Annotated in this window: 49 protein-coding genes and 2 pseudogenes (1 of these 51 running past the window's edge); 14 read left to right on the plus strand and 37 right to left on the minus strand. The window is 35.4% G+C overall.

The annotated features are described in order from the left end of the window. The 3 genes from LCM23_RS10685 to LCM23_RS10695 all read right to left on the minus strand — a co-directional run. On the minus strand, window positions 1-434 hold a 434-nt coding region (locus LCM23_RS10685), incomplete at its 3' end, for a hypothetical protein (protein WP_224936946.1). A 166-nt stretch (window positions 435-600) separates the two neighbouring features. Then, window positions 601-2,046 carry a protein adenylyltransferase SelO gene (locus tag LCM23_RS10690; protein ID WP_224936947.1) on the minus strand — a complete coding sequence of 482 codons (1,446 nt, stop codon included), beginning with the start codon at window positions 2,044-2,046 and terminating at the stop codon, window positions 601-603. Window positions 2,047-2,141: 95 nt separating this feature from the next. Continuing rightward, window positions 2,142-2,621 carry a GNAT family N-acetyltransferase gene (locus tag LCM23_RS10695; protein WP_224936948.1) on the minus strand — a complete coding sequence of 160 codons (480 nt, stop codon included), beginning with the start codon at window positions 2,619-2,621 and terminating at the stop codon, window positions 2,142-2,144. 127 nt (window positions 2,622-2,748) lie between these two features. Between LCM23_RS10695 and LCM23_RS10700 the strand changes: the two genes are divergently transcribed. Both LCM23_RS10700 and LCM23_RS10705 read left to right on the plus strand, forming a co-directional pair. Next, window positions 2,749-3,285: a hypothetical protein gene (locus LCM23_RS10700; RefSeq protein WP_224936949.1), complete on the plus strand. Its 537-nt coding sequence runs from the start codon at window positions 2,749-2,751 to the stop codon at window positions 3,283-3,285. Between the two features lie 578 nt (window positions 3,286-3,863). Then, entirely contained in the window at window positions 3,864-4,064 is a 201-nt protein-coding gene (locus LCM23_RS10705) for a YjzC family protein (protein ID WP_095371392.1), read from the plus strand. A 40-nt stretch (window positions 4,065-4,104) separates the two neighbouring features. Here LCM23_RS10705 and LCM23_RS10710 read toward each other — a convergent pair whose 3' ends face one another. Continuing rightward, window positions 4,105-5,067: a helix-turn-helix transcriptional regulator gene (locus tag LCM23_RS10710; protein WP_224936950.1), complete on the minus strand. Its 963-nt coding sequence runs from the start codon at window positions 5,065-5,067 to the stop codon at window positions 4,105-4,107. A gap of 110 nt (window positions 5,068-5,177) precedes the next feature. Here LCM23_RS10710 and LCM23_RS10715 point away from each other — a divergent pair, with 110 nt between their 5' ends. Then, window positions 5,178-5,657: a GyrI-like domain-containing protein gene (locus LCM23_RS10715; protein WP_224936951.1), complete on the plus strand. Its 480-nt coding sequence runs from the start codon at window positions 5,178-5,180 to the stop codon at window positions 5,655-5,657. 41 nt (window positions 5,658-5,698) lie between these two features. Here LCM23_RS10715 and pdxR read toward each other — a convergent pair whose 3' ends face one another. Continuing rightward, a complete protein-coding gene (gene pdxR, locus LCM23_RS10720; RefSeq protein ID WP_224936952.1) occupies window positions 5,699-7,090 on the minus strand; it encodes a MocR-like pyridoxine biosynthesis transcription factor PdxR in 1,392 nt (463 codons plus the stop codon). A 110-nt stretch (window positions 7,091-7,200) separates the two neighbouring features. Here pdxR and LCM23_RS10725 point away from each other — a divergent pair, with 110 nt between their 5' ends. Next, window positions 7,201-7,737 carry a pyridoxamine 5'-phosphate oxidase family protein gene (locus LCM23_RS10725; protein ID WP_224936953.1) on the plus strand — a complete coding sequence of 179 codons (537 nt, stop codon included), beginning with the start codon at window positions 7,201-7,203 and terminating at the stop codon, window positions 7,735-7,737. Between the two features lie 114 nt (window positions 7,738-7,851). On the opposite strand, the gene LCM23_RS10730 is transcribed toward LCM23_RS10725, so the two are convergent. The 6 genes from LCM23_RS10730 to LCM23_RS10755 all read right to left on the minus strand — a co-directional run bounded on the left by LCM23_RS10730 (window position 7,852) and on the right by LCM23_RS10755 (window position 12,772). After that, window positions 7,852-8,625 carry an ABC transporter permease gene (locus LCM23_RS10730; RefSeq protein ID WP_224936954.1) on the minus strand — a complete coding sequence of 258 codons (774 nt, stop codon included), beginning with the start codon at window positions 8,623-8,625 and terminating at the stop codon, window positions 7,852-7,854. Beyond that, entirely contained in the window at window positions 8,618-9,559 is a 942-nt protein-coding gene (locus tag LCM23_RS10735) for an ATP-binding cassette domain-containing protein (protein ID WP_224936955.1), read from the minus strand. Before LCM23_RS10735 ends, LCM23_RS10730 begins: the two co-directional genes overlap by 8 nt. 284 nt (window positions 9,560-9,843) lie before the next feature. Then, on the minus strand, window positions 9,844-10,443 hold the full coding sequence (locus tag LCM23_RS10740; protein WP_224936956.1) for a TetR/AcrR family transcriptional regulator: 600 nt from the start codon (window positions 10,441-10,443) through the stop codon (window positions 9,844-9,846). Between the two features lie 183 nt (window positions 10,444-10,626). Then, complete coding sequence (locus tag LCM23_RS10745) at window positions 10,627-12,072, minus strand: DEAD/DEAH box helicase (RefSeq protein WP_224936957.1); 1,446 nt, start codon at window positions 12,070-12,072, stop codon at window positions 10,627-10,629. A 121-nt stretch (window positions 12,073-12,193) separates the two neighbouring features. Continuing rightward, on the minus strand, window positions 12,194-12,580 hold the full coding sequence (locus LCM23_RS10750) for a VWA domain-containing protein (protein WP_224937013.1): 387 nt from the start codon (window positions 12,578-12,580) through the stop codon (window positions 12,194-12,196). Between the two features lie 57 nt (window positions 12,581-12,637). Beyond that, window positions 12,638-12,772 carry a DUF3953 domain-containing protein gene (locus LCM23_RS10755; protein WP_224936958.1) on the minus strand — a complete coding sequence of 45 codons (135 nt, stop codon included), beginning with the start codon at window positions 12,770-12,772 and terminating at the stop codon, window positions 12,638-12,640. A gap of 333 nt (window positions 12,773-13,105) precedes the next feature. Between LCM23_RS10755 and rluF the strand changes: the two genes are divergently transcribed. Continuing rightward, the gene (rluF, locus tag LCM23_RS10760; protein WP_224936959.1) at window positions 13,106-13,813 is read left to right on the plus strand and encodes a 23S rRNA pseudouridine(2604) synthase RluF; all 708 of its coding nucleotides are present in this window, start codon (window positions 13,106-13,108) and stop codon (window positions 13,811-13,813) included. Window positions 13,814-13,846: 33 nt separating this feature from the next. Here rluF and LCM23_RS10765 read toward each other — a convergent pair whose 3' ends face one another. Both LCM23_RS10765 and LCM23_RS10770 read right to left on the minus strand, forming a co-directional pair. After that, window positions 13,847-14,725, minus strand: coding sequence for a radical SAM/SPASM domain-containing protein (locus LCM23_RS10765; protein ID WP_095371383.1), 879 nt, complete (start codon window positions 14,723-14,725; stop codon window positions 13,847-13,849). Between the two features lie 102 nt (window positions 14,726-14,827). Then, window positions 14,828-15,349, minus strand: coding sequence for a lysozyme inhibitor LprI family protein (locus LCM23_RS10770; RefSeq protein ID WP_224936960.1), 522 nt, complete (start codon window positions 15,347-15,349; stop codon window positions 14,828-14,830). A 136-nt stretch (window positions 15,350-15,485) separates the two neighbouring features. Between LCM23_RS10770 and LCM23_RS10775 the strand changes: the two genes are divergently transcribed. Next, window positions 15,486-16,394 carry a DUF1672 family protein gene (locus LCM23_RS10775; protein WP_224936961.1) on the plus strand — a complete coding sequence of 303 codons (909 nt, stop codon included), beginning with the start codon at window positions 15,486-15,488 and terminating at the stop codon, window positions 16,392-16,394. A gap of 22 nt (window positions 16,395-16,416) precedes the next feature. On the opposite strand, the gene LCM23_RS26175 is transcribed toward LCM23_RS10775, so the two are convergent. The 9 genes and pseudogenes from LCM23_RS26175 to LCM23_RS10815 form a co-directional block, all read right to left on the minus strand. Beyond that, window positions 16,417-16,617, minus strand: a complete 201-nt coding sequence (locus LCM23_RS26175) for a hypothetical protein (protein ID WP_404826602.1) — start codon at window positions 16,615-16,617, stop codon at window positions 16,417-16,419. Further along, complete coding sequence (locus tag LCM23_RS25870) at window positions 16,605-17,333, minus strand: AbaSI family restriction endonuclease (RefSeq protein ID WP_263624205.1); 729 nt, start codon at window positions 17,331-17,333, stop codon at window positions 16,605-16,607. Before LCM23_RS25870 ends, LCM23_RS26175 begins: the two co-directional genes overlap by 13 nt. Window positions 17,334-17,807: 474 nt before the next feature. Beyond that, the gene (locus LCM23_RS10785) at window positions 17,808-18,128 is read right to left on the minus strand and encodes a DUF3969 family protein (RefSeq protein WP_224936962.1); all 321 of its coding nucleotides are present in this window, start codon (window positions 18,126-18,128) and stop codon (window positions 17,808-17,810) included. Between the two features lie 100 nt (window positions 18,129-18,228). After that, a complete protein-coding gene (locus LCM23_RS10790; protein ID WP_224936963.1) occupies window positions 18,229-19,134 on the minus strand; it encodes a restriction endonuclease in 906 nt (301 codons plus the stop codon). 64 nt (window positions 19,135-19,198) lie between these two features. Then, window positions 19,199-21,682 (minus strand): restriction endonuclease-like protein, encoded by a 2,484-nt coding sequence (locus tag LCM23_RS10795; protein WP_224936964.1) that lies wholly within the window; start codon window positions 21,680-21,682, stop codon window positions 19,199-19,201. 193 nt (window positions 21,683-21,875) lie between these two features. Further along, a pseudogene (locus LCM23_RS10800) lies at window positions 21,876-23,345 on the minus strand (MrcB family domain-containing protein); the annotation flags it as partial. A gap of 434 nt (window positions 23,346-23,779) precedes the next feature. Beyond that, complete coding sequence (locus LCM23_RS10805; protein ID WP_224936966.1) at window positions 23,780-26,674, minus strand: AAA domain-containing protein; 2,895 nt, start codon at window positions 26,672-26,674, stop codon at window positions 23,780-23,782. A 248-nt stretch (window positions 26,675-26,922) separates the two neighbouring features. Further along, entirely contained in the window at window positions 26,923-28,224 is a 1,302-nt protein-coding gene (locus tag LCM23_RS10810) for an aminotransferase class IV (protein ID WP_224936967.1), read from the minus strand. A 47-nt stretch (window positions 28,225-28,271) separates the two neighbouring features. Beyond that, window positions 28,272-30,161, minus strand: coding sequence for an AbiA family abortive infection protein (locus tag LCM23_RS10815; RefSeq protein WP_224936968.1), 1,890 nt, complete (start codon window positions 30,159-30,161; stop codon window positions 28,272-28,274). A 291-nt stretch (window positions 30,162-30,452) separates the two neighbouring features. Between LCM23_RS10815 and LCM23_RS10820 the strand changes: the two genes are divergently transcribed. Then, window positions 30,453-31,088, plus strand: coding sequence for a hypothetical protein (locus tag LCM23_RS10820; RefSeq protein ID WP_224936969.1), 636 nt, complete (start codon window positions 30,453-30,455; stop codon window positions 31,086-31,088). Here the strand turns inward: LCM23_RS10820 and LCM23_RS10825 are convergent. The 10 genes from LCM23_RS10825 to LCM23_RS10870 form a co-directional block, all read right to left on the minus strand. Then, a complete protein-coding gene (locus LCM23_RS10825) occupies window positions 31,085-33,115 on the minus strand; it encodes a serine/threonine-protein kinase (RefSeq protein WP_224936970.1) in 2,031 nt (676 codons plus the stop codon). The genes LCM23_RS10820 and LCM23_RS10825 overlap by 4 nt on opposite strands. 77 nt (window positions 33,116-33,192) lie before the next feature. After that, complete coding sequence (locus LCM23_RS10830; protein ID WP_224936971.1) at window positions 33,193-33,951, minus strand: hypothetical protein; 759 nt, start codon at window positions 33,949-33,951, stop codon at window positions 33,193-33,195. A 33-nt stretch (window positions 33,952-33,984) separates the two neighbouring features. Then, on the minus strand, window positions 33,985-34,965 hold the full coding sequence (locus LCM23_RS10835) for a restriction endonuclease (RefSeq protein ID WP_224936972.1): 981 nt from the start codon (window positions 34,963-34,965) through the stop codon (window positions 33,985-33,987). 15 nt (window positions 34,966-34,980) lie between these two features. Next, window positions 34,981-38,160 (minus strand): DEAD/DEAH box helicase, encoded by a 3,180-nt coding sequence (locus LCM23_RS10840; protein WP_224936973.1) that lies wholly within the window; start codon window positions 38,158-38,160, stop codon window positions 34,981-34,983. 28 nt (window positions 38,161-38,188) lie between these two features. Next, the gene (gene pglZ, locus LCM23_RS10845) at window positions 38,189-40,687 is read right to left on the minus strand and encodes a BREX-1 system phosphatase PglZ type A (RefSeq protein ID WP_224936974.1); all 2,499 of its coding nucleotides are present in this window, start codon (window positions 40,685-40,687) and stop codon (window positions 38,189-38,191) included. A 51-nt stretch (window positions 40,688-40,738) separates the two neighbouring features. Further along, window positions 40,739-44,209, minus strand: coding sequence for a BREX-1 system adenine-specific DNA-methyltransferase PglX (gene pglX, locus LCM23_RS10850; protein ID WP_224936975.1), 3,471 nt, complete (start codon window positions 44,207-44,209; stop codon window positions 40,739-40,741). A gap of 47 nt (window positions 44,210-44,256) precedes the next feature. Then, entirely contained in the window at window positions 44,257-47,820 is a 3,564-nt protein-coding gene (brxC, locus tag LCM23_RS10855; RefSeq protein ID WP_224936976.1) for a BREX system P-loop protein BrxC, read from the minus strand. A gap of 11 nt (window positions 47,821-47,831) precedes the next feature. Further along, on the minus strand, window positions 47,832-48,380 hold the full coding sequence (locus LCM23_RS10860; protein WP_224936977.1) for a BREX protein BrxB domain-containing protein: 549 nt from the start codon (window positions 48,378-48,380) through the stop codon (window positions 47,832-47,834). Then, on the minus strand, window positions 48,377-48,979 hold the full coding sequence (locus tag LCM23_RS10865; RefSeq protein ID WP_224936978.1) for a DUF1819 family protein: 603 nt from the start codon (window positions 48,977-48,979) through the stop codon (window positions 48,377-48,379). The genes LCM23_RS10860 and LCM23_RS10865 overlap by 4 nt, the downstream gene beginning before the upstream one ends. A 15-nt stretch (window positions 48,980-48,994) precedes the next feature. Continuing rightward, complete coding sequence (locus LCM23_RS10870) at window positions 48,995-49,243, minus strand: TIGR04540 family protein (RefSeq protein WP_224936979.1); 249 nt, start codon at window positions 49,241-49,243, stop codon at window positions 48,995-48,997. Between the two features lie 263 nt (window positions 49,244-49,506). Here LCM23_RS10870 and LCM23_RS10875 point away from each other — a divergent pair, with 263 nt between their 5' ends. The 4 genes from LCM23_RS10875 to radC all read left to right on the plus strand — a co-directional run bounded on the left by LCM23_RS10875 (window position 49,507) and on the right by radC (window position 51,843). Beyond that, window positions 49,507-49,710 carry a hypothetical protein gene (locus LCM23_RS10875; protein WP_224936980.1) on the plus strand — a complete coding sequence of 68 codons (204 nt, stop codon included), beginning with the start codon at window positions 49,507-49,509 and terminating at the stop codon, window positions 49,708-49,710. A 37-nt stretch (window positions 49,711-49,747) separates the two neighbouring features. Then, a complete protein-coding gene (locus LCM23_RS10880) occupies window positions 49,748-50,254 on the plus strand; it encodes a hypothetical protein (RefSeq protein WP_224936981.1) in 507 nt (168 codons plus the stop codon). 25 nt (window positions 50,255-50,279) lie between these two features. Continuing rightward, a complete protein-coding gene (locus tag LCM23_RS10885) occupies window positions 50,280-51,041 on the plus strand; it encodes a hypothetical protein (protein ID WP_224936982.1) in 762 nt (253 codons plus the stop codon). 193 nt (window positions 51,042-51,234) lie between these two features. Beyond that, on the plus strand, window positions 51,235-51,843 hold the full coding sequence (gene radC / locus LCM23_RS10890) for a RadC family protein (protein ID WP_224936983.1): 609 nt from the start codon (window positions 51,235-51,237) through the stop codon (window positions 51,841-51,843). 311 nt (window positions 51,844-52,154) lie between these two features. Here radC and rlmH (LCM23_RS10895) read toward each other — a convergent pair whose 3' ends face one another. The 4 genes from rlmH (LCM23_RS10895) to LCM23_RS10910 form a co-directional block, all read right to left on the minus strand. Continuing rightward, the gene (gene rlmH, locus LCM23_RS10895; RefSeq protein ID WP_224936984.1) at window positions 52,155-52,634 is read right to left on the minus strand and encodes a 23S rRNA (pseudouridine(1915)-N(3))-methyltransferase RlmH; all 480 of its coding nucleotides are present in this window, start codon (window positions 52,632-52,634) and stop codon (window positions 52,155-52,157) included. Window positions 52,635-52,707: 73 nt separating this feature from the next. Then, window positions 52,708-52,917 (minus strand): hypothetical protein, encoded by a 210-nt coding sequence (locus LCM23_RS10900; RefSeq protein ID WP_224936985.1) that lies wholly within the window; start codon window positions 52,915-52,917, stop codon window positions 52,708-52,710. Between the two features lie 219 nt (window positions 52,918-53,136). Then, window positions 53,137-54,153, minus strand: coding sequence for a hypothetical protein (locus LCM23_RS10905; RefSeq protein ID WP_224936986.1), 1,017 nt, complete (start codon window positions 54,151-54,153; stop codon window positions 53,137-53,139). Window positions 54,154-54,209: 56 nt separating this feature from the next. After that, window positions 54,210-54,365 carry a hypothetical protein gene (locus tag LCM23_RS10910; protein ID WP_224936987.1) on the minus strand — a complete coding sequence of 52 codons (156 nt, stop codon included), beginning with the start codon at window positions 54,363-54,365 and terminating at the stop codon, window positions 54,210-54,212. Between the two features lie 127 nt (window positions 54,366-54,492). On the opposite strand from LCM23_RS10910, the gene LCM23_RS10915 reads away from it, so the two are divergent. Both LCM23_RS10915 and LCM23_RS10920 read left to right on the plus strand, forming a co-directional pair. Beyond that, window positions 54,493-55,275, plus strand: coding sequence for a helix-turn-helix domain-containing protein (locus tag LCM23_RS10915; RefSeq protein WP_224936988.1), 783 nt, complete (start codon window positions 54,493-54,495; stop codon window positions 55,273-55,275). Next, window positions 55,268-56,311, plus strand: a pseudogene (locus tag LCM23_RS10920) (recombinase family protein); the annotation flags it as partial. The gene LCM23_RS10915 and the pseudogene LCM23_RS10920, both read left to right, overlap by 8 nt. Before the next feature lie 615 nt (window positions 56,312-56,926). On the opposite strand, the gene rlmH (LCM23_RS10925) reads toward LCM23_RS10920, so the two are convergent. Next, complete coding sequence (gene rlmH / locus LCM23_RS10925) at window positions 56,927-57,406, minus strand: 23S rRNA (pseudouridine(1915)-N(3))-methyltransferase RlmH (RefSeq protein ID WP_224936989.1); 480 nt, start codon at window positions 57,404-57,406, stop codon at window positions 56,927-56,929. 175 nt (window positions 57,407-57,581) lie between these two features. Between rlmH (LCM23_RS10925) and LCM23_RS10930 the strand changes: the two genes are divergently transcribed. Beyond that, a protein-coding gene (locus LCM23_RS10930; protein ID WP_224936990.1) for an RNA polymerase sigma factor crosses the window boundary here: on the plus strand, window positions 57,582-57,671 show its start. Its footprint extends 456 nt past the window's final position; 90 of the gene's 546 nt are visible here — the first part of the coding sequence; its start codon is at window positions 57,582-57,584; the stop codon falls past the right edge of the window.

Raw genomic sequence — 57,671 nt, forward strand, 5'->3', positions numbered from 1 at the left:
TGCTTAAGCCTATCAGGTTTTCCTACTGTCACCGTTTTTTGACGCGCTTCCTGCCTAATCCTATCAGGTTTTCCTTCTGACTCCGTTTTTTGACGCGTTTCCTGCCTAATCCTATCAGGTTTTCCCACTGACACCGATTTTTGACACGTTTCCTGCCTAATCCAATCAGGTTTTCCTTCTGACTCCGTTTTTTGACACGTTTCTTGCTTAATCCAATCAATTTTTCCTACTGACTCCGTTTTTTGACGCGTTTCCTGCTTAAGCCATTCAATTTTTCCTACTGACTCCGTTTTTTGACGCGTTTCCTGCTTAAGCCATTCAATTTTTCCCACTGTCACCGATTTTTGACGCGTTTCTTGCTTAATCCAATCAATTTTTCCTACCGCCTCCGTTTTTTGACTCGTTTCCTGCCTAATCGAATCAGTTTTTCCCACTGACTCCGTTTTTTGACGCGTTTCCTGCTTAATCCAACCAGTTTTCCCTACTGCTTTCGATTTTTGACCCGTTCGGTTTCTCGCCGTATCCGATCAATTTTTGCAAGCCCTACAAAAATCCCCATAAACATGCGTAAAAAAAGCAAGGGACATTCCCCCGCTTCTTTTACGTCCCGCAATATGTTTGATAATTACCATCCTGTACCGGTACCTCTTTATACTTCTCCTGCTCTGCCGTATGTGCATATGGATGAGCGAGCACCGCTAATAGCTCCTCAAATAAATGATAATCCCCTTTGTTCACCGCTGCAGTTAATGCTTTTTCAACATAATAATTTCGTGGAATAACAGCTGGGTTATGATTTTTCATTAACTGTTCCACTTCCGCTTCTGAAGCTTCCTGTCTCTTTAACCGCTCTTGCCAACGAGCTATCCACTCTTTGAACGCTGGCTGATCTAATGTTCGAAAGGTCAGGGCGATGAATGTGTTCGTATAATCCGCCCCCTGCTCCTTCATGATTTCGAGTAAATCGTGAATAAGAGCCTTATCTGATTCTTCTGCTGTAAACAGACCGAGTTTGGCCCTCATTTCTCCGGTCCACATATGAATATAGATACGATTGTATTCGCCGATTTCCTCTTGCGCAATTTTCACCGCTTCCTCGGTTTCATCATGTAATAAGGGAATCAGTGACTCTGCGAAGCGCGCCAAGTTCCACCCCGCCATATAAGGTTGGTTTCCGTATGCATAACGACCTTGAACATCAATAGAGCTGAATACCGTTGCTGGGTCATACGTATCCATAAAGGCACATGGACCATAATCAATCGTTTCTCCAGAGATCGTCATATTATCCGTGTTCATGACACCATGAATAAAACCGACCGCTTGCCATTTAGCAATCAAACCCGCCTGAACTTCGATCACTTTACGCAACAAGGCCACGTATGGATGGTCTTCTTTTAAAAGCTCAGGATAATGACGCTCAATGGTATAATCAGCTAACGCCTGCAATTCTTCCGGTTTCGTGAAGGTAGCTGCAAATTGAAAAGTGCCTACACGAATGTGACTCGCCGCTACTCGTGTCAAAATGGCCCCTGGTAATAAAGTTTCGCGTGCAATATCATCACCCGTTTCGACTACGGCTAAGCTCCTCGTTGATGGAATGCCCAAACCATGCATCGCTTCACTGATGAGATACTCCCTCAACATCGGTCCAAGCGCCGCACGGCCATCCCCACCGCGAGAATACGGTGTTCTACCGGCACCTTTTAACTGAATATCAACGAGATCACCGTTTACCATCACCTGTTCACCTAAAAGAATGGCGCGCCCATCACCTAGGCGATTAAAATGACCAAACTGATGTCCTGCATAGCTTTGTGCAATCGGCTCACTGCCCTCTGGCAATTGGTTTCCGGCTAACACCTTCATGCCCTCATCACTCTGTAACCACTCTTTGTTAATTCCTAAACTTTCGGCTACTTCTTTATTCCATTGCACCATCTCGGGATCACTTGCTCGCTGTGGTTTTGTTTCTGTAAAAAGACCGGGAGACAGCTTCTTATAACTATTTTGCAAATTCCAGCCTGACACATGTCTTTCTGGCATTCTTATCGCCTCTCCTTTTGTATCATATTTGTTTTATTATATCTCTTCTTTTATGAAAATAAAAAAATAGCTACCCTCTTTTACTTCCAGTAACTTTAACTACTATGAATATAAAGATCTTCGTTATCCCTTTTTGCAAATGAAAATTTCTTTAACAAATGGATAGACGAAGCGTTCTTAGGATGAAGACTCGCATAAATAGTAGAAATATTTAATTTTTTATTTGCAAATGTTAGAAGTAAGGTGATTGCGTCTGTCGCATAACCTTTTCCCCAATATTGCCTGTCTAATCCATACATGAGGTAGTATCTTTCATTGACATCGTCAAAAGTAAAACCTGCATAGCCCAAATAATCATTATTTTTCCTAGAATAAATGGATAATTCCCAATTACCGTTTTCACCAAAGGTCTGACATTGCTCAGCATATAATAACTCTCTTTCGACATAACTTATTTGAGGAATGCCTCCCGTATACTTTCGTGCATCCTTATCATTAAGCATATTCCAAACATAAGGAAATTCTTTCAATTGGGGACTTGCTAAATAAATATGACTACCTACGAGTTTCATCATTCACATCTCCTCTACCTCTGTCAAATATACCATATGAGGAAAATGAATATATCGATAAATTTTTATTGTTTTTCAATAAATAACCTTGTATCCTATATATGAAATAATTTTATTATGGAGGGTTACAATGACTTTAATATTATTTGTTGGTTCACTCATCATGTTAGTTATTATATTCTTTAAAAACCCCATCCTCTCTCAACTTGGCAAGGGGAATCCATTCGTGCATCTTTTAAAAAAGACGCCATGGTTCCAGTCACATTGGCGAGCTGGAATTCTCCTATTCTTCATGAATACAGCCCTATTTTCTACTACCATTCTTGCTCTTTATATTGTGGGCTATTTTGTCATTCCCTATGTTCACTTAATTTTTATGGTTTTAGCCGTATGCACAAGCATCTATTTATGGGTGGCAGTAAATAAAGCCTGGCAGGGCTCAAAAGGGGATAGATTAAAGTTAGCCACTATTGGAAGTAGTTTCTACATGGGATTAACCGTTTTATTTACTTTTTTGTACATCACTCTTGAGCCATCCTATCAAGGAGAGGATATTTTCATGCAGGCTATGGGGTTATTTCTAGCTATAATCGTTACAACAACTGCATGGATTACATGTTTTTTCATTACGGGGTTCTACCAACAAAACGTGGAAAAGATAAGTTAAGAAATTTTCACATAAATATAGCAGCAAAATGGATGAGGACCTTGGACAAGCAATATTTTTAAACATAAAATCAATAAATAGTAGCTTGAGTGATACTCCCGTTTTGACATAATCGGAGTTAGATGTTTATTATGCTAAGGCAAAGTCCTTAAATCTATGTCTACGTTAAGGAGTGTAGAATATGAACAAGAAGTTAAAGCTGTATTTTATGGGATATTATATATTTTTCCCTTTAGTATTTATAATTAGTTTCTTTATTTGGATGTATCTGGTTAAACAAAATCATTTATGGACTGTATTATCAGATGGTACATCTATCATCGGATTGTATTATATGATTACAAGTATCATTTTTGTATTTTACTTTAAGAATAAAATTTGAAACGAAATGGTCAAAAAATCATACTGTGTGGTTAAGAATAAGTCAGAAGCATTGCGTTTACTGGCTTGTTCTTTTGAGGTTTTCTTCGAAAAAAATTCCTCAACAGCCACAATGAAATAAAGTTGAACTTGCTTCTGGTTTAGCCTGTATAAACGCGGGTAAATAGAGACAAACACCCCTAAAGGAGGTAAGATTTATGGCAATTGGAGAAAGATTTAAAACAGGTCAACGTTCCACTGCTCATGCTTACTACGAATGGGATGGTTATACAGATGGGACACGTACACCTAGTCCAACCGGCGAGGAAAAGAAAATCCAACTAGAAACCGAAGAAGTTTTCCCACCGATTAGCTCTTGTGACAAAGGTGCTTTTTGGCGAAAAACATCATACGCATAACGCAACGCCAATCTAGCTTATTGCTGGGTTGGCGTTATTATTAGCTTTTCTTTCTCTTCTGAAAATTATAGAGCCTCTCTTCTAAAGCTGTATAAACCTCTCTCGGCATCTCCACCAACTCTACATCCTCTCCAAGAAAGAGCAACCAGCTGGCTATTTCCTCTAGTTGATCTCGTTTCTCCATGGTGACATATATTTTTGCTATAGCTGTTGTTTGATAGGGGTCTGTATAGGTAAGCGCCACATTGAAAGGATGATACTTTTTATATTGAGCAATGGCTTTTGGTCCAAGTTTCATGACGATATTGTCTTTCACATGATGTTCAGCCATCTTTTTTAGCATGCTGTTTCTGCTTAATCTTTTTTTCGTATGAAAGACGTTCACTTCGGTCAAATGATCGACTGCTATCAGCCTTTTCTTTTCTTCGCTTATATCAAAGCCTTCCACCCACCAGATGTTTTTCTCACGGTAAAGGTGCATAAGATAAATAGGATAGTCCACATCTTTAATAGAAAGGGTCATATAACGGTCTGTTAGTATCAATTGAATCAGTTTTTCTAACATCGGGTGAGGTAAATCGGATAGTTCTAAGAGTTCAGGATTATGAGGGTTCGTTCCTTCAAATAAGAGAATCTTATTTAAAAGCACGAGATCATCTTGTTGCGCTTCTGAAATCAGACCGAGTAATTTTTCAGCTAACGATTGGCGACTCTTTAAATAAGGTAATTGCAAATTTCTCGTTGCCATAAAGGCTATAAATAGTGCTTTTAACTCGTTATCAGTGAAGCGAACAGAGGGAAGAACAGCATTTTTCATGACAGCATAACCACCATCTCTTCCCACTTCCGCAACAAGAGGGACACCTATACTTTCGATCTCGCGTATATCTCGTATCGCTGTTGACCGAGAGATTTGAAATTCCTGCATGATTTCTGAAATCGTAAAATGGGCACGATTGTTAATGTATCGCATCATGACATTAATTCTTTCAACCTTTTTCATCTCAGTCTCCTAAACAGTGTCATTTTTTGACATGATTTAAAGTTATTATAAACTCATCAAATGAAAACACCAATCATTTGGTTAAATTTCAAGAAAGAGGGACGATAAAAATGGCTAATTATTCATTACAAGAAAAAGAAGGTTTCGTCGTATTAGGCTTTGGAATTGAAATTGTAGCGGACTATAGAGACCAAGAAAGCATCAATCAACAGAAAAGCGATTTCTGGGAAACTGTGAAAAAGGATGGCACACTTGAGCAGCTTAAATCCGTGGCAGACAATAATTATATTTTCGCAGTCAACGAAGCGGTCAATAACAAAATGATGCATTATGCAGGCGTGATGACAGAAAAGACATTACCTGATGCAACGAGAATTATCCAATTTCCTAAAGGACCCTACCTCGTTGTCGAAGGGAAAGCTGACTCCTCTCAAGAATTAAGTAATCAACTAACAGCTGTGGCCTTTGGTCAAGCATTAGTAGAAATGACTGACTATGCCTATGTTGGCGGACCAAACACAACAGTGGAAATGAGTGAGGACAACGGTACAGTATACGGTGAAATGTGGATTCCTGTTGTTAAAAAATAACAGGAATGGTGATCCCACTTTTAAGGTGGGATCACTTTCGTTTATATGCAACTAGCTAAAAGCGCAATTCCCTCTTCAATTTCCTCAATGGATAGTCCACCAAACCCAAGCATGATATACCTTTGGCTGTCGCTAATTGGATATAGCCAAAAACGTGAGGGGGTGTAAACTTTTACACCTTTTTTTAACCCTTTTTCAATCACTTGTGGTGCTGCCTGCCCTTGTAATTCTAGGAGGATATGTAAGCCCGATTTTTCCCCAATAATTTTTACTTTATTGCCTAAATGTTGCTCAATACTATTTAATAGTGTTTGATGTTTTCTCTGATATGTTTTTCTCATTCTCCGAATATGCCGTTCAAAATCACCTGCATGCATAAACTTAGCCATAGCTACTTGTATCATTGGTGAAACTGGCTGATTATAATCAGGAAACATCTGTCCGTACTGCTTCATTAATGAAGGTGGAAAAACGATAAAGCTCATGCGCATGGAAGGGAGAAATGATTTTGAAAAAGTTCCTAAGTAGATGACTTTTTCTTCTTCATCTAGCGATTTGAGCGAGGGGATAGGCTGACCTTGATAACGAAACTCCCCGTCATAATCATCCTCGATAATATAACCAGCTGATTGATAAGCCCAGTTAAGCATTTGCGTTCTTTTACCGACTGGAAGAATCATCCCAAACGGAAATTGGTGAGAAGGGGTCACATAAACGGCTTTTGCCTTACTTTTCTGTAGATGATAGATAGATAAACCATCTTTCTCAAGCGGCACAGGGACCATCTCACAGCCTTGATCAACAAAGACGGTACGCACCCCACTATAGCCTGGCTCTTCTATCGCCACCTCTTTTCCCTGCAGTTTCAAAAGTCGGCAAATGATCTCTACTGCTGATTGTGTGCCACTCGTAATCAAAATCTGCTCTGGTCTCGTATGAACTCCTCTTGATTGCAATAAATAGGTGGCAATCTCTTGCCGTAATAACCACTCTCCTTGCTTGTCGCTATACTGAGATAACGTCTGTCCTTCCTCTTCGATGGCATGAGAGAGAGATTTTTTCCAACTTTTAAAAGGGAATTTTTCTACATCGATGTTTCCATATTCAAAGTCAATCATCGTCTTAGATGATGACTTCCTTTCAATTATTGCTGGTGATGCCTCTTCTGAAGATTGCGAGAGTCGTTCCTCTATTTCTGCCACCCAAATCCCACTGCGAGGTATACTCTCAAGATATCCTTCTGCTTGTAACTGCTGATACGCTGCGTCCACAGTATTTCTACTAATCTGCAAGTGATGGGTCAGTTGCCTAATCGATGGCACCTTTGTCCCCGGCAATAGCCGTCCCTCTTCAATTTCTGTCTTCATCCAATGATAAAGCTGACTATAAAGTGGTATCGTTTTTTCCCTGTGAATAAATGGTGTGATTTCCATCCCACATAACCCCCAACTGTCCCTAAGAAACTTTCCCTTTCTGGCACTTTTCTTAAATACAGATTTTTCTTACGATTATTTTAACATTTACAAAGAAGGATGGGATGGAAATGTCATATGAAATTCGCAATCAAAAATTAGCGTGCACAGATCAGGCCCTAATTGAACAACTAATCAGTAATACACGTACAGGCTATCTGGGATTAACTGATGGTGATCATCCTTACGTCGTTCCGTTAAACTATACCTGGATGAACGGATCGCTCTATTTTCACGGTGCTGCTGCCGGCAGAAAAATTGAAATAATCCGCGAGAACCCTCATTGCTGTTTCACCATCGCAGAAGATTACGGTACAATGGTTAGCCCGATTCCGGCGAAAACGGACACTGCCTATATGAGCGTTATGCTTTTCGGGCAACTTCAAGCCGTAACCGACATAACAGAAGCCACCGCCGCTATGCAAGGCATGCTCGATAAATACGTCCCCGGATACTACGATAAAAAACTGGCTCAAACTCATGTGGAAAAATACCAATCTTCTTTAGGGAGTTATACGCTGGTTTTTAAATTGACACCATCTGAGGTGACGGCGAAGGAGAATAAAATGGTGGAGGAGGCTCGGTTTTATCCTGGGAGAAGGGTATGAAAAGAGGAGAGGGCTTTCCCCCCTCCTAATCTATTAAAATTGAACTTGTAGATTTACATCATCAATATCATAGGCATTGTTAAGAAGCGCTTCGTCAAACCACCGAGACTTACTCTACTCATTTTTCCGTCTCCGAAATAAAAGAGTTGCTGCTATATAGGAGAGCACTAACAACCCACTAAACCAAAGGATCGTTAACCAAAGATTATAATCAATTGGTGTACCAATTAACAGCCCTCTTAGTACCTCAATTAATGGGGTCATTGGTTGATGTTTGGAAAAGGCATCTAGCCATGCAGGCATTGTATTTGTTGGGACAAAGGCACTACTTAAATAGGGTAGGAATAACATTGGGAAAGTGAATGCACCAGCTGTTTCAACATTTTTCGTTAGTAAACCTAAGACGACAAATAACCAGTTAATCGAAATCATGTAGAGCGTTAATATCCCTAAAACGCCAAGCCACTCTAACAACCCAGCCTCTGGACGAAAGCCAATCAGAAGAGCTACGATAAAAACTGCTAATGTAGCAATCATATTACGAAGATATCCTCCAACAACATGGCCTACTAATAAAGAAGAAGGTTGAAGGGGCATACTGCGAAATCGCTCGAATAAGCCTCCACTCATATCCTTTGTCACGCTAACGGATATTAAAGAACTGCCAAACCCTGCACAAGTAATTATAACCCCTGGAACAACGTAATTTACATAATCAGTCCCTGTTTGGATTGCCCCACCAAAGACATAGACAAATAGCAACATGATGGAAACCGGTAAGGCAATTGCCATTAATAATGATTCCACATCACGAAAAATATGCATAAGACTTCGCTTTGACATCGTTAAACCGTCTCTTAATGCCCATATCCACTTTGCATCACCCATTTACTAACACCTCCACTTTATTATGCTCCGTCATTTTAATAAAAACATCATCCAGTGTAGGCTGTCGTATAACAATCGCGTCTGGTTCAATTCCTTTTACATATAGATCATTCAGCAACTCTCTTAGTTGTCTCACTGAGCGTATAGGTATCGAAATCTTTCTCGCTTCCTCATCTACTTCACCTGACATATAATTCTGTGCTTCATGGTACCCACTTGTATCGGCAAAGGTTAACTCTAATGTCTCCTCTCCAATGACTTCCTTTAGTTCTTCGGCCGTTCCTTCTTTGATGATTTTCCCTTCAGCAATAATAGCAATCTTATCTGCCAGCTGATCAGCCTCTTCTAAATATTGTGTCGTTAGAAAAATTGTCACGCCTTGATTGGCAAGTAATTTAATCATATCCCACATCTTTCGTCGGCTACGTGGGTCCAAACCAGTTGTCGGTTCATCCAAAAATATCACTTCTGGTGCAGCAAGCAGACTGATAGCAATATCAAGTCTACGCCGCATCCCTCCAGAGTAAGTTTTTACTTTCTTACGAGCTGCTTTCGTGAGCTCAAAGGTCTCCAGCAGTTCTGCTGTCCTTTTCGCTATAAGTTCTTTATCTAGGTGATTGAGCCTGCCCATCATCGCTAAGTTCTCTTCACCTGTTAATAACTCGTCTACCGCTGCATACTGTCCAGTTAAACTTATCTTCCGTCTCACATGATTAGCTTCGGTTTTCGTATCATAACCAGCAATCATTGCTACCCCGTCATCTGCTTGAATTAATGTTGATAAAATGCGAACCGTCGTTGTTTTACCAGCCCCATTTTCACCTAATAACGCAAAAATAGAACCACGCCTTACATCAAAACTCAAACCATCTAGTACTTGCTGATTACGATAGGCTTTTTTTAGATTTCGAACAGAAATAACTGTCTCGTTCATACAATACCTCCTAATGATTGACTTAATCAGTCAATATTTAATTAAAAAATAATATGGGCAATTTATTCAAGGAATAGTTTATATGTTAATTTTATTATTGATTGATTCATTCAGTCAATAATACTAGATGCCTAATCATTTTGTCAATTTATTCCCTATTCCTTTGATAAATTCATTCCCCCTTTTATTTTTATAACCATTTCTCAAAATACATGTCAAAAAAAATAAAAATCCTGAATTTCAGGATTTTTTCTCTCTTTAATGCCTTACGCTTTTTTATTTGCTTATCTTGAGGTAATCATACGCAATAGAATAGATACCTTCTCATCAATGTTATCCTTCCACCAATCAGGGTCGTCTGCCATAATACCTGAGATGACCGTTAAGAATAATCCAACTAATTCTTCAGGGTCCCCTGCCATGATTTCTCCTAATTGCTGTCCCTCGATAAAGATAGGGAGAAAGAATTCAATATACATTTGCCCAATATTTTTATATACAGCAAGGATATGCTGAGGTACATTTTCACTATGTTCTAAATGTTGAATCACACGAAAAACATGATTTGATCCTGAAGTCAGTGCAAAGGTAGTAAATTTATGTATCTTTTGAACGGGCGTTCGTTCTTCTTGTTTCAGTTTTTCTAAGAATGCTTGAGACTCTCCTAATGCAACTGACCATTCTAAACTCTCAAATAGTACCTCTTCTTTTGATTGGAAATAATGATAAACAAGACCATGGCTAATTCCTGCCTCTTTGGCAATCATGCTAATTTTCGTCAACTTAATTCCATTCTCCGCAAATACCTTCATAGCGGCTTTCATAATTTGCTCTTTACGTTCTTCCCGTATCGACTCTAACTGTGCATCATTAAAACGAGGCATGATCCAAACTCCTCCATCGTAAACCTTCTTACCTCTATCATAACAGATTGTGTGAGAGAGAAGAAATGGATAATAAAGACCCCACCCTAATACTGTTTCAGAAATAAATCACTTAATTATATACATATGGGGTGTATTCTAAAGAGAGGGGAAGAATCCGACTGATTCTTCCCCTCTCTATCTTCATTTCCTCGCCACATGGACTTTCAATTGCTTTCCTTTGACAGTTGTATGCTTCATTGTTTCCAACACAAGCGGACCTTTATCATTTAGAATTTCTACATAGGATGCCGTATCTTGGATAGTAATAATCCCTATGTCATCGGCGGTGACACCGTCTATTTTAGCGATGGTTCCAACGAAGTCGACTGCTCTAAGTTTCTTTTTCTTACCGCCATTGAAATAGAGTTTCATGATCTGTTTATTTAACTTTTCGCTTTTCGCCTCTTTTAATGGTGGTTCGCTGTTCAGCTTTTCTAAAAATGCCGGCCTCGCCGCTGACACTGCCGCTTTCGAAGGCGCTTCAGATGCTGGGATTTGGAAGCCAATATATGCTTCTATTTCTTTAAGAAATTTATCTTCACGCGGTGTCACAAAGGTAATCGCCTTACCGTGATGTCCTGCTCTCCCTGTTCTTCCTGTCCGGTGCACATAGCTTTCCTTCTCAAACGGAATATCATAATTAAAAACGTGCGTGATTTGATCAATATCAATTCCTCTTGCCGCGACATCCGTTGCAACTAAGTAACGAAATTCGCCCCTGCGGAAGTCTTCCATTACTTCTAAACGATCGTATTGCTCCATACCTCCATGAATCATATCACAATCGTACCCTTTATCGGTTAACTCGTCACAAAGTGTGTCAACGCGCTCCTTCGTTCGACAGAAAATAATCGCACTATCTGGATTTTCAATAGTTGCCACATCCGCTAACAATGACAACTTCTCGTTTTCTGATACCGTATAAAGACTATGTTCAATTTGCTTTGTGGTCAGCCCGCTAGCTTTGACCTCAATATCTATAGGGGTTTTCATATAATCAAGTGATAACGTTCTTACGCGGTCAGGTAGCGTAGCTGAGAAAAGATACGTATTCCGCTGTTTCGGCATCTCGTCAATAATCGCTTCAACTTGTTCGATAAAGCCCATATTAAGCATTTCGTCGGCTTCATCAATGACTAAATATTTCACTTCATCGAGCGCGAGCGTACCCTTTTCAATATGATCAAGCACACGCCCAGGCGTACCAACGACAACATGTACTTTCTGCTTTAACTCATTCTTTTGGATATGAAACGGTTGTTTACCAACGACTGCTGCGGCCTTAATCCGTTTAAAACGGCCAACATTGATGATATCTTCTTTCACCTGTACCGCTAGTTCCCTTGTTGGTGTCAAGACAATCGCCTGCGGCTTATTTTCCTGCCAATCGACTAACTCACAAATCGGAATAGCGTAAGAAGCCGTTTTCCCGCTCCCTGTTTGTGATTTCACCACAAGGTCAATCTTCTCAAGTATTAACGGTATCACCTTTGCTTGGACTTCTGTTGGTGTATGATAATCTAAACTATCCAACGCTTTTATCATCTCATTGCTTAATGGATAATCTGAAAAACTCTTTTTGGTCATGTGAAAACCTCATTTTTTTCTTATTATTCTCGTTCATAAACTTCTATTATACAGTATCCAAATACGAAAGAGAAAACCGGTCTGTTCATACACATAATCCAACCCTCGAAACGCGATCACTTTATTGAATCATGCCCTGGTGTTTAGCTGATGTCAGCCATGATGGGAACTCATCTAATAACCGATTATATAATTCATCATCTGTAACCTTATCTAAATCATCCAATGCGAAGAAACCGGCATTATCAATGACTCTTCCAGGTAATTGATCCATCTTTTGTAGTACACCATAATTGGCATTGCCAATGCCGACGAATTGCCAAAATAAGTTTTCCTTGGAACAATCAATAAGGATTTTTGATATCTTATGATCCAAATAAATGCCGCCATCACTAAAAAAGATAATGTATGTAGGTAAATCACTGCGAGGGTCTTCCTTTACATATTTCTTAATGACATCTTTCATCACCACAGGCTCGTTATTTCCTACTCCTAGCCCACTAAATATTTTGGGGTAAGCTTAAAATGGTAAGATATGGAAAAATTTATTTTATAGGCTCCTACTTCATAAGAGTCTTTCAATGGATACATAAAAGGAAAATAAAAATACAACAATGAGAAATACGCCCATTCCCTTCTCTTCTTTCTTAAATGCTTCGATCCCCAAAGCCAACATAGTAAGACTTAAGAATAAAATCATGATACCCACAAACGTAAAATCTTCGGTCAATACTCCATATGTAGCAAATAAGAGAGTAACTACAGATAAGACTTAACGAAGTATTTTTAGCAAAATCAACCCACCTTTCTTACATAAACAAATTGGGTCCTTTAGTTTCCTTGTTTTGTGACACTCTTAATCTATCATACTTCTCGTTTGCGTTTATGTTAGTATCAAATTCAGTAAACACCTTATGTAGAACGATAAGATAAACGGAGAATTTAATAAAAAAAATAGCAGAAACGTTTGTGATTATTCCTTAAAATAAGTATAGTTAGTACTTAACGAATCATTTAAAAAGGATGTGGCAATATGCGCCTTAATAAATATATTAGTGAATCAGGAAAGGCTTCTAGAAGAGGAGCGGATAAATTAATTGCTGACGGGAGAGTCACCATTAATGGGAAACGTGCTGCGATTGGTACTCAAGTCGAACCAGGCGATGACGTTCGTGTAGACGGTAATCAAATCCGTGTAGCCAGGAATAATGTTTATATTGCGCTCAATAAACCTGTAGGGATTACGAGCACAACCGAAAAGGGTGTCAAAGGGAATATCGTTGACCTCGTGAATCACCCATTACGCATATTTAATATCGGCCGTTTAGATAAAGACTCAGAGGGCTTAATCTTAATGACCAATGACGGTGATATCGTGAATGAGATCTTACGTGCGGAAAACCAGCATGAAAAAGAATATATCGTTTCTGTCGATAAACCGATCAAGCCTGAATTCGTGAAGCAGATGTCAGAAGGTGTGAAAATCTTAGGGACCACTACCCTACCTTGTAAAATCGTCCCCTTATCTAAATTTGATTTTCAAATCACTTTAACACAAGGTCTCAACCGCCAAATTCGCCGCATGTGTGCTGAATTCGGCTACGACGTATTACGTTTACAAAGGATCCGCATCATGAATATCAACTTAGGTTCCCTCCCGCCTGGACAATGGCGCGATTTGTCTAAGAAAGAGAAGAATCAATTGTTTAGAGAGTTGAATTATGAGCCTAAGGAATGGTAAAAAAGGGAATCTAGGCTGACCTAGATTCCCTTTTTATTTCCCAAACCGCTTACGATACCCACATTTCCTACACAATTCCTCGACAGCCTCTCTTCGCGAAAAACCATCAACGAGATTCTTTGCTCGATCCATTTCAATAATCTCCGAAAAAGAATTTTCATTAATATTGCCGAGATTGATGATACCCTCCCCATCTAAACAGCATGGAATCACGGTACCATTGGCTAAGATGCCCGCTTGATTACGCATGCCGTAACAGAAGCCTTTGCCATCATCCTCTTCTTCATGAAGAGCGGGCCACTGAAATTCATAATCTTGATTAATATAAATGCGATCAGCAATTTTCACACCGCTACCAGGTACGACCTTTTCTTCAATGCGATAATCCAAGTTAAATTCTTTTTCAATGATTTCCAGCACTTCTCTATTTCGTTTTTTCTCCAAATTTGTCGCATTATCCTGCGTTAAATTCCATAGCCTTAGTGACACAATCAGCTCCGATTGACTCGTCGCTTCCTTAATAAACGAAAGAATACTCTTTACATATCCTTCTTTATCCTCCGAACCAATATGGCCATCAAAACTGTGAAGTGAGAAATTCATCTGCCTTAGAGCCGGCTTGTTCAATAACTTCTCCCTCTTCTTATTAATGAGCGTCCCATTGGTTGTAATATTGACCTTAAAGCCTTTTTCGTGACTGATATCAAGCAACTGCCCAATTTTCGGATGAAGCAGCGGCTCACCCTTTACATGCAAATAAATATAATCCGTATGCGGCTTAATCTGATCCAACCGCTTCGCAAAATCTTCCAAAGAAATAAACTGCTTCGCCCGTTCTGTCGGCGGACAAAAACTACAAGCCAAATTACAAACACTCGTAATCTCCAAATAAAACTTCTTGAACTTTTTCAACTTCTCTTCCTCGATTCTTTACCTACTTCAAACAATTTGCACTACTATACTAATTAAAGCAGATATATCGTGGGATGGGTATAGGGAGTTTTTGGCCCACTACTACAAATAGGTATTGATTAGCTCGTAACACCTTTCTTCTGTAAGATTGGCTAGCACCGATACATATTCTAGCTGTTCCTGTGTTCCACCTTCAAACTTTAATGACGCATTTTTTGCCGTATCATCTCTTTCATTGAGCCAATTTCGTTGTTCTTCTCTTAAATGAGCCATCTTTTCTGTTGAAAGTTCCTCCTCTAACACCTGATAAACTTCATTCAATAACGCATCCCAAGCATCATATCGATCACCCTCTACTTTTTTCATTGCATAAGTGGATGCATCCGCTGGTTTTACTTCTTCCAACTCTTTTTGCGTACGATTGAATTCTTTTATATACGTCTCTTTTAAAGAATTCTCATTATGAGTGATTGGAGGCTGTTCCTTTTCGCTTTGGGTAGGGACTTGTTTTGTTTGTTCCGGATCCAACTGTTTATGTGTCTCATTACCAGTAGTTCCACAAGCCGAAATCATAAGCACTAATAAAAGCCATACAGTGGTAATAAAAATCCCCTTATTCTTCATACAATCTCCCCTCGTTCCTCTATTCCATATCTCCTATTTTTGCATAAAAAGGGTAATTTTTCACCTATCAATCTGTAAATATCTAACTTTCTTCGCTACAATAAAAGGAAGACCTTTTTGGAGGGAGTAAACAAAAATGGTGCCTATCTCTAAGATTTCTCTTTGGTGTCTGGGAATAATCATCATGTTGGGTGGATGTTCTAATCCAACTGACACGAGTGAGACAAATGCTTCTGATGACGCCTTAGTAAGTGTGGCGGAATACAACGGTGAAGGCTATGCCTTACCATACGGAAAAGAAACCGAGCAGATTGCCGAAGATCATCGAGAACAAATTGAAAAGGCCGCAGTCGCACTTTTTCAAGAAAACTACCAAACCGATGTCGTAGTGCACAATGTAGTCGGAGCATTAGATGCCGCCACGGTCTTTGTGGAATCGGTGGGTGAACCTCATTTTTATACATACGCTGTTGTACCAATTGATGAAAAAGAAAAGAAAGTAATGACCGAGCAAATTTCAGCCGATGCCTTTCAAGTAGAAAACGCTATGAAGGGCGGGTTATATCATATGATTTTTAGCAATGAGTTCAAGAAGCTTGATGATTACTTTGAGTCATTGGTTGCAGAAGGAGAAGTAGTTGGTAAAATAGAAGCAGCGCTTGAAATTGTTGGTGGACATGGCTTTATGACGCCTTATTATTTTATCTCTACTGACCCTGATGATGTCGCCATCAAACCCGTGTATGACCTTTATTTACAAAACCCCGATTCGAATATTGAAACGCTAAGAGATGCGTATGAGGAAAGCTTATTTGATAAAGAAAACTTCCAAATTAATATCCAATTGTTTATGAAAGAGCAACAAGCAGAGCCTAGTGAAGAGATTTTCACACAAGTGATAAGTGACCTCGAGGAAATGAACAATATTCCTAAAGGAACTTATAGCCTTTATTTAAATGATCATTTCATACATGTGGAATCTAGTGAAGGTGCGAAGGAGAATTCTTTGAAGCGGGCGTTTCCGGATTATATTGTAAGGGATTAGAAAAGAGGGGATATCTGCCCCTCTACGACTCTAACTGTTTACTTACCGTTGATTTAATAATTCTAACCCGTTCACTTATACGATCATACCTAAGAAACTCGTCATTATCAGGTGAAACCCCTGAAATTTTGAAGACACCTACAAATCGATAACTATTAGAGCCGAGATTATTTTTGTATTTTGCAAATACTGCTCTTTCTCGGCCAACATTCATTTCTTCCATATAATTTTTGTTCTTTCTTTGGCGATGGCAACGTCCTGGTGAGATTCATCTATGTATGTCCAATCTTTTGCCAATAGATTTAACCAACCGCTGGCAACTGATTTTGTATCCCCGTTTTCTACGATGGAGAGTTTCGGACACCATAACCAGGTTTTATCTATCACTCGAAAATAGCTCAATTGATACCTCTTAGCATTCTTCCCGAATACAGTATTGGCGATATCTTTTATGTCCTTGAATTGCACATTATCGTGAATAGAGAGATATTCTTTTTGTTTTAATTCGCTTAATTCTTCTTCATATGTCTTCCAATTCAATGTCGTTTTCACTACCGCCGCTTTATTTTTAATAATAGATACGACTTCATGGATTCTAGCATTTATCTCATCTATAGATTTCGTCGCATCCATTCTATACACTTGAAAATCCTCAATAGATTCCTCATAAACCGCCGAAATAATATCATCCATACGTAAATTGTCTTCTGTATGATTATTTAGATGATAGGCTTCATCTACCTCTATCCCTATCTTTAATTGAGGAAAATAAAGATCCATCAAAGCATATCGCCCATTTTGCCGCTTCACATATTGTTGACTTACAGGTTTAATATTCATATTGTCCAACTTATGCCAAATCGCCGTTAAAATATAGTTTTCATAGTCTTTTCTTTTTGTTCTTGAGAAAGTTTTTATTAAGTAATCACGCTTATTCATTTCTCTACCCCTTTTTAAAAAAAATCTATTTTTGCAAAGCTTATATATGTAAACTAGTACATCCCCCTTAACTTTTAAAAGAATAGCCAAAGGTTTAGCCTTTGGATACATCAAGAGGGTTCTTGGTATCATGAGGGACAGACCTCAAAACTGACTTCTAAACATTTTAAAGGTAATTGATACCCAAAATCTAACAAAACACCACACAATCCAAAATGTTGGTTCTTAAAGACCAATTATTAATCCGCTTAAATAATTCACATAATTTAATAGTATTTTTAAGAACCTTGGCTGTTTATTTATTACGAAATTTAACAGTTAAATAACTAATATTTCTTTACAAGAAAGAAAGAACCCTTAAAAAGCCTGTATGGCTTTTTAAGGGCTTTTTAGAGAACTCATTATTAGGTTATTTTAAATATTTTTTTATTACTTTATCTTGAAATTTATGTTCTTTTCTTTGTTGTAATAAATTCATACTTTTTCTTTAATTTCTATTAAACTTTGAGATAATTCTTCAGGTATTAAACTCTCTACATCTTCTAATTCTGTTCCTAAATGTATAACTTCTAATACTTCTTTTGAAATTCCTGTAGAGTCTACTAATTCCATTATATAAGGACTAAATAAAATTTTTTCAGACTCTTCGATTGTTATCAAATTTTCATTTATACCTTCAATCAACCCTTCAACATTTAAAAGTATTATTTTTTCTAATTCCTCTTTACTTGTAGTATTTAATAACAATTGATTCATATTACTATTTAACACTCCAACCACTTTTGACTTTAACATCATATACTTAACCTGATTTACTTTGAAAGTAAAAGATATTTCGCCCATGAACTAAACATACAAATCAAACATAAGGTTGTTGGCTATGTGGTTGCTAAAGTTATTCCTCAAAAAAATCCAAATCCAACCTTTTCGTCACAAATACTTCTTCTTCTGTTGTTCCAACGTTGAATTTAAACATCAGATCGGTTAACTGTGCACCATCAATGAGAATGACACGTTTGTCAATGGATTGCGCGTAATCATAGGCAGTCTGGGAGAATTTAGCTGTCGTGATAAATATTCCTTTGGCTGCCTGCTTTCCTACGAGACTTCCTACAAAGCTTTGAATCTCTGGTCTTCCGATTGAACCTTCTTTTCTCCATCTTTTTGCCTGCAGATAAATCATTTCTAGGCCTAAGATATCCTCTTTAATAATCCCATCTATGCCCTCATCGCCGGATTTACCGATTGCCTCTCCTGCGTCTTGTACTGAACCACCATAACCCATCGCAACTAATAACTGTACAATTAATCGTTCAAAAAAGGCAGGAGAGCAATCTAAGATTTTTTCTAATAAGGCATCTTCTAAATCTTTTTTAAGGATATGAAAGTTTTCATCCATTAACTCCAAAGGCGTTTTTTGTTCGGCATTCTTTTCATCATTGTTATCTTTATTCGCTTGGTTGATAAACTCATTAAAACTTGCATACCGCGTTAAAAACTTTCTATTTAGCTGGTTCACATTTGGATCCTTTAGTATATTTAAGCCCTCATCAGTGATAACAAATACTGCTCTTCTCACCACTTTAATTAATCCGGCTTTACTCAAGTACGTCCTTGCCCAACCAACTCTGTTTACTAAGACTGTTTGTTTTCCATTCGGCAACGTTTCAGCCATCGCTTCTTCATCTAAGTTAAAGTAATCTGCCAACTCTCTATATAGATCTTGCAAGCGATGCTCCTTACCATCCTTCAGCTGTTGAAGGAAAGGATACATAAAATCTTGATAGCCTGGTATCGTCATTTTCTCATCTTAGCTCCTCTTCTAGTGCATTCTTAATATCATTCTGGACACTTTCATATACATACTATCCTCTACCTAACAAACCAACCAACTCCCTAAAAACAAATGAAGGATTCCTTTGCAAAGTATCTAGACTAACTGTTTTCTGATCATCTTTCCCTATCAGAGACACTTCCCTTTTGTCTTTATTGATTTTGATTAAAACATTCTTAATCCTGTATTCTTCTACCTTAGTTGCTATATCGATTTCTACTGAGTCCAGTTCAATAGATATTTTATCGGAGACCCTTCTTAGCATTCTCCAGAGCGTTTTTTCTTCTTTCGATCTCATAAATAGTTCTGGGAGCTCTGTCGACTCTTTCAAATGATTTAATGTGGTCTGCATATAGGCAGCCACACCGTAGCCTACAGGTTTAATGATTGGGTTGCAGTTGATCCAATGGTCCACTTCAAATTGCATGTATTCTTCGCTGCCTACTTTTTCAGGTCTTATTTCTTTGGCCCTGCCATAGCAGATGACTCCGTTTTGTTCTAAAACACCTTTTTTTACGTAAAGAGCGATATACTTTGTCTCTTGCCAGCCTGATTTAAGCTTAGTGATAGGAATACGATAGCTGCCTGTCTGTTTAGATTGAATATACTCTTCTCGATCTTTCACAAGGCCAACAAGCACTTTTTCTTCCAAATTGGAATGCCATTCTTCTAAGGACCCTCTTGGTAAGATACCTTCTTGTTGGATTTCTTCAGGGCTTTTTTCAATCAGTCTCTCTACAAATCTTTCGACCAGTTCTGTTGCATTAGGAAGAAACGGCAAGCCACCAATATTTACTTTATCAATGCTCTTATAGAAGTGATGATTTTGGTATAACTCTTCAAAGGACCATGGGAAAAGGACGTAGGCGCCAAAGGCTGTTCGTTCGTACGGTCCATCATTGTAAGCTACAATCGAATCTCGATAACGATGCATCGTGTTAATATCGTCTTCAAGTGGACCGGGTTGCTTGTATCGATTTTGATAATAGCTGCCTTCTTGGGCGTAATCGATACGATATTTGGCATCGAATACATAGTTATAGGTAAAATCCTTGCCTTTTTTCGCAATACTGAGCATCGTATCTGGCTTTTGTGGAATGGTTGGCAAACCGCTTTCGTACTTTTGGTATGTTAGAATAATTTCCTCTTTCGTAAAAGGATGCTTGTATTTTCTCGTTGCTGAACGGTTCGTTTGCAGATTAACAAACAACCCATCTCGATTGACTTGGATAATATCCTGACTGATCAGTTGATACTTCTTATCAAGGATTTGCCCAAGCTTCAAAAATGTCCAATATTCATAGAGTGTAGCTACATCTTTCACCGACATTTGATACAGCTTTCCTTGCAGCATCAACCCTTTCGATACTGTCAAATAAATTTGAAAGGCCTCTCGATAGCCTGGTGCCATCTGCAGCACTAAACTATGAATGGAGCGATCTAGTTTTTTGATCCCTTTCCAAAAGGGGCTTTTTTGCTTCGCTTCTAATTGCTTAATCATCTCAATCAATTTGTCTAAAAGGTCTGGATCCGCTTCGACTTCCCATCTCGTCCCTCGATGTCTTAATGCCTCCAGTAAATCATAGAGCTTATGAGTTACCCGCTGCATCATCCATTTCACATAGCGATTTTCTAACGTATCATAGGTAAGTTCTTTTTTCACACGGAGCCCTTCGATAGGCATAAATGTTTTGTGATCGCGACGAATTGAGATGCCCTTATTAACCTCTGTAAACAAATGCGGCCTTTTCTGCAAATAGGTTCGGCTTCTCGTGTCTAATTTGTTTAACTGGTCTCCCCTTACTTTTTCATATGTTTTGTGTAAGAGGTGATGTGGCTGTCGTTCAATCTGGTTAACAGCTTGAATAAATTGATCAAAATGCTTACTAATAAGACGGTAAAATTCACTTCTTGAAGGCTTGCCCTCAAGTTTTAATCTAGCCCCTAAATAAGTTTTGCGAATGAAATGGAAGGCGAGGTTATAAATTTCATCGTTCACCTCTTCTAGAAGCTTTTTATAGTCATTTCGATAATCAAGCTTTGCTGGAAACACCTCTAGCGTCACATCCAACAGCTTTTGGCTACCATCCCTAATTTCAAAAGTGGTTAACCCGACTTCATTCTGAAATCGCAAGCTACCCATCAACATATAAGTATGGGCTATCTCTACCTTAGCGACGGCTTGTCTTAAACCCGGATGTTCATGATAAAAAGATAATTCCCTATTTGTCTTCGGCACGACAATGACCTGATACACGCCATTTTCAAAAAAAATCGGCCGAAATTGAGATGATTCCTGAAGCAATTGTGTTTCAATGTTATAAATTAATACCTGACTTACTTTATCGCCATGAACAGAGAACTGCATGACATCATGCCGATCCATTGCCCGGTATTGTTTCAATCCTTCATATCGCTCGTGATACGGCTTTCCTTTCACGACAAGAGACATATCCTCCGTTTCGATCTTCACAAGTTCAACATCATCACGATACCCAAAAGGATGTAAAGCCATCTGCCTGTAACCTCCTCAGCATCTCAACCACTTTTCTGGCGCTCCTAGGGTACAGCGCACTCTGCACGTCGAACGAGGCATTCTCATCGTCCTGATACGCCGTATTCGTGAATAGTTGATACAGTTCCCTTAGTAATTGATCAATTCTAGCATCGCTTCCGGATAAACGTGGCAAGATCTTCTGAAGAATACAATGATCAAACGCTTCCTCAAAGGTCATTAACTCCCCTTCCTTGTTATACGCCAGATAGAACGAGATTTCGTCCCTCACCCGGTAACCAATATGGGCATTAATTAGCTGGAGAGACTGATTAATCCTCACGAGCTCAGCTGTAGCTTTCTCAATCATCTCCGTATCTTCCCGATAAAGATCCTTCAGATGTAAATACTCTGAAGCCAGTTGACTCTGCCCTATCACCACAGGCTCGGCTTCTTCAAGGTCTTGAAGAAAAGATAAATGATCCAACTCTACACGATTAAACTCGATTGTATTGGCACGATCCAACACCTTTTTACTAAACGGATGTTTCGTTTCATCCATATTAACTGTGCCAATCACAAATAGATTATTAGGCAGTGTAATCACCTCATTCGCAACCTCTTCCGATAATAAAGCAGATGTAACCACCTTCCCATCCTCCAACCGACGACTCTCCATGACACTGAGAATATCACTGAAATAATACTCAACTCGTGCCAAATTCATTTCATCTAAAAGAACAAAATAAGGCAGGTCAGGATGCTTATGTGCTGCGTTAATGGCTTTTGTTAAAGGACCTTCTTTAAAATCTCCCTTAATATCTACATAACCTAATAAATCAGAACCATCGCTCCAATCAGGCCGCACAGGAATCAACGTAAACTGCCCATTCTTCTCATTCGCACCAACACTCTCAGCAAACCATTGCACCATCTTAGTTTTCCCCGTTCCAGAAATACCGGAAAGAATCACAAACGGCTTGGTTTTCAAAGAAAGATATAAGTTGATGACTTCCTCTTTCGGATAATAAAACCCTTTGTTTTGTATGTAAGAATAGATATGGTTGATCAAATCCTTAGTAGGCAAGAATTCATAGCTTGTCTCCCTAATTATTTCCTCATCACTATTGTTTGAAGGGTCTTCATAAATAGTACGGTCATTCAACGAAATATAATGCTCATATATCTCGATCATGCTTCTTAAATCATCCAAAATCACATTTTCTCCTGGCATCTGATCCACATCATAACGAATATATGCTGCGGTAGATAACGCATAGCCCTTTGCCTTCTTACTCTCTCCCAGATTAATATGATCATCAATCTTAACCTTGCTAGTTGCGGGAATAGACTCCCTCATCTCAGCTTTAATTCTCAGCATCTCATCCTTAGAAGTTTCCGTTACCCCCTGGCCCAAAGTAAGATAGATACTTTGCATATCCTCGCTAAACAAATAAACAATATAATAACCTCTTTGCGTTGAAACAGTAATTTTACGATTCATGATCGCTATCCAAGGAACAGCCGCCCAGTTCCCTTGCCCCACCGATCCAGTCACAACATATTCGGAAGGGTCAATAAAAGGAAGGTTATGTATAGCCGCAGTCACCTCACTTCGAACAAAGGGTCCCAATTGGTGCCCCCCGAATGCTTCCCTCTTTGCAGCTAAATATTGATTCGCAATCCTGATTAATTTCTCTCGTATATTTTGAGACATGATCTGCTCCTTTTTATTTAAAGTGTCAAAATAAGGCTCTGTTGGATTCCACTCTTCATCAATTAAAGATGTACTTTGTAACCATACTATTACCTCTGTTGTATTCATCCCTAGATGATTCTGTTTCTATATGTATTCCTTGATTATCTACCTTTGTAATTTTTTGAATATTTGAGGTTTTGATGTATTTTATTCGTTTTGCTAGTTCAATAATAAGTTGCTCAATCATTTCTTCACTCCGTTTACAGATCGATCCAATTATTTGTATATATTATACTATAATAAAAAGCCATTCAATTGGGTGGAATGGCTTTATTAGGGCATTAAAAATAGAATGTTACTATTTTGCCTTTTTAAAATTTAATTGTGATAAAATTCTGAGATGAAGCTCAGTGACAATCCTAAGAAATCTTTACCATGTTAAATTGCGTTACCATATTCCTCAATAGCCCACTAGGGGCAGTTTCACTACTTGAGAGACAATTTATTTCACCAAAGACTAGAAAACTATCTTTCGATCTTGATACGGCAACGTTTAGTAAACTTTTACTAGCATCAATAAAATAGCATCCATCATTCTTCCCATATACAGTCGACATAATAATAACCTGTCTTTCTCCACCTTGGAAAGTATGAACTGTACCCACATCAACCAGTTTTTTTATATGCTCTGGCAATGCTTTTTTTATCTCTGAAACCTGCTGTTTAAAAGGTGTGATTATGCCTAAAATATTTTTATGATTAATTTTTGGATACATAGCTTTTAAATTATCAAAATTCTCACTTATCCAATTTGCTATTTCCCTTGCTTCTACTTCATTATATCTACTACCTGCTCGTTTATTAGATTGGATACTATCTATCTGATAATGTCCAAAGTGAGGGATTGATTGTTCACTTAGTTTACTGTCTTTATCATTTGCACCTAGACCCCGTTTTGGCTCTAAATGCCCTTTATAGACTAGCTTGTTACAGTAATCAATGATTTCATCATAACACCTTCTATGCTCACTTAAAAATAGCCCTCGTTCTTCAAACTTTTCAAATTTACAGCTTTTGCATGCAACCTTCATTACACTTGACTCTGATGTATTTAGTCCCAACGTTGTTAGATTATCAAATTCATCTTTTACTTTAATCACTTCAGCTGTTTTTGCTAATGAGATATCTAGTTTTCTATGTATGTTCCAAACTGGTTCTATTTGATGGACATCACCAACTACAACTGCTTGTTTAGCCAATGAAAATGAACATGCTGCAATTTCGGGCGTTACTTGCCCTGCCTCATCAACAATTAATAGATCAATTTTATTATATAAATATTTTTGCTGTCCCTCATCATATGCAAGAAGAAGCTTGGGCAATTGATAAAATGTCATAACATAACAAGGTGTGATCATACTTAAATTGTCATAGAATAGGGTCAATACATTTTGAAAGTTTTTTCCCCTTTGTTTAGCAGTAAGTTTTTTAGCAGTTAACCATCTACATTCATAATAATGAACCGCTAACCAAAATGATAAATATCTTAAAGAAGTATCCAACAGTCCATTCAAATCATCTATATTTTTTACGCTAAAAATATCAAAATCTTCAGTTTTAAGCACATTTAAATTAACTAAATGGTCAATGACTTGCTGAATATTTATCTTTATATCTTTTACCTTTTTACTTAACTCCTCTTTTTCATGAATGCTGTTTCTTACATTTTTAATTACCGAACTATAATTTGAAATAATCTCTTCTATACCCATACTATCATCTAGAAAAGCTTCTTCTAAGTTAATAAAGGCACTTATTCTGTTTTGGACTTTATGTTTAAAGTTTGGTAAAAATTTAAGCCAACGATAATAAAAAGGAATTTTCTTATATTCTTCTTGCCATTTTTTTACTCTAGCTTGCAACTTTTGTAAATTTTCTTTTCCATCTTCTATCTCTTTTTTAATATCTTCAATAAACATATCTATACTTTTTTCATTATGATTCATTGCAAAAAAATCGTTGAAATTTTTAAAAATAGTATTACTATCGTTTTTTATTCCATTTAATCGATGCCAAATTTTTTCTTCACAATCTTTTAAAGAGAGGATCGGCGTATCAAAATACGTGGAACATTCCTTTATAAACTTCTCTTGAGATTTCTGGATATTTTCATCACTTTCCATTTCTTCAAAGAAGTTTTCTCCTTTAGGATTCGTATGGTGAAATCCTTTTATTGTTGCCTCAGTCGCTTTGCTAGCAGAAGGAAAATAAACAGCAAAGCTATTTACACCCTCAACCCACCTATTCTCTAAATTATTGCGAGTCCACTTTTTCTTTATATTTCCAAATGATTCGATAATATTAGTAACAGCTTGGTTATTGGTTGAAGAAGCGACAATTACTGGAGCCTTTTCTTTATTTAAAGCTCTTTTCACATATAAATTTGCCACAAGTGTTTGTAATAAGGTCGTCTTCCCTGTACCGGGTGGACCATTAACAGCTAAGATATCACCTTCTTCCATATGATTAAAATGGATAAGACATTCTCTTTGTGAGGGGGATAATCCATATTCTCCCCCCATTTGGCCAACATGTTTGGGGGACTCCTCTATAGAGTTCTTAATTAAAGGTTCTAACACACTAAATTCTTGCTTAATGAAATTTAAATATAATTTAGATTGTTTATAATTTCCTTTTATCAAATCATCATATAAAGCTAAGATATTTCTGGTTGCGATGATAGTATCATCTTTAAATAAATAAATTTTATCCTCCAACTCTATGCTACCTACTATAGGTTCAGTTATTTCACATCCTGTAATTTGCTCATACATTCCTTTACACAATTCAAAGTAAGATGCCCAGTCAGGGCAGTTTTTAAATTCATGAATATGAGCACTCATAAAATCATCAAAAATCTCTAAACTTCCAACTGCTAAAGATTCATCAATTAACGGAAATAAATATTCCCTGGGTATCCACGGAGTTTTCACCTCTGGAGGAAATAATCTTCCACTCCCGTCTAACAAAGCTGGAATGAAAAATATCCCACTTAAATCTTTGATATTGTTATTAACTCTTTCTTGTCCTTCAAAGATGGTCTTAATTGTTTTTGGAACAATTACTATTTCTATTTTATCCCCTGAGTAATTATTAGCCCCCTTAAAAAAATTTTGATAACTCTCTTCTGAGATCTGACCTATTCCAATATCTTCAAAAGAAACAATCTCATATGAACTCTTTTTGAAGTCTATTGATAGTTTGGCCGCAATACTATCTCTAAAATATTGGGTCATTTGTAGATTCATTTGCATAAAAATATTTCCTTTCAGTATATAAATGTAGTAAATAATATGAAGTATATGAACAAATTTATAAAATACGAATGTACCACAAAAAACACATAATATTGTCCAAACAATTCTAGACAGTTTAAATAGAAAAGATTATTTACTTGTGATACGGTTCACCGTACCGGTTTGTAGGGTAAAATAATAGGGAAGGGTATTATCCCTTCCCTAACTATCAGGAGTGTACATGCATAATTGTCAAGCTCTACTTTTTATTTTCCTTTTTTCTTAAACCATTCTTGTATTTTTATTAACAACATTAAAGAAATAAACAAGATAATTATTATAGTTAAAATTATGGTGTTTAGCTCTATACTAAAAAGATTAATTGTTAATATTAATAAAATGATTAATACGAATATTAGTCTATTAATCTGTAAAAATATAGCTGATACTAGATGATTATTTTTTATTGAGATACACAGTTTATATAAGAGATAAATAAATACTAGAGTAATGATGCTCAAAACAAGAGTCAATTGAGCCCTTGATTCATCTTTGAACAAGCTACTCCAATGGCCATATAGATCTCCTATGTATAATTGAGTTAACTCATGTAAGTTATCTCCATAACTAAATAAAAAATACAAAAATGCAGCTAAAATTACTAATAATGACAAACTTATTATAGATCGCTTTATGATTACTTTTTTATTACCCTCTTTCCATTCTTTTTTTAGAGCATTCAACCCATCTATTAAATCTGAGACTTCTAACTTTATATCTTTTTTAACATTGTTATAACCACTTATTTTTACCAATTCACCCCAAAACAAGTGATAAGCTTGATTAAATTCATTTTTAAATCTTTCATAAACTTCTGTTGCAAGTGGTAGGGCTACTAATAAAAATCCAACAATAGAAAATACTAATAAACTAATATCTAGCCAAGTTGTAAATGAATTTATCTCTGAATACTTGGCTAAACGGAGTGTTCCAATTGTAAAAACAATTATAACCAAATTAAAGATTAGTAAAAATTGATTAACCGCTTGTTTAAATGAATTTATTCTTACTCTATAAAGAATTGTTATAGTGAGTAAAAATATAATAATAATCCCAATAGTTATAACAAAGGTATTGTCCAAATTTCCTGTTAAAATGGTTATTAAATTAACAAAGATAAACGATAGTAATAATGTTAAACCAAGTAATTTTATAATACTCTTTGTGATGTATTTCTCTGTTAGAATTAAAACAATTAGTGAAAAGATAATAATATATTGATTTGGTAGTATTAATTTTTCATCCCTATATTTCATAATTATGGCTAGATTAATAATTAAGATAAATATAATAGTGCTAATTATAACCGGCCAAATTGAATCACTATTATTAATAAATATTAGTGAGAAAAAAACACCAATGGAGAATCCATAAAATATAGATAGTAACAAACCGTAAATTAAATTATTTATTACAATCATAAGTTTTGATTTTTTTTGATAAGTAAATACATCTAGAAATAGAGTAGTCATATAAATAAATGATAGTATCAAAAAGTTTTTCAGCATCGTTTTCATCCTAATAAATAGTAAATTCATTACTCAATTTTTTATTTTTATTCATTCATAACTTCACTCGAAAATGCCTCTTCTAATAAGTGTTCTAGATTATCGATGACAATTTCAATTTCCTCAACATTTAATGTTTCATCGTCCATTACTTCAGCACTTGCATGGTTTATCGGATTGTGATTTCTTAAATCATGGGCTTTCTTAATTAAGTTCTCAAGATCTGTATTATTCAGCTGCAAGTTAAATTTTTTATAGTCACCTATTATTTGATTTTTATTATAATACCTTTTGTAATTGGGATTTCCTCTTCCAGTTTGTTCGATACTCTTATAATGCATCAGCAGTGCAGTAACCCTATCAAAATATGATTTATAATATGAAAATGCTTCTAAAATATCGTTACTATTCTTGTAATGTCTGTACATAAAGTATATATACCAGACTTTTAAATCATTATTAAAATTGTAATGATCCTCAAAAATTAGGTTTATGTAACTGTTGTTGCCTTCCTCAATTAGTGATTCTACAAAGGATTTTTTACAATACATGTTAATATATTTATAAATATCAGGTTCATATTCAGCAAGTTTATTTAGTAGATCCTGATTTCGGAAATTCCTCAATATCAAATAATTTATAACTATAGCAATGTCAAATGAATCTAAACTATTATTTCGAAATATCTCATTCAAGAAAAACTTTATCAAATCCCCATCAGATGTGTTTAATATCATATTAATTAGATTTTTAGTATCGTACTTAATTATCTTGTAATCCCGTCTTAACAACCTTTTTAATTTACTTATGAGCCCTGCATCATTAAATATTCCTTTTCTGTAGTAAATTAAGTATCGAAATACCTCATCAGACGAATACTGTACATCAGGTATGGTAAAAACCTTATCTTTTATTTCTCTATAGCGGTCGTGGTTATGCAATCTTTCTCTGGCAATTTCATACAATTTATCTACAAATACTTTAATGTTATTCTCGTCAAACATACTTGGTATATCTATATCTTGCTCATTAACATAATGATCATATAATGCGACACTTAGTTCCTCACTTATATCATTAGAAGATCCATAATTACTTTTCTGCTCGTTTAAATTCAAGTTAACCTCTCTATAATTATGAATAACGAAGTTTTTTATAGTAGAGACAACTTCATTTAACAAGTCTTCACTTGTATTAAAGAAGATAAAAAGATCATCCACATATCTAATAATCTGGAAGTCTTCAATGTCATGGAGATCACCTAAAAACCCTTCTAGTTTACTATCAAACAGATCTAAGTAAACATATGTTGCTAAGAATGATAGTGAACATGATTTTTCTATAGTAGGATACTTTCCACTTCCAATTGATTGCAGTAATCGTTTATAGATTAATGCTGTCCTTGAATCTATAATAGTAGATTTTCTATTTATGTGGTCAAATAAGATGTTAATATCCAGACTATCAAAAAAATTGGTAACATCAAACTTATAGTAATAACGGTATCGTTGAGAGCATTCATTAACATCAGCATAATAACGCTCATAGCTTCTTTGGTAATGAAAATCTAGTTCATGTATATTTCCTGCATAGTAACACCTTGTTGTAGTCGAATCCTTAATGTACGCCTTACATACATGATACCCTATACATTCCAAATAAATATAAATTATTGGAGATACCAACTTAGAATTTCTAAATGAGCTATTATTCTTTTGAATATAGTGCCGTGGAAAGTCAAAAACTAGTTTATTCTTAAAAAGAGCGCCATTATTAATAAACTTATAAAAGAACTCTTCACTTTTAATTAACTCCTTTTCATCATCAGTTAAAGTAGAAAAAGGATACAGTTGTAGATATTTGTTTAGAGATTGCTTACTTTGTTTAAAAATCCCTTCACAGACATTGTTCCAGGTATCGTATTCTAGATTAATCATAAATTATCCTCCAATGATAACTATTACATAGTACCTTGATTATGTTTATATTTAACATGAATGTGCAGGTATGTATTTTTCTTGCATCTACATCTTTAGCAAAGGACGATATTACTCTCATTTAATCATACCATTTCTCACCCAAGTAAGTTACTTACTCTAAATCTTATACCATACTAGAAAATTTCCCATAATGGTAAAGCGCCTACCTATTTAAAAACATTTATTATTTATTTGTGTCTGTTATAATTATTTATGAATTATTACGCTGCACAAAGGAGCATTCCCTTTATGTTCGATACCGAAGAACAATTGATACAACGCTTGTTAGATCAATTTAAAAATAAATTAGCTTTTACCGAGGTAGAGTGTGGTTATGGAAGAGCAGATTTAGTAATTATAAAAAATAAGAAGGCTTTTAATGATTTCTGTAAGTCAAGAAACGGACTTTTCTTACAATCCAATGACGAAATTAAGATTTTTACATATTTAAGGCGAAAACGAAAAGGAGCAACTTTCTCCGAAATATTAAATAATCATTATATTTCAGAGGCAACACTAAAATATAAGATATTAAGAAATTTAATAAATGCTAATGCAATCTTTAACGATGGTTATACCTATTATAGAAATAAAGACTTCACTTTATTTAATAGTGATGTAACGGCTATAGAAGGAAAGCTCAGTAATTGGCAAACGGCATTAGAACAAGCGATTAGATATCAAAAGTTTGCAAGAAAGTCTTATGTAGCATTAGATCAAGAATTTATACACAGAGCTACCATAGAAGAGTTTAAACATTATAATATAGGGCTAATTTCGGTAGGATCTAAAGTAAAGGAAGTTTTATCTCCAAAAGAAACCCCCCCTTCAGACCCTACCATGAGATATAGAGTTGCTGAATATTTGCTACAAAATAAAATTTAAAGACCGACGCTTTGGGGAGAGTCAACTTTTGAAACTTCTAATATAACCTCTTTCCAAACGTCCAAATGTTTGTAGCTTAATCCTTTAATTTTCTTCTCTTTATTTATTTCTTTAATGTACAACTTTGCTTGTTCAGTGGAATCTATAAACTTCCTTACTCGTTCCTGATTAGACAAAATCGAATAACTATTCATTTGTCTTTTTTTAGTAATATAATGATGTTGGATACAATTATTAAATTCCAAAAGTTTATCTACATTTGGTGAAGCCTCGCAATACTCGCAATCGCAAATTAGCTCTCTTCCCGTTCCAGTTGAAATGATATCACTGAGGATATTCTTATTATATAACCCCATTAATCCTTCAATATAATATCTACGGGGAGAACCCCCACTATCTTGTCTATTTAAAAAATCTTCTTTAAAACTGTCACCTTGTCCAAGACTCGTGGCTATAGAATTCACTCCAAGAGCGGTAAGCCCTAATGAGAAGTCGTTTACTCTTGAAACAATTATCTCTTTATTAGTAAAACTTAAAAGCTTAACTAGATATGCATATGAATAATAATGATTACTATTTAGTGAATCAAAATCTCCAGCTATTTGTAGATAGTAACCATGTGGTTGTGAAGAAGATATAACATTAACTAAACTTTCTATATCATCAATATCCTCATATTTTTCAATGTCTAGTGATATTCCATAATAAATAGGTTTATTTAACCCTTTAGATTCAAGATAAACCCTTGATTCGTTATAAACATTTATATCCACATTAATCCAATCACTATTTACAGAATTGTAAAAGTGGTAGGGGGAGATATAAATGTCCGGATTATAAAAACTCTGGAAGTCTATACATTCTTTAGCACGCTTTTGTATAGTTATAGCCATTCTAAAATCTTTTGGTGTTTCTTTTTTTATTTTATGGATAACATAAGGAAGTTTTTTGTAGGTATTCTTTGAGGTAAATGCTGAATATCCAAGCGCTTGTGTATATGGATCAATTAGTAATCTAACATTTTTTTCACGAATTTCTTTAAAATTCTTATCTGAAAAAATTAATTGTGGAGCATTAAATACTGCACCATCAAATTCTTGCTCTTCTATAATCTTGCTTATGACCTTTGAATCATTATTTTGTGTAATAGGCATAAATTCTAAGGAAGATGGTTTATAACTAAAACCCACCTTTTTTTCTACTTTTCTTTTTACACAGTTCGTTAAAATTGTTTCAATTTCCTGGTATGTTAAACTTCTTTGGTATGGCTCTTTAAAAAGTAAGGTTTCAACCAGTTTTGATAATTCAATTGGTATATTACTAACTTTATTTGTTATCGGCTCTGGTTGTTCATTAATAATTTTATAAATTGCCTCTAATTGATTAGACATTTTTAATGGCTTTTCACCTGAAAGAAATTCATATATCATCGCACCAATAGAATAATAATCTGCACGATAATCAATATCTTTTGCCGATTTAAGTTGCTCTGGTGCCATATAAGCAAATGTACCCATCCCTTGTCCTGTGGTTGTTAAAGTACTAGCATCTATTAATTTAGATATCCCAAAATCAAGTAGTTTCACCTCAAGAGTGTCGCTACTAGTTAAAATAATATTGGATGGTTTTAAGTCTCTATGAATTACACCTGATTGATGAATATCGTTAACAGATTCGAATATACTAAGGGCAAGTTTGGACACCACATCAATGGATAGAGATCGATTTTCCTTAAGATAACTATCTAAATTAATCCCATTAGCATATTCCATTACAATAAAACGATATTTTTCTTCACCATCTTGAAAAAATCCATCATCTATATATTTAGAAACACGGTTACTGTTGACACTTTTCAATATCCTTATTTCTCTTTCTATTCTTCTTGCATCGTCTTCCCCCATAGCGAGCATATTTTCTCTAATTAATTTTAGTGCAAATTGTGATTTATCCTTTTCAACCAAATAAGTAGTACCAAAGTTTCCCGCACCTAATGTTTTTAAAACTTTATAACCTTTAATAATCATCCTATCCCCTCCCGATTTATTAAAACATTTTACAACTAAATGGTTTTATTTGGCATTAAACAAATGAAACAAATATATTAGTTATTATTTCTAAACTTTATCTCAACATAATAATCATGTAAGAATTTCTCAGCTTCCATTACGACTGACTGTTCTCTAATACTTTTCATGTTAAACTCTGTTGGAACTTGGGATGGCTGATTTAATATTGCAAAACGTACTTCCCTCTGATAGTCGAAAAAATTATCTTTCCACATAATAATCTCTACTGATTTCTCTTCAAACTTTTTCTTGCGATCTGAATTAATAATAGAATAATCATTATATTGTACTGATCGAATAATATATTCTAGACCTTGGCTATCAGCTTCCTCCTCAATCAAGTTAATAAAGTTACTAGGAAGTAATACTGCTTTATCACCAAAGTTTTCTAGTATTTTATTTTTTTCTTTAATATCAATGTCTAATACAAAAGAAACAGAGTCCTCCTTTTCCTCTATCACCTTAAAATCTTTAGCGGAAAATGCTGTAAAACAAAACACAGGTATTTCTTTTACACCCTCGTACCTTTCCTCTAAGGTTCCTGTATTAGCTGTTGCAATGACTTGATTATTTCTAGGATCGATAATTTTTACATTATAAACACCAAAAACATGTGCTCCTTCGTACTTGTCACCCTGACCCCGTATCATTGTCCTTTTTTCTTGTTCTATAAAATGACCTAAAGTGTTCATGTATAAATTACCATCCAGAAGTATACCTAAATACTCCTGATTAACAAATTTCACTAAAAACCTTGCACCTTTGCATCTTTCAATTTCACTCAACCTTGTCATGAAAAGCCCCCTTAGAATTGCCGCAATAAATAATCACTCAGGCACATACATCTTCTGCAAAGGCAATAACGCCCTAACATCATTCGGCATATTCTCGTACCACTTAACAACCAAATCTACTAATTCCTCCAAATCTACCAACCTAACAGAATTATGTCTAGCAACCGCTTCTGCTTGTGATGTAAAACCACCAGTTGAAACAAATAAACTATTGGCATCAATCGGATTTGCCCCCAATAACTGTTGAATCTCTGGTGCCGATGCAGAAGACTTACGATGCTTTACTTGAACTTTAATAATCGGCTTTTCAAATCCAAAGGCATCTTTATAAGCCAGTACATCCACGCCACCATCAGGCCCCTTTGGACTTACCCGTACATTGTAGTCCATCGCTTGCAAAAGTCCTCCAACCAGTTCTTGCATTTGCCATGGGTCAAGTTTATCTACTTTGTCTTGTACCATTACCAGTGCTTTATTAACCAAGTCTTCTATTATTTCGCTTTCTTCAGCTTCATCTGTTTCCTCTGGTTCAACAAAGGGGTACTCTAATAATCTTTCAATCTCACTTCCCCAATCATCTACACGAAACACTGTTAATACCGAACCTAAACTATTCTTTGCTGCTTGTGATAGTGTGTCTCTAATAACTGTAGTTTCTTCCCATTCCACCCTTATATTATTTGGGTATGCAGGATCCCCTATTGACTCATTATAAAAAGGATCTTCAGTTACAGTTCCAACCAAATATTCTCTAGTTTCTTTAAAATAAGTGATAACTCTATCACCCTTCTTTATTTCTGTGCTGAAACGCCATACCTGGTTAATCCAGCTCTTTCTAGTATTAGGTTTACTATCAGCAAATACAGTATTTGCTTTAGTTAACATTTCTTCCTTTGAACGATATTGTTTAGGATCTCCCAATTTAGGCCATCCAATGGAAGCAATACCTTTGTCCTTCCATATTGGAATTAATTCATTATTATCTCCCGCACGAATCATCCACCATCTCTTCATGGTTAATCCCCCTCGTTAAATAAACATTGTGCCTTGATTTAGTTGATGTTCAATAATTTCGCTTTCTCTTATTTCATACACAAATACATGGCTCTTAATCACTTGATAATCTTCCTCTATCAACTGCTGCTTAAATTGATGTATATCGTTAGTTATTACAATAAGTCGATTATCACCATCAACTTCTTCACTGATAAAATCTACTAACCCAAAAGCCTGCTGAACTCTTACGTTAAACCTACCCTGCTTTAATTCATGTGCTTCAATCATAGATAAATAGTCTTCTGGAATTAAACGGCCATTTTCTATTCCATTTGGTTCTAGCTTAAATTGCGCTATCCTTTTAATGGGCTTCAATTGAATAGATCGTTGACGATCAATTTCGGTTAAACGTTCTTTACTCCTATCCTCCATTTCATCTATTTGTGCATAAGTTTGGTTAATCAAAGCACTGTTTTTACCCTCTACATTTTCTTCCTGGTACTTCTTCAACCGTTCTTGCAAGGTTTCCATCTGATCCTCAAATGACTTTCTCAAGAAAACTCTTTTTCGATTGGCATAGTCTTCGCGCTTACGTTGAATTGACTTTAATAGTTTCCTAGCATGTTTAATCACATGGCGTTTAATATCCTGTTCTTCTATGTCATACGTATTTTTAACATCCAACGATTCATTAAAAAGCATATAGGGTGACATTTGTATAAATTCATCGTTTACCCGTTTACCAGTTAACATTAACTTTTGCTCGAGCTCACGGCCATTACCGTCCACAATTGTCACTTGATTTAGTTCTACTGTCATAGCTTCTGAAACCGATGCCTTCACTTCATAGAGTGGTAGTACAGCTTGTTGCAATTCTTTTGCTGTTAATTTCATTACTAAATTAAATAACGGATTATCATTTTCTAGAATTGGTATTGAATCCGATACTTTAGATGAAGATAAGGCAAAACGAATGGAATCATCAAAGTTGAACATCAATTTCTGATCTCGCGCAAAATCACGAATGCGCTTAGGAAAACGGTCTATACGGGCAGTTTTGTTATCTGCTGAAATATTCAACCTCGTTCTTGTATTTTTTAATCCATCAACTACAAAGTGTCCGTATAAACGATTAGGAATACTGTTTATCGAAACTCCATCAAATGAACGCTTGGCCCCAGGTAAATCAAAATTATCATCTAATCGTTCACTCTGAGCCAGTTCTAATAGCCGTTTGTGTTCTTCCGATAATGTCTTTTCCATGTTGGCAATTATCTCATCTAAATCCTCACGACCTGTAATTGCTTGTTCCATTACCGAAGATAAATCTGCTTGGCGATCCTCAAGTACTTCACCTATAAAATCATAAACAAGGTCTTGTCCAAGGTCTTCACGCATTTGTTCCATCTTAGTAAGTAACCGTATTAATACGTCTCCTTCACGTGTATTTGTGGCAACAAGGTTAAATACAAAGACTTCATTTTTCTGTCCAATACGGTGAATACGCCCCATACGTTGTTCCAAACGATTAGGATTCCAAGGAATATCATAGTTAACCATTTGGTTACAAAATTGCAGGTTAATTGATTCTCCTCCAGCATCTGTAGCAATCATGATTTGCACATCATTTCGAAACTTCTCAACTTCCTCTTGTCGTCTATCCATAGAAAAGTCACCAACAATCTTGGCTATCTCTGGAACGTATGCTTTCAATTTCTTCTCAAGATAATTAAGTGTGTCTTTTGATTCAGTAAAAATTAAAATCTTCTCATTTTGTGCCAACAATCCACTTGCACCAAACAGTGTCTTCTCTAGTTCAAGATACTTGCGCTCATTTTGGCTTTGCCTGATGACATTCGCCTTACGAATTAATTGATCCAGCATTTCAATCTCTACTTGTAATTCATCTAAATCTAGTTCTTCATATTCACCTTCAGCATATTCTTCAAGCAATTCCTGTTCTTCGAGTGAACTATCTTCATAGTCTTCATAATCCAATGTCATCTGATTTACTTTTTGCCCTGTTTCTAATGCCTTCTGTAAGCTTTCTTTCCGACGTACAAGTGATAAATATATTGCTTCAACAGATGAACTTAATCGACGTTGTAATATCATCATTGCAAAAGCAACGTTTGGTTTATCATTCTGTTTTGCACGGTTAAAGTGATGTCTAACATATTCTGTGACAGATTCGTACAAATCAGACTCTGCTGGACTCAAGTCAAACCCTAACGTTGTCGTTGTACGTTTAGGGAATAGGGGAGTACCATCAAAATTAACCATATTTTCCTTTAGTCGACGGATAACATATGGATTACTTTTCTCTAGAATTGAATCACTTCTATTAAGTTGCGAGAAGATATCGTGATCGATCAAACTCATCAAATGACGAAAATTTTCTTTATCCCCCTTGTGAGGTGTTGCTGTCAATAGAAGAGCATGCTCCGTATGTCTTAACAAATTTTCACCTAGTTGGAACATCTTTGTCCGCTTCACTTTGCGTTTCTTTTGACCTACTGTATACGCAGCCATTTTATGAGCTTCATCAACTATGACTAAATCAAACTGAGAGTTAATAATCATGTTTTTTATATCTTCTCTAGATGCCCAGTACATCGACGCAATAACTTGCTGGTGCATATCAAACGGATTCAGTTCACCTGAAGCATCCAAATAAGAACGAGTAATGATTAAGAAGTCTTCATTAAACTTTTCCTTTAATTCTGTTTGCCACTGTTTCAATACAAGAGGTGGTACCAAAATCAACGTCTTTCGAATCATGTTCCGTGCCTTCAATTCACGGATAAGCATACCCGACATAATCGTCTTACCTGCACCAGGATCATCAGCTAATAGATAACGGACTTGAGGCGCTTGTAGCATTTTGCTATAAACCGCTTCAATTTGGTGTGGTAAAGGAATCATATTTTTATTTCCTCGAGCCCGTGATTGTGAGTATTCTTTCTCCGTTCGTAACACATGATATTGTAAGTAATGTTGGAATCTATCTCTCAATTGATCTGAAGCATCTTCATCAGAATAACGTTCAACTTCTTGTAATTGATGTTTCTCAAGGTAGTTTTCAAAGAATTGATTAGACTCTCGCCCAACAGCCTCTACTAAATATAAATCATCATCTATGCTTTCAACATGTTTAATTTGAACGGCTTCTGGCCAAAAAGATGCACCGACAATTTCTCCTTTTTTAAGCAAAAAGTAACACCCCCATTTCCCTTTCAACTTAATATAATGCTTCATATAATCGTAAGGTAAATTCCTCTTCCAGATAGACTTCTTTACCTTTCTTAGTCACAGTCTCTACTCTTAAAATACATGACTCACCTATCTTGTAATGCTTTTCGACTAAATTAAATATTACTTGCCTATTACGGTCGCGATTTTCTCCCTTTAAATCAAATACGAGTTCTACTTCATTAGAGATTCGTTCCTCACCTTGGTAAAAAGCTATATTTACTTTTCGTGAAGTATAGTTGTCTGCAATACTTTGCTCTTGATAGAAAGAAACCGGAATACGGTAATTTGTAATCACTTTATTAATCATTGCAACTGCAATATCAACAGGTTTTCCTGCTTCAATACGACGGTAATCTATTAATGGGACAACCGCTTCCTGTGGTAAGGCACCACCATGAATAAACTGAAGGCCTCCACCAGTTTTAAATCTATTAATACTTTTTGCCAAAACAACATCAGCATTTTGTATCGGCGTTTGTCGTTCCGTTAATTTAATCGAACCTTCTGGAACTGATAAATTATGCCCTATAGCAAAACGACGATTATGATCCATAACTTGTCCCTCAACAGCTGGTATCTTGCCATGGTTTTCAATTTGTTTAAATTGGAATAAAAATCCATGATCTGCTGTGATAAAAATACGTTTCGCTTGAAGACGTGATAATCGATCAACCGCATACTCTAAATCTGAAATCGCTTGGTGTACTGCTCTATAAGTCTCGCGTTCTGACTTTGCAGAATCCCCAAGAGCATCGATGTGATCATGATATAAATACACTAATCTTTTACCTTTCAACACTTGGTCAACTTCACTTGTTTTCATATCCAAAAGTTCCTTTAACTTTAACATTTCAGAATGTGGCTCCACTGACTCTAAAATGCGACGTCGATTATCGAGGCCTTTCGTTGATTGTCCGTCAGCCAAGATACCTTTCTTTTCATCTGCTGTAAGTTCTTTATGAGGCAATAGAGATGCCATCCCTAATTGCGTATACGTTGGATAACTTGCTACCATAGGATTAATACTTGATTTTCCGTTTTCTCGTTCTTTTAATTTTTCATAAAGTTCATATGCAGCCTCATAACGCAAAGCATCCGATATAATAACGAATACCCTTGTTTGTTCTTTTTCCAAAATAGGGTGAATTAACTTAGAAAAGAATGTTCGTTGAGGCATTAGTTTGGATACATATCCATCTTGCAACCTAAAATTCATTTCCTCTGATATTCTACGAAGATATTCATTTTCGTACCAATTTGTTAAGTAATTAGCAATTTCTTCAAGCATTTCTTTCGCATCAAGGCGTGTATAATGATGCATAAAATGACGATAGGCATAATCGATCTCATATAGATGTTTTGTATAATTTTCATAAAAATCTTCATGTTGATGGATACGATTAACAACAGGTCTGAGCTTCTCAATCCGAATTACATCAAATAGAGTTTCATAAAGTGTTTTTAGTTTACCTTTTGATCCCCAATACGTATGTAAACGTTGCTCAATTAAAGATAGCCGTTCATCTACATGAATTGTTTGATGAATCAATTCATCGATGCATTTTTCAATGATCAGTACATCGACAACCGGGAAAGTTTCAACTAACTGGTAGTTTTCTATATCGCGCTTTAATAACACATCTCTTACTTGATGGACTTTTTCCCATTCTTTAATATGTTCTTCAAATACTTCTCCATCGTGTTGTAACCACTCTTCGACAAATAATGCGCAGATGTTAGGTGATGAGGATGCCCATTTAGTATCCCAATCCTCAACAATAAAGCCTGCATTCTGCCGGAAGTGTTGATAAATAAGAACATTTAAGAGTTGTAATAAAGGTTCATTATCCCTTTCTAGAGAAACACCAAAATGGCGACCAATAAATTCTAAAGTTCGCTCTAGTGAATAGTTACGTTCTAATCGGTTAAATAACTCATTTTCTCCCATATGTATCACACTTAAAAGCAGTTGACGTACAATCATACGTATATCGGGTACAGAGGCCTTCACTAAAACAGCCATCATACTTAGCTCGAACTGGTAGTTATCGGTATCCTTAGGCAATATTTTGCTTAGTCGACTTTTCCGATCTTTACTATCAAAGAACAAAGGATATTGTTCCATTATTGGACGTAATACCTGATCTGATACTTGTAATGTTTCTGATAACATTGCAGTTTCATCAGCTTTAAATTCAGTACCGTATGACAATATATCTAATAGCATGTTATCTTTATCGTTTGGTTTCGCTTCATCGGAATAAATTAAAAATGACTCTGTTGGTCGTTGAAGTTCAATCTCTACTTTTAACTGGAAAAAATTATGCTTGGTTAATTGTCTTATCTCAATGTCAATGTCGTTGAACTGTTCCTTTAGTTTCTCAACACTGACTTGTGATTGAGGGTCATACCAAAAAACAATTGATCGTTCTTTTATATTCTTCTCTTGTTGTATCCTCTCTTTTAGCCTTTCAATGACATTCACGGATTCCACCTCTTTATGTAAAGAGAAAGAGGAGAATGACCCCTCTTTCAGTTATTTGATCTTTGCAAGTACATTTCCAAATTGTGCGTAGTTAACTTTAACACCATCATCTAAATTAATATTAATTTGCTTATTGGCGTAGGTAGCTAATTTCTTATCAAACTCTTGTAATTCCTCGATCTTCTTCTGATAAGCTGATTTAGATTTTTCAAGGATGCGCTTATCACTTGCCGATAGGCTTGGATTTACTAAACGTGTATCAATCATATCTATTTCATTTTGGTATTTTGAATGAATTTCTTGTAAGTGTTCAAATCTAATGATTGCCATTGTATCTGACTGATATCGATGCATATAAATAAGCGTGCGTAACCCTTTTTGCTTTCCAGAGTCGACTAACCAGTAAATTGGTTGTTTTTGATATGTTTTACAATGGTCGTTGAAAAATTCATCTAAGAAGTATCTTCGTAGACGTTCTTCTGTAGATTCATTTTTCTTTAATTTGAGCGATTCAGCTAACCACTGCATATTTACGTCAACTGCATCTGGGCTAAAGGCTACAGATAAAAACTCTCTAAGCCTAGAAATAATATCATCTTCAAAATAATGATCATCAGTTAATAGAATTAAACCATTATTATTTGGTTTGAATTTAGAATATTTGGATTCATCAAATCTACCACCTGCATATGAAAGGCCGTCAACATATAAGGAATATCGTCCCATAACACATCCAATGAAGTAAGATAAGAAAGACTTAACATCTCTTTCCCGATCTTTTAATAGCAGTGTAACTTCTTCTTTTTCTACCTTATTATTTAGTTCTTCTTCTAAACCATATATTTCAATAAATATCTTATTTATTTCTTCTTCATTTTCTTTAACTGTTAAGAATCTTTCTTGTAAAATCCCTTCATGTCTTGAGTATATTCCTTCTAAAGAGTTAGTTCTTTCATTTAATTTAATGAAAGGATGTGATTTATAATCTGGGGATATTTCCATCATATCCCAATCGTTATTCGAGAGATTTATATTCTCAATAACCAAGTTATTTATTTTTTCCTTTAATTTTGAAGGAACTTCTATAAGAGGTAATCGTTGAATATCAATATTTTGATAATCTGATGTTCCACTAAACATATCTAAAAAATATCCAACTGGTTTAGAATTTAAATATCCAAGTACATATAAAAAATCGTTTTCCTCAGTAAATAATGCGGGGCCTTTTTTATCAAATAACCCTCTAGGCTCTAGTAACCTGGCAGAGAATTTACCATTTGTGGTTGCAGTCCACGTTATTCCTTTTCTAAATCTAAACTCTTCTGACAAGAGATTAGATGTTTTATTTTTTCTATAAAAATCAATAGCTTCTTTACTCCAGTCAACAATTAGTTGGTTATTACCAAACCACCTACGAAAGTTCCCTCCTTTTGCATAGGAAATCCATTTATTACCGATCTCCTCTACACTAACTTCCCAATGAAACCTTAAAAACTTTTCATTATTCGCTGTTATATGTTGACTTCCCGTAATCTCTATACCTGCTGATAGTGAAGGATTGTTATAAAAAACGTTTAACGTTTTATCACCAATCCAGTAAGTTATAGGCGAACCCTTAATCCCTTTAAACTTACTATAATCTGTAATACTGTATCTTTGGTTCACATTTGGAAAGTTTAACGGAACACCATTCTCGTCAATTTCATTATAACGAATACATTGATATACACCTTTATAATTTTCGTTAACACTATTTCTTAATGTAAATGCAACCGCTCCGAAGTTAATACCTAAACTAGTTTTTCCTCTTCCCTCATAGGGCATATGAACTGCATTTTCTAATATATAATTACCTAATACCTTTTTTCTTAATTTCTCATATTTAGTTAGGAACATCCATGATTCCATTGTAATCATAGCTGCAAAACCATTATCTTTAATTAAGCTTGATATTCTTTCCATAAAAACAGCAAACATGTCACTTTTTGAATCCTTGAAATTTTTCTCTAAATATTTTTTTAACGAGGGGTTCATCCCACGCGAACCCATGTATGGAGGATTTGTAATTACTATATCGAATGTTGTTGAAAGGATTTTTGCCTGCTTTAAAATGTGAATAAAATATTCTTTCTGCTCGTAGGTTTCATAATCTTCAATTGAGAGTTGTTTTTCGTTTGACTCCATTCTCTGAAAACGATCAATATATTTATTAAAATCTATATCTGGTACACTTAAAATTGATCCGAAATTTTTAGCATTAATAAATATATTATAAATACTTAATAACTCTTCTTTTTCACTACTATTTTTAGCAATTAAATCCACCATTGCATTTATTTCTAAGTTATCAGATTCAGAAATAGCGTAAATATTTAAGTTTATTTCATCCTTAAGAATCCTTCTACTTTTTTCTCTAGCTTTTATTAACAAAGCAAAGGATGCTAATTGGGCAGCTCTCGGATCTATATCTAAGCCATATAAATTCTTTTCTAGTATGAGTTTAGGTATGTCACGTTTTGGATAACCGTTCTCTTCATACATCTTATAAAGTATCTCAAAAGCATAGACTAAGATATGACCAGAACCTACACAAGGATCAATTATAGTTATTTCTTCAATATTAATAGTGTTATAACGATTTTTTTTATTTTCTTCAGTTACTTCAGTATATTGCTTGGCAGATTCCACAAAGTACGACATCGATTCCACTATTTTTGTTTCTGGATTTGTTTCTATCCAAAGTTTGCCTAAAGAATTCTCTACCATATACTTTACTATCCATTGAGGAGTAAATAACTGGGTTACGGCTGGAATTTCATTTTTTTCAACTTTTTTATTTTTCTTTAATTTGGCAAAAACTTGATTCTTAGGTTCTGAAATATAATATTGGTAAATCCAGCCTATTACCTCTACTTCACTGAAACTTTTAGTCAATTCATCATTACTGACTAGTTTTCTAATTAAAAACTCACTATCTAACAAATAATCCGGAAGTAATAACTCTGTATAGTCATTTATTTTCTCAAATAACGTAGGTAAACTGTCATTTAAACTATTGCATTGAGCAACAAACAATGCACGATAAGCTTGTTCATTTTCACCTTTCTGTAACCACTCTTTTATCTGTTGATGTTTCACATCTATGTTCATCGTTTCATATTGAAGTAAAATATCTGGTTCGTTTTTACCTGAACTACTCGATAAAACATTTACTCGGTCTGGTAAATAATTGTTCACTTCCATATAACGAATCGCAATGATTCGGTTAAACCATGTGTAAGCAACTTCTTCAATAAGCTGATCATAACCAGCAGTTTTTAAGCGTTGTTGTAACGTATGAAAAGCATGTTTTCTTTCAATTGGATAAGGGTTATCATTTACAAATAATTGACCATAGTTTTCTTCAATCTTTAATTCCTGATTATCCATGGTAATACCGTATTGTTCAGCTTTTAATGAGACTTTGGCCATTAGCTCTCGTCTAGATTCTACAGCATATTTCTTTAGCTCTGCCTTATTCATTGTTTCACTCCTCAGTAGAGGAGCAGATTATTTATCTGCCCCACGATCTATACTTTAATAAAATAGTATGTTTGTAGCTCTTTTATTAAACTTTTCTTCAATGATTCGATAGCACGCTCTAAGTCCTCTTCAGATTCAATCATATCCATATGAGTAAAGAAGGAATTATATAATTCTTGTTCTGTTATTTTCTTTGGTTGTCTTTTAACGATATCTGAGTAATCTATTAAATCGTTAAGCATCTGGCGTGCTCTTATTTTTGTTGCTTCGAAAAGCTCATTAAGCTGTTGTTGATTAATTCGAGCGCTAGATATACGTTCACTTTTTTTGATTTTCTCATGAAGCTGAGTTGCTTGATTTTTTCGTGATTGTATATATTCTTCAATGCTTTCATATTGGTTATATTGATCGATTAGGTTTTCAAGTTTAATAAATATTTTTTCGGATTGAACCATTACAGCCTGTTTTTGTTTGTTCGTTTCTTCCTGAATTATATTCTTTAAAACATCTGTTAACTTCGGCAATTGACTTATTTCTTTAGTTGGTTCTTCCTGTAATAAAATTTGTTTTATACGTTGAGCGGTTTCTTCTAACTCTTCATTATGAATAATTTCTAAGTCTTGCTTATAGTCATTCAAAGCCTGAACCGCTTCATCAAATTTAGTTATAGGATTTCCCTCATAGAATCCCTGGAGCGTTTCTAAAATGTCATACCAATTTTCTATATCATCTTCATATTGAATAAACGCACGGCAGAATTGTTCAGGATCACGAATAGAAAGTAATTTTTGCGTATCATTCACAACTGTTCTTATGTCGCTTTCACCTGGGTAAGGATAATCGCTTCTTGAATCTTGTTGACGTCTTCTTTCTCGAATCTTTTCAATCGGTTGTAAAAATTCTTCCTCAACCTTTTTACGTATAACTTCTTCATAAGCATCATAGGTATCATACGCTTGTGCATTAGAAAAGAAATCACGGACTAAGGCTATAAGCTCATGTTTAACTTGATGATCCATCTCAACGATTGGTAATAGCAGTATACGATCACGTTCAGAAACCTTTTCTAATCGGTCATAGAATTGATTAGAGTTAGGATTAAATGATTCACCAGCATAAGTGAAGCGAACTTTTCCGGCATTCATTAATCCCATTAAAATACCAATAGTATCTTGTTCCTCCCATCCAAAAGGAACTGCCTTATATTTTTGTACGACTTCTTTTAATGTCCGTTGGTCATGAGAACGTTCTAGCTCCTCTATGAAATGCTTTACCTCATCAATTGCATTTTTGTTTAAGTCACTAAATAGACTTTGTTGACCTAGATTCTCAGCAACTTGCATCCATTCTTTTTTACTATTTTTAAATGATATAGGCTCCTCAATGTAATGAAACTTTGTAAATGTGTTACGAATCAGCATGTCCATGGCTTGATTCACTTTACTCTCAAATGTCCCACTAAAGTCGCGATGTTGTCCTTGGATATAAAATTCAGCATTCTCACAAGCCTTACTTAATAACTCTTCTGCTTTGTCTGCATACTCATCAACTTCAGCAATTTTGGCCTCATAAATCCTTTTTTGCTGCCTACTAGTTGTGCCTGACTGTTTTCGGCGCACATAGCTCTCCACTTGTTGAATATAGGCTAAAGCACCTTCTGCTTCGGCGACCAGGTCTTTATTTAAAAGAATGATTAAGTGACCAGAGTTAGCTTGTAAAGCTGCCTCTGAATCTGTCATGCCTTCAGAAAAAACTTGCATCGTTAATTCATGATTCATCTGACCCTTCACGTAATTATCAAATCGTTTATTGTAATCAAAGTGTTTAGATTGATCTTTATACTTATATTCATACTTGATATTGCTATACATTGACCTAAAGAAAAGATCACCCAAATCCTTTTTTACAGCTGTACTATTATAATCTTCTCCTTTAATTTCACGGTTAATTTCCTGTTCTTCATCTGATAAAAATGAATAAGAACCGTCAGCATGTTGTTCGATAAACATTGCCATTTGGAGTCTATTCAATGACTTTTTTATACGGTATTCTAGAGGCTGACGTTCATCATAAACTGTCTCAACCATAAGTGTTGCAATATTATTAGGTGTAGATTTTATATCATCAATCCCTTTGATTAGATAGAGCACTTGTAATACCTTTACATCGTATTCTTCTAAACCCTCATTATTTCTAGCTCGATCCTGGGCTCTTGATATCGTACTTGTAATCGATGACTCCAAATAATCACGAATAGATGGATAAAATTCTGCCATAGTTACCATATTATCGACTTTTTCCTCAGCATTTAATTGTGCTGCTTCCTGAAATGCCTTAAGTAATGAACGCTCACCACGTGAAGTGTGCTGTCCACCTTCCCCTAGATTACGGATCTTAGTAAAGATTTTTTGTAATAACTCAATTTGATATGGAACAAATGGATAGAACTCTACAAACTCATCAATTGAACGATAGCCTGAACGCAACTGTGTATTCTGCTTATCAAACGCTAAACGATTATGAATTAATTTACCTTCTTGATCATGAATCGTTTTTAATGTATCTGCACCTATATCTTCTTTTTCTAATAGACGTTTTTTGATAACTTCATCTGTATTTGCACTAGATAAGTTAATTTTGGTTTCAAATCTTCCCTGGATTTTTGAGAAGTCTTTCGTACTATCAAGGTCTGAAACCGTTGCTTCTAGCTTTTCTTGTGAAGTTACTATCACCCAGGCTTGACCATGGCATAAGTCACCCAATCTTTCAGTTATTGTTTGTAGATTTAGCATCAAGTTAGTATTATTACCAACGTATTGGCCAACCTCATCAGCCAGGAAAACGATTCTATAATCTGGGCCTTGTTTTTTACAATAATCAGCTATCAACTGGGCAACTGAGTCTGCATCAATAGAAAACCACTCACGACTCATAATAAAGAAACTCTCTGCAGTATCCGCATCATAACCAACTGTTTCTAATGCCTGAATAACCTTTTTTTTTCTAAGTTTAATTTTCAAACGGAACTCTTCCCATGCCGAGCCGTTTTGATCATGAATAGCCTTTTTAAAAGCTTCATAAGCTCCATCGTTATCTAGTTGACGTTCCATATCAGCAATCCACAATGTATCTGAATAACCCAAATGATTATTAAATACCCTTAAAAATACTTCAATAATTCTTTCTTTCTCTGCATCCTTGGATGAAGACGTGGAACGAGAATCAATGTTGAACAGTAAGGCATCTGTTCTCTTTTTAGAGACTTGTTTCATCATATTGAGTAGTTCTTGATTGTCCGTTTTATCTTGGAAGTAATCAGCAGGTGTTTTACCTGTAATCGTTTGATTATGTAACAAATAAGATAATATCTTTAAGAAGTGGGATTTACCAGATCCAAAAAAACCAGATATCCATACTCCTACCTTAGTAGATGGTTGATCATATACAGCTAGGTAATTACGATAAAAACGTTCTAAGTAATGTTCACTTTCTTCTGTCAAGACATATTCATCCAATTCCGTTTTAACTACATCTTCCTCTATCTGTTCTGCTTGAACAACATTATTAATCGGACGGAATATATCTTTTAGAAATAAATCCTTTATTTGCATTTCTATACCCCCTAGGAAATTCGTGATAATTGATAGTCATCTTCATAGTCAAGAATACCAAACAATTTTAGTCGCAATCCTGTAAATTCACCCGGATAAAATAAGACGATTGGTTTCTTATAACCTTTGCTAGAAATAGCCTTTAGTAATTGACTAGATCTTAAAAACGGATGCGCAGAACCAACTCCTGTTATAAAAATGATATCTGCCTCTTCAGTAATATCTTTAAACTGTTGAATCATTGTGTTGCTCTCATTTAATATCGGTTCAAATACATCAATCAAACCTTGTAATCCTTCCTCTTCCTCCATTTCAAATAATTCTTCTAACTCATCTTCATCAAAAAACGAAAGCAAAAACTCAAATAAATTTACCTCTCTAATATTCATTTTAGCCCGCTTCAACATATTCTTTATGTACACGCGTACTTGTAATTCATCTTCTGGAGGATAGTCCAATACAAAATGTGGAATATCACTTCCAATCCCTTTTGGGTTTGTGAAACCATCTTGTATAATCCGCTTTTCCATTTGTTCCAATCGTTCATATGTTGATTTCATACTTTATTCACCTTTTCTAAAACTGTAAAGGAATATAGTAATGGGATATCCCTCTCAGCATAAGTTTTTAAAGTTTGGCTAATATATATTGGATTTACGTTATATTTCGTTTGGTCAATCTTTTCAATCATCTTTGATTCCCTAAAAAATAACATTAATGTACTGATGAGACGTTTTATTGTTTCAGGTCGCCATTGATTGACTTTATCGTTAATATTCGCTTTAGCTTCAAAAAAATAATGAAAATCGTTTCTATATAATGGTTCTTGCTGTTCATATTTATAGATAATTACTTCTAAGTAAAACTCTAAAGGTATTCGATATACCTGTAAAAACGAATATAGAGTTAATGCTTTTCGATCATAATCATTCGCTTGCAAAAAATGCTGCTGCATATCGTTATTTAAAGCCTTCGCACGATTATATACCATGTTAAATCGATTCTTGATACTGACTGGACTTCTTAATTGAAAAAGATTATTATCAATAATTTCTTCTAAAATTTGATTTTTATTGTTAAGTTTCTGCAATAGCTCGAGAACAATGGCAATATCATTTTCAGACCATTTTTCCTTCGTAAATCCTGCTGAATATTCCATTTTAACCTCCTCCACCTATCCTCTTACAATATCTTGATGGATAACTTGATCAACCACTTCTAACCTTCGTTTACCACATTGCTGTCGAAGGATTGTTGTATAAATGCCTTCCTTCTTAAATTTATTTGTATTGGCTGCATACAACTTTTGGATAAGCTCAATCATCTTAGATTCATCTATTTCATCTTCCCAATATGTATCTATTATAAGGTTTATAATTGCCGCTAAATCCCTTTGAGTCTTCTGAAATACCTTAATTTCCATAGAATCACCTCGGTGTTCTTACTTTTTTTATACTTTATCTTTATTCTATATGTAGTTCTTTAGTAATACAACTGCGTAGGGAAAAATTGTATATATTTTCTCGATGCACCTGCATTCATATATGAAAGGGGGGTACCCATCCGTTTCATGCCCCACCCCCTCGTATAAACCGTTGTTTATCCATTTGGATAGATAACGGTTTTTTTGCATTACAGAGACGACATGCGTGGTGAGAGGAGCGCACTATGAAAGGAGGAATGGAGATGAACTACTCATTGGTAAAGATTCTTGTTGAGGCTAAGAAACTTAACAAATGGATCCCTGCAATATTCCTAGTGAAATATGACATTCAAAAGGTTAATCTAACAGAACTTGAGGATAATGGACTCATTCTGACTATGAAAAGTAAGTCAGATGGGTTGGTATTGAAGTTAACACTCAAGGGTTATCACCACTTCAACAAATAATTAGGATTATCCAATAACTTTTAGGAGGAATTTTATTATGCGGAAGAACTTATGGCTTGATCATGAATTGATTAATGGGAAAGGAGTTCCTATTCCAGAGATTAAAACAATCTATCAATCTTTATTAAATGAAAATGAAAGGATTAAAGATGAGATAGTTGATTCCATTGAATGCAATGACTACGTAAGGCTATCTCATTTACTAGCCTGTAGAAGTAAAATTCAAACAGCTCTATTAGAAGTTGAGAAATTACATGAAGATGATTTGAAAAACTATGTTTCTACTAAAGAGCGAATTTCTTATGTACTAACCAATGCTGCTGAAACCTTGGAATCAAGAGGTGAAGATGTACTGTTAAACGTTATTAAGAGCTTAGAAAAGATGAATCATTCTACACATAGCTTGATAACTAAGTCATTAGAATTCTCATCTAAAACCGTCAGTAAAGGAAATCAATTAAATCATAAAGCAGGAAAGTTTCTTGTAAAGAAAACATCACAAGGATTATCCAAACTTGCAGATGTAATTAATAAAAAATCTTAATCTATTGAAAGGAGGTGAGAAACATATGAAATCAGGTATGCATTCCCAAAGAGACAATATAGTACCATTCTCTAATAATGAATCTGAAATAGTTTCACTACCTAATATTGTCGTATCGACTATTGAATCAAAACGACGTGTAGTGGAACTACAAACGTTTGTTGAAGAGGTGCTGGTGAAAGGTGTTGATTATGGTTTAGTAGATGGATTTTCAAAACCTACATTACTTAAGCCAGGTGCCGAAAAGCTATGCGATGTATTTGGATTCTCGAAATCAGCAGATGTCGTAAATCGTATTGAACAATGGGAAACAGGTATATTTGCTTATGAAGTGAAGATGACGCTTATACGCAAAGACAATGGACTCGTTGAAGCTGAAGGCCTAGGTTCATGCAATAGCAAAGAGTCTTCTTTTCATCAACAAGATCCTTACACAATAGTCAACACCGTATTAAAGATGGCAAAGAAGAGAGCGTTGATTGATGCAGTTCTATCTGCAACACGTTCAAGTGGTATCTTCACACAAGACATTGAAGATTTTCCACAAGCAAAAAGAAAAGATAGTAAAGGAGGTGGTGAACAAACAACAAAAGCCCAACTACAAAAGATCTTCAGTATCGTCAATGAAATGGACATGCCGACAGATGTTGCAAAGGAATTGATGAAGATGACTTTTGGAGTTGAGCGTAGTACACAGCTAACCCAAAAACAGGCATCAGACTTTATTCAGGATTTACTGATGCTGAAGGAGGTGAGGACGATGGATGAACAAAACTATAATGATTGAAAGCACATGGATTGCAATGCGGTCGATGTGCTTTTTTATTGCACAAAAATAGATGAGCTCATCGGCATATGAACTCATCTAAAAGTCTCGCTCAACATCAGTATATTGCAGAACAAGTATTTACTCAATCGGGAGGGACGTATGGCGTCTCTCCTTTTTTAATTCAATCAAACAAATAATGGAGGAATTTATAATGAACAATTCAATTGATAAAATCACTTTTAGGAATCTATTAGCTACAACAACTCGTGAAAAGGAAGATAGTTATGTAGTGAGTGAACTATTCAGCCGCTACCCATCCATTCAGGGGTTATTAGCTGTAACTGAGAATGAATTGCTACAAATCAAAGGTATTGGGAAAGTAAAGGCCAAACAAATCATTGCTGCTTTACAACTTGCCCGCATGAACCCTTGCCCAGTCGAACAAAGATTTACAATTCGCTCACCTGAAGATGCTTATGATTACCTAAAGGATATGCAATATTTGCAGCAGGAGCATTTTGTGGTTCTGGGCTTAAACACAAAAAACCAGATAGTCTTCCGTGAGACAGTATTTGTTGGCTCATTAAATGCTAGTATCGTACATCCGCGTGAGGTGTTCAATCATTTAGTACGCCGTAGCTGTGCAAGTGCAATTGTGGGGCATAACCACCCCAGTGGAGACGTTTCACCAAGTATGGAAGACATTAATGTAACAAAACGCTTAGGCGAGGCTGGGAAGATGATGGGTATCGAGATTTTGGATCATATCATCGTCAGTCATGAAAAGTATACTAGTTTAAAAGAAAAAGGATATCTATAAAAAATTTTTTCAAGAAAGTCAGTGAAGGTGCTAGAGATAGCGCCAACACTGGCTTTTCTCTTATTATTCTCAATTTATGGGCTAAAGATGGAAATAGTCAGCACTTTTTTCGTAGGTACCTCTTTGTAATTTAACCTTAAACCTTGAATTATAAGGGTTTTCTAAGGATTTTGTATAAATATTAGAATCTGCTAAAAAACCAAAATAGCCATTCACTATGTATTAATCCGCTATAACCCAGAATTGTAACATTGAAATTTGATATATTTTATAAATACCCTGCCTTCGGATATGAAAACTATCTTTATAAATCATTTATGATAAGGTTCATTTTTCTGTATTTTGAATGCACGGTATACCTGCTCCAATAAGATTAGTTTCATGAGTTGATGTGGAAATGTCATTTTTGAGAACGATAGTTTTCGATCTGCGCGATTTAAAACATCATCACTTAATCCATTTGATCCACCAATAACAAACGAAATTTGACTCTTACCATGTATGCTCAGCTTCTCCATTTCACTAGCCAATTGTTCTGATGACCAGTTATCTCCTTGTATATCAAGAGCAACAACATATTGATTCGGTTTAATCTTGTTTAAGATACGTTCTCCTTCTTTTTGTTTCACTTGATACAGTTCCTTATCACTCAATTGCTCAGGGGCTTGCTCATCACTTACTTCGTCCATTGTTAATTTACAATAAGGACGCAATCTTTTTTCAAACTCAGCAATGCCAAGCTTTATGTACTTTTCTTTTACTTTACCAACACTTACAATCTGTATTTGCATTAAAAATCTCCTCTTCATAAGATTATTCAGCTAGTACCTTGGTATTTTTCAAGGCACTAGTTTGAATTCATTTTTACGCGTACTGATATCCTTTTTTATTCATTATTCGTTCTTTCTCCATTGTATAAATATAAGGAATATGGCTTGATATATCAGTAAAATCAATAGACATAATATATTGCTCATATTTAAATACCATTGCATCCCGTATCTTCTGAGCAACTTCATCATTAATCTCTACAACAGCCCGTCCATTTGTTTGCGGGAACTCAATTACATACATTTCTGTGTCATCATCTATTTTTAATCACCGTTCATCGTATGTATTGAGTCAAGTTTAACCCGACCAACAGCTAGTATATCATGTGTTGGAAAAGTATCTATAATATCTACAATTACACTCATATCATGATGCTCCTTATCATTATTTCTACGTATCAAGGCATTGATGCACATTTTAGCAAATGATATAATCAAATCAACATATAATTTCTATGGCTGTCTACTGTTTTACAGTGGCAGTCTTTTTTTGTGGCATTAGTCGTAATGGAGGCAACATGTTATCTCCAATAAGCAATACATCTGTTCCAAGAATACTTCTTAATTGCATTTTTCTCTTTCTGAATGTTGATGCAGCATATTTGTTTAAGCACTCATCTTCACCACTAAACAGCAACTCTGTAGCAAATGCTATTAGAGATGATTTGGTTCTGAGTGGGATGGTTTCCCGGTTTATAGCATCTATCACTTGCTGCAATGATGTGTATTTTACACCACTACTTAATCCATTCCGATCCAACCCCTTTTGCAATATCTTAGCCGCTACATCCATACTCAAGACTTCCACAGCCTTTCTTCCGGGACTAATTTTACGTATTTCAGTATCCGAAAGCTCAATTTCATATCTAAGTATGCCTTTTGCTTTCTTAAGATGCCGGGCTTTATCAGGATATAGGCGTTGTTGTTCCACCTCCGCCTCTTTATCGTAAATCTTCTCTTTCTTCTTGGTAGCCTTCCATTCTACCGATTCAACCCTATCACTACTCTTAGCGTTAAACGTTCTCTTTTGATATTTTGCTATTGAACGAGCGGACATAGCATTTAAATATCGACTCTTTAGATGGCCAACATTAAAATTCTTACAAACATGCACCTTTTCAGTCACCCAAGTTCTAATTGATGGTACTCTTGAAAGATTAATTTTGAGCTTTACAGATATATATTTACGCATCATTATAAAAAACGTATCAATATCATCATCTTGTAACTCGTTAACATTTGAACCATATATAAATGAAGGAATGGAAGTCTCTACTTTTAACCAACATTTAGAAGGCTCGTCTTCTTTGTAAGTGTATCTGATAAATGGAAGACCCTTATGGTCACTATCATATAGCTTCTTAAAGATAGTTTTGTTTGCCTCTAACCTCCTTGAAGAAACCGTTTCTTTCCAATCTATGTTCTCTATTTCCTGTCTAGACAACATTAAAGGTACTGCTATTTTCACAGTATCAAACATGTATATCACGCTCCTTAAGTAGCTAGTTGTGCACGTATTACATAGAAAACACAAATCTATTTCTTATTATTTAATTGCTCATACATAATATCTGCTATCCTATGAATAAACTGATTGCCTTGTTCTTCTTTCTCAATGAGCCAATCAGCAATGCTCTCTTCATTACTTAAACAGGAAATATTACATTCTCCCACATTAATTCTTTCACTCAATTTAGGTCACCTCGCTTTCTTGATTGAAATCATAACACAACTTAATTAAAAATATCAATATCCCTATCTAATATTTAAATTTTATGTTATAGTATATTTAGAAAATAAAATAACAGGAAGTGAAACAATGAAGAAGATTATAATAAATAAGACAAACCTAACGGATCTAGCAAATCTATCTATTGGAAGAAGAGTACGTTATATTCGCGAACATCTTCAAGACGAGTGCGGGAATTCCTTTAGTGGAAAAAGCGTAGCAAATCGAATTCAGTTATTTTCTCAATCTACCTTAACAACGATTGAAAGAGATAAAACGAAAGATATTCCATCTAAGGTTTTATACGCCATTGCCAAGGACTTTGGGGCAGACTTATACATGTTTTTTGATGACTTTTATATAAATAGAAGCCTTGAATCAGTTGTCTTAATTCCACCTTTATATAACAAAGATGATCCTGCTAAGGAAACTAAGGATGATAGTGAACTCCTTAAAACTCAAATGGCTATAGAAACTAATCCACTACTTGAAAACGAATACACAATAAAAACGACGGTTAGTAAAGTAGCTTCTAACGAAGATGAACAAATAACGTTTATTTTTAAGAGTAGAGTAAAATATACCGAACAACATTTATTTTACTTGCTCTCCCATATTATTAATCAAATTAATACGATAGATGTAACTATCGAACCAGAACTTGCCGATAGTAATAATCAACTAGATTCCATAAGACTAGCTAAAGATTATATTCAATATGGGAAAACTTCCTTACATGCATTTCCATGGTATTCAAACAAAGGCAAGTTAGGATTAGATAACAAAGCCTTTGAACAAGCAGTTAAATATACAAATATGTTATCTAATAATCTCAAACACTATCTGGAAGAAAGGGAAGATAAAAATGACTAATCCAACTAAAGCTGCACTATATGCACGCGTTAGTACAGAGGAACAAGCCACAGAAGGATATAGCATTAAAGCTCAAATTGGGGAAATAGAAAACTATGCTAAGAATAACAACATGGAGATTGTTGCGAGATATGTTGACGAAGGTGTAAGTGGAAAAAGTATATCTGGAAGACCCAAGATGAAACAAATGCTAAAGGATATTGATGCCAATCTTTTTAATACTATCATAGTGTATAAGATTGATCGTATTTCACGTAAATCAAAAGATTCCATGGAAATTGCAGAGCGATGCGAACAGGCTAATATTAGCTTAATAAGTCTTAGGGAGAATTTTGACTATGCAACCCCTATGGGAAAAATGGTATTTCAGATGATGAGCAATATTTCAGAATTTGAAAGGAATGTTATTGTAGAACGCGCCAAAATGGGCATGATACAACGTGCTAAGGAAGGGTACTACAATGGAGGTAGAGTTCTCGGATACGATAGCATCAATAAAGAGTTAGTCATTAACGAAGAAGAAGCTCATGTAATCCACTTAATTTTTGATTACGCTGAACAAGACCTAGGTTACAAGGCAATTGTATCCCGTATAAATACCATGGGCTATAAAACAAAACGAGGAAAACCTTTTTCCATTAATACCATTAAACAAATCCTAGACAATCCAATTTACATAGGAAAAATTCGTTTTAATATGTATGAAAATTGGGCTGAGAAACACCGTAAAGGAAAGAACGAGGAATATATTTTAGTCGATGGGAAACATGAAGCCATCATCAAACAGGAGCAATGGGATCGTGTACAGCAATTTCGTAAAAAACGTTCTGTAAAGCCTTCACGATCTAATAAACCATATATATTAAATGGTCTGGTTCGCTGTCCAAAATGTGGATCTGGAATGGTATCGGCATCATCTAAAGGATCAAAAGGTAAGAGGTATCGTTACTACGTATGTGGACAATTCCACAATAAAGGTAGCAAAGCATGTAGTGCACATTCCATACGTGCAGATCTTGCGGAGCAGCAGGTGATGGAAGAATTGAAACGTATTGTATCTGAACCATATGTATTAAATCAAATTATTAATAATGTTAATGAGCAGCGTAGTGAAGCAAAGACTCCAATCAATGAGGAAATTAAAGTGCTTCAATCTAAGCTAAATAAGGTAGAAGTACGGATTAACAATATAACGGAGCAATTAATGGACGCCCCTTCATTAGTAGCCATTTTTAAACCGAAGCTAAAAGGACTTACCGATGAACAACAGGATTTTCAAAACAGGCTTGAAGCATTAAATAGTGAATTAGGAGAATGTGATACAACGCCTATAGATGCACAGGCACTTCATCACCTTTTAAGTAACTTTGAGAAAGTAATGAAGGATGCTGATCCTGAAAGACATAAGGCATTACTCCGCTTTATCATAAAGAATATACAGATTAGTAAAGAGGCACCTCGAGGAATTGGAAGACATATTGAGAAGATAAATCTACACTTTGATTTTACAATGGAAGGATTAGAGGAACACTCGTTGGAGTTATTAGATGCTGTTGGTATGGATTATATCGAGCCTGTGGAAAGTTGGATGTTGGAAAATAAGGATGGTAAAATGTTGAGCGAAATGATGGATTCGCTTAATATTTTACCCTTAAAAGATGTACGGTTCCCCCCGATTAATCCGAAACCCCCGATAAACCTGCTCCAACAACAACAATCTCATCACCTGATGCGGAAACGTCATCTTCGAAAAACTCAATGCCAGATCACTCCGACTCTCCACTTCCTTACTAGTACCAAGCGACCCACCAATAACAAAAGCAATTTTACTCTTACCATAGGTAGCGAGGTCGTCTAGTTTCTTTGCGAGTTGTTCGGAGGTGAGCATGTTGCCTTGGATTTCTAGGGTGATGACGAAGGTGTCTGGGGCGATGTGGGCGAGTATGCGGTCGCCTTCTTTGCGTTTGACTTCTTCCATTTCGGCTGCGCTCATGGATTCTGGGGCTTTTTCGTCTGGTACTTCGATTAGGGTTAGTTTGGCGTAGGCGCTTAAGCGTTTTTTATATTCGTCGATGCCTTGTTTTAAGTATTTTTCTTTTAGTTTGCCAACGGATACGATTGTGATGTTCATACTGGGCCTTCCTTCCGTGCTGTTTTTTCTTCCCCTAGTTTACCATAAAGTGTGCTGACTTATTGATGGTCCTCTTTATTGTCTGAAAAATTTTTCCTTCTTTTTGCAACTTTTCCATGCCTTTTAGCATCTATGTATTATACTCGATTTTACCAGGAGAGGAGGGGCGGTATTTTTGCATCTTGTTGAGCGTTTGAAACAGAAAGAAGAAGAGGCGTATTTAGAAGTGATGGCTGCGTATGGGGATTATCTGCTACGTACCGCT

The organism is Cytobacillus kochii (assembly GCF_020171845.1).
GTDB classification, from domain to species: Bacteria; Bacillota; Bacilli; order Bacillales; family Cytobacillaceae; genus Cytobacillus; species Cytobacillus kochii.

What these genes read in the sequence shown, in the direction of transcription:
- LCM23_RS10785 (WP_224936962.1), bottom strand. Translation starts at nt 18,128, where the DNA reads ATGTTAAAGTCAAAAGTGGTTGGAGTGTTAAATAGTAATATGAATCAA.
- LCM23_RS10725 (WP_224936953.1), top strand. Translation starts at nt 7,201, where the DNA reads ATGTCATATGAAATTCGCAATCAAAAATTAGCGTGCACAGATCAGGCC.
- rlmH (WP_224936989.1), bottom strand. Translation starts at nt 57,406, where the DNA reads ATGAACATCACAATCGTATCCGTTGGCAAACTAAAAGAAAAATACTTA.
- LCM23_RS10730 (WP_224936954.1), bottom strand. Translation starts at nt 8,625, where the DNA reads ATGGGTGATGCAAAGTGGATATGGGCATTAAGAGACGGTTTAACGATG.
- LCM23_RS10805 (WP_224936966.1), bottom strand. Translation starts at nt 26,674, where the DNA reads ATGCAAATGAATCTACAAATGACCCAATATTTTAGAGATAGTATTGCG.
- LCM23_RS10880 (WP_224936981.1), top strand. Translation starts at nt 49,748, where the DNA reads ATGCGGAAGAACTTATGGCTTGATCATGAATTGATTAATGGGAAAGGA.
- LCM23_RS10745 (WP_224936957.1), bottom strand. Translation starts at nt 12,072, where the DNA reads ATGACCAAAAAGAGTTTTTCAGATTATCCATTAAGCAATGAGATGATA.
- brxC (WP_224936976.1), bottom strand. Translation starts at nt 47,820, where the DNA reads ATGCAAATAAAGGATTTATTTCTAAAAGATATATTCCGTCCGATTAAT.
- LCM23_RS10830 (WP_224936971.1), bottom strand. Translation starts at nt 33,951, where the DNA reads ATGACAAGGTTGAGTGAAATTGAAAGATGCAAAGGTGCAAGGTTTTTA.
- LCM23_RS10860 (WP_224936977.1), bottom strand. Translation starts at nt 48,380, where the DNA reads ATGAAATCAACATATGAACGATTGGAACAAATGGAAAAGCGGATTATA.
- LCM23_RS10870 (WP_224936979.1), bottom strand. Translation starts at nt 49,243, where the DNA reads ATGGAAATTAAGGTATTTCAGAAGACTCAAAGGGATTTAGCGGCAATT.
- LCM23_RS10885 (WP_224936982.1), top strand. Translation starts at nt 50,280, where the DNA reads ATGAAATCAGGTATGCATTCCCAAAGAGACAATATAGTACCATTCTCT.
- LCM23_RS10915 (WP_224936988.1), top strand. Translation starts at nt 54,493, where the DNA reads ATGAAGAAGATTATAATAAATAAGACAAACCTAACGGATCTAGCAAAT.
- LCM23_RS10700 (WP_224936949.1), top strand. Translation starts at nt 2,749, where the DNA reads ATGACTTTAATATTATTTGTTGGTTCACTCATCATGTTAGTTATTATA.
- LCM23_RS10875 (WP_224936980.1), top strand. Translation starts at nt 49,507, where the DNA reads ATGAACTACTCATTGGTAAAGATTCTTGTTGAGGCTAAGAAACTTAAC.
- LCM23_RS10695 (WP_224936948.1), bottom strand. Translation starts at nt 2,621, where the DNA reads ATGATGAAACTCGTAGGTAGTCATATTTATTTAGCAAGTCCCCAATTG.
- pglX (WP_224936975.1), bottom strand. Translation starts at nt 44,209, where the DNA reads ATGAATAAGGCAGAGCTAAAGAAATATGCTGTAGAATCTAGACGAGAG.
- LCM23_RS10690 (WP_224936947.1), bottom strand. Translation starts at nt 2,046, where the DNA reads ATGCCAGAAAGACATGTGTCAGGCTGGAATTTGCAAAATAGTTATAAG.
- LCM23_RS10710 (WP_224936950.1), bottom strand. Translation starts at nt 5,067, where the DNA reads ATGAAAAAGGTTGAAAGAATTAATGTCATGATGCGATACATTAACAAT.
- LCM23_RS25870 (WP_263624205.1), bottom strand. Translation starts at nt 17,333, where the DNA reads ATGAATAAGCGTGATTACTTAATAAAAACTTTCTCAAGAACAAAAAGA.
- pdxR (WP_224936952.1), bottom strand. Translation starts at nt 7,090, where the DNA reads ATGGAAATCACACCATTTATTCACAGGGAAAAAACGATACCACTTTAT.
- LCM23_RS10705 (WP_095371392.1), top strand. Translation starts at nt 3,864, where the DNA reads ATGGCAATTGGAGAAAGATTTAAAACAGGTCAACGTTCCACTGCTCAT.
- rluF (WP_224936959.1), top strand. Translation starts at nt 13,106, where the DNA reads ATGCGCCTTAATAAATATATTAGTGAATCAGGAAAGGCTTCTAGAAGA.
- LCM23_RS10810 (WP_224936967.1), bottom strand. Translation starts at nt 28,224, where the DNA reads ATGCTGAAAAACTTTTTGATACTATCATTTATTTATATGACTACTCTA.
- LCM23_RS10865 (WP_224936978.1), bottom strand. Translation starts at nt 48,979, where the DNA reads ATGGAATATTCAGCAGGATTTACGAAGGAAAAATGGTCTGAAAATGAT.
- rlmH (WP_224936984.1), bottom strand. Translation starts at nt 52,634, where the DNA reads ATGCAAATACAGATTGTAAGTGTTGGTAAAGTAAAAGAAAAGTACATA.
- LCM23_RS10755 (WP_224936958.1), bottom strand. Translation starts at nt 12,772, where the DNA reads ATGATTTTATTCTTAAGTCTTACTATGTTGGCTTTGGGGATCGAAGCA.
- LCM23_RS10905 (WP_224936986.1), bottom strand. Translation starts at nt 54,153, where the DNA reads ATGTTTGATACTGTGAAAATAGCAGTACCTTTAATGTTGTCTAGACAG.
- LCM23_RS10740 (WP_224936956.1), bottom strand. Translation starts at nt 10,443, where the DNA reads ATGCCTCGTTTTAATGATGCACAGTTAGAGTCGATACGGGAAGAACGT.
- LCM23_RS10820 (WP_224936969.1), top strand. Translation starts at nt 30,453, where the DNA reads ATGTTCGATACCGAAGAACAATTGATACAACGCTTGTTAGATCAATTT.
- LCM23_RS10900 (WP_224936985.1), bottom strand. Translation starts at nt 52,917, where the DNA reads ATGTATGTAATTGAGTTCCCGCAAACAAATGGACGGGCTGTTGTAGAG.
- LCM23_RS10770 (WP_224936960.1), bottom strand. Translation starts at nt 15,349, where the DNA reads ATGAAGAATAAGGGGATTTTTATTACCACTGTATGGCTTTTATTAGTG.
- LCM23_RS10795 (WP_224936964.1), bottom strand. Translation starts at nt 21,682, where the DNA reads ATGGCTTTACATCCTTTTGGGTATCGTGATGATGTTGAACTTGTGAAG.
- LCM23_RS10815 (WP_224936968.1), bottom strand. Translation starts at nt 30,161, where the DNA reads ATGATTAATCTAGAATACGATACCTGGAACAATGTCTGTGAAGGGATT.
- LCM23_RS10775 (WP_224936961.1), top strand. Translation starts at nt 15,486, where the DNA reads ATGGTGCCTATCTCTAAGATTTCTCTTTGGTGTCTGGGAATAATCATC.
- LCM23_RS10825 (WP_224936970.1), bottom strand. Translation starts at nt 33,115, where the DNA reads ATGATTATTAAAGGTTATAAAGTTTTAAAAACATTAGGTGCGGGAAAC.
- LCM23_RS10715 (WP_224936951.1), top strand. Translation starts at nt 5,178, where the DNA reads ATGGCTAATTATTCATTACAAGAAAAAGAAGGTTTCGTCGTATTAGGC.
- LCM23_RS10790 (WP_224936963.1), bottom strand. Translation starts at nt 19,134, where the DNA reads ATGACGATACCAGGCTATCAAGATTTTATGTATCCTTTCCTTCAACAG.
- LCM23_RS26175 (WP_404826602.1), bottom strand. Translation starts at nt 16,617, where the DNA reads ATGGAAGAAATGAATGTTGGCCGAGAAAGAGCAGTATTTGCAAAATAC.
- radC (WP_224936983.1), top strand. Translation starts at nt 51,235, where the DNA reads ATGAACAATTCAATTGATAAAATCACTTTTAGGAATCTATTAGCTACA.
- LCM23_RS10735 (WP_224936955.1), bottom strand. Translation starts at nt 9,559, where the DNA reads ATGAACGAGACAGTTATTTCTGTTCGAAATCTAAAAAAAGCCTATCGT.
- LCM23_RS10835 (WP_224936972.1), bottom strand. Translation starts at nt 34,965, where the DNA reads ATGAAGAGATGGTGGATGATTCGTGCGGGAGATAATAATGAATTAATT.